The sequence below is a fragment of the Pseudarthrobacter adonitolis genome (assembly GCF_055412845.1).
In genome coordinates this window covers 279662-337332 of the sequence record NZ_JBVAYW010000001.1, presented here as the reverse complement: position 1 = coordinate 337332, position 57671 = coordinate 279662, and the positions used below count along the sequence as shown (strand labels likewise).

Below are 57671 nucleotides of genomic sequence, written 5' to 3'. Positions count from 1 at the left end.
CAGCGCGATGCGGCCGGTGCCGCCCTGGCCGTCCACGGCGCCGCATGGGCCGAACAGCTGACCGGTGGGAGTCCGTCGACCTTCTGCGCCTACCTGGGAGTAGAACCCGAGCCGCCCACGCTGGCCCTGATCAGCGAACTCCACCGGCATGGGCACACCGTACTGCTCCCTGTCTGTGAGCCCGACCGCCGGCTGAGCTGGACGCACTGGACCCCCGGTATCGAGTTTGTCCGCAGTCGCTATGCACCGGTGCTGGAACCTGCCGGACCGCGTCTTGACCTTGGCATTGTGGCGTCCGTTGCCGCACTCTTCATCCCCGCCACGGCCGTGGACAGGGACGGCAACCGAATAGGCCAGGGCGGCGGCTACTACGACGTCCTGCTGGGCTCCCTGGCCGGGGACGGTCTGGAGATCCCGTTTGCGGCCATCGTCTTCGATTCCGAACTGCTCCCGGCCGGAAGCATTCCCGCCGAAGACTTTGACCGGAGGGTTCCGGCTGCCCTGACTCCCTCAGGGCTAATCCCGCTGCCGGACCCGGCCTGACGGAGGGCTACTTTCCGGGGGTGATAGAATTGGCACTCAGGCCCTGCGACTGCTAATGGACGTTTCGGTTCAGCGCAGCACAGGACCTCTCGTTTGCCCAAGAGGAGGATCACCAGTGCCCACTTATGCCTACGCCTGCAAGGATTGCGGCCACGCCTTCGACGTTTTCCAGTCGTTTACCGACAGCAGCCTGACTTCATGCCCGGAGTGCCAGGGCGCCTTGCGCAAGAAGTTCAACAGCGTGGGTGTGGTCTTCAAGGGCTCCGGTTTCTACCGGACCGACTCCCGGGATGCCAAGGGAAGCACAGTTTCTGCTGCCCCCTCCGCCCCCGCAGCCGCAGCCGCACCGGCGCCGGCACCTGCCACGGCCGCTGCCGCCAGCTGACCTAGGGGCTAAAAAGGCGTACGACGCCGGCAGCACGGTTGTCCACATAGGCACCTTTGCTGCTGTCGGGTTCTGTTGCCGCTACGTAGCGTGGTTCCCATGCCCGCTACCCTCTTTCGTTCCAGCCGCGGATCCGCCCCGCCGGGACGCCAGGTCCGCCGCCCGCTCCCGTCAGCACGCACCCGGGGCGCGCGCGGCCACAGGCTGTTGTCCTGGCTTGGCCGGAACCGGCGTCTTGCGATAGCCCTCCTGCTCAGCCTTGCAGCCGGAATCACGGTCCATCAGCTCACTCCCCCGCCCGCCGATACGGTCTCGGTGTTGGCGGCGGCGCGGGATCTCCCCGCAGGCACGGCCTTGTCAGCCACGGACCTGACTGCAGTGCAGATCCCGCCGGGGATGCTGACCGCCGGGTCCATGTCCGACACCAGTGAAGCCGCGGGAAAACAACTGGCAGCCCCGTTGCGGAAGGGCCAACTGGTGACGGACTCCCTGCTGCTGGGACCCGGCCTGCTGACCGGAACGCCTCCGGGCTCCGCGGCCGTGCCCTTGAGGATGGCCGATCCTTCCTCCATCCAGCTGGTATCGCCCGGGCAACTGGTCAACGTAGTGCTGACCGGGGCGAACGGCTACGACCAGCAATCCCCCTCAGAAGTGCTGGCTTCATCCGTTCCCGTCCTTTGGACGTCAGGACAGGGCGGCAAGACGGGCCAATGGTTGGGCACCGGCGAGACCGATGGGCTGATCGTCGTGGCAGCAGCCCCGGAGCCGGCTGCCCGGCTGGCGGGGGCCTCCACGCAGGGCAAGCTGTTTTTTGTCCTGGTGGGACCCGAGGGCGGGGCCGGGTGACGCCGTGACTGCCTGGAGCTCAGCCCCAGTGCGGCGGCTTGTTTTCCTTCAGCCATGCGTCGTGGTCGTTGTCAGGGCCATCGCCCCAGCGCTTCGGGTCATCCTCCGCAGCCTTGTTCGGCAGGATGCCTGCGGTCCCGGGCAGCAGCTGGCGGTCCGGCAAAGCTGCGTTCCCGTTCACTGCGTCGTCCGTCTGGTCGTTACCGTGCGTGTCTGCCTGATCGGCATTCCGTGGGGCCACAACAACCGCCTCCTCACTGCCCAGGCGTCCGGCCTGGTCTTCGTTCCTGTCGTTTTGTACGTTCCCCAGCGCGAGCGTGTCCATGTCCTCGTCAAAGAATCCGCCCGAGGCCGTGCCTCGTCCGGGCGGCAGAACATTCTCAAGGCCCAGGTATCCCGCGATCCGGTCCGCGCAGGCGGACGGGTCCGTGAAGACTTCGATGGTCCACAGCGGCATGTACCGCCAGCCCATCCGTTCGAGCAGCTGTGGGCGGAGCCGGCTCCGCTCACGGACACTCATGGTGCGGTATTGCTCCGTGCCATCCGATTCGATGGCCACCGGCCGCGGAATCTCGGCGTCGTCCTGACCCATGGTGCTGAGCGGGTCTGCCGCCGCCACCACGTCAATCACGCCATCGTACTGGTGCCAGACGCGGGCACCACGGGCACGCAGCCGGTCGCCAAGATCGGCCACGAGGGGATCGGCTCCAAGTGCCTGCTCACTGGCAGCGGCCCGAGACGCCGGGGTGCCGAGGTCGGTCTTTCCCGCAATCTCCCGGTTGAGGAGCTCGTAGAAGTCCACCGCCCCGTAGGACAGCCGCGTGTGATCGAGGTCTTCGGGCTGGAAACACGTCAGGACGTGGAGCGAACGCCGGGCACGTGTCATGGCCAAAGCGAATTTTTCTCGCCCGCCCTCAGCGGACAGGGGTCCAAAGTTGTGCAGCGCCCGGCCATGCGGAGTGCGGCCGAAACCGGGCGAGAAGATCACGTGGTCACGGACCAGGCCCTGCGCCCGCTCAAGGTCAACCACTCGGAACGACTCGGATCCTGCGCTGAAGAAGCTGGCTAGCCCCGGGTGGTTCGGCAGCTGAAGACGAATGGACTCACCGATCCGGGCAGCATGGCGCAGGCTGACGGTGACCACTGCCAGCGACGTGCGGGGCCGCGTCCGTGCGTGCTCAAAGACCAGCTGCACCACCCGATTAACCTCGGCCACCACGGATTCGACGCCTTCGTGGTCGGCGCTGGGCAGCCCCGTGCCGTCGGGCAGGTACTCAACCAGGAGCGCCCTGTCCAGCCCTGTGGCCGACTGCCCCTCCGGGAGCCTGCGGAGGGCGCCGTCGTAGGAGTTTTTGCTCAGCTGCAGGACCAGGTCCTCGTCAACCGCGCGGTAGACAAAATTCAACCGCCAGACAGGCAGGACGGCGGACAGTGCCGAGTACGCGCTTTCGACGCGCTGGTGGGCCGCTTCACCGGCGGCCAGCCGCTCGACACCTACGGTGAAAGTCCGGGGGCTGGCAATCTTGGCATCACCAAAAGCTATGACCTGCCTGGCGCGGGCGATGGCCGGAAGGACGGCCTGCAGCGACGTCGCTTCGGCGTCCAGGATGACCACGGCGTCGAAGCGCTGTTCGGCAGGCAGGAGACCGGTCATGAGGTACGGGCTGACCGACCAGACCGGCACCAGCATAGGGACCAGTTCGGCGGCCTGGGCCGTCAGCGCGGCGAGGGTAACCCGGCCGTCCTTGAGCAGGCTCCTGAGCAGCTGGGCCTGGCGGGGGTGTTCCGCAAGCGCGGCCCGCCACCGTTCGGACAGGTCCCAGCGCAGCCGCGCCGCGCCGCTGGCAATATGGGCGTTGTCCGCGAGCCGGTATTCGGCCTCAAGCTGCCGGAGGGCGTCCCCGTCAGACATTGCCAGGTAGTCGTCGCCGCTGATCATCGCTTCCAGCGCGGACTGCCACCATGCCAGCTCAAGCTCGGCTGCGACGGAGCCTGCGGGAACCTCCCGGTCCGCAAGATCGGCGAGGAGCTCGCCCAGTCCGTGCTCGCGCATATTTTCCACGAGCAGCGTGCGCTCGGGCAGCGTTTTCAGCGTGTGGGTGTCGGCCACGAGCCGCTCCAGCCGCTCCATGAGTTCCTCATAGCGGGCCGTTGCCAGCGAGCCGCCGGCCTGTGTGTGCCGCAGGGCCTCCCCCAGCTGGGTCAGCTCCCGGTCCAGCGACCGGTACATCACGTTCATTTCGGCAAGGCCCGAGGGGACGGCCGGGTGGCGCTGCGAGGTCGCGTACCCGGACCAGAGGGCACGTTGGTCCTGCACCAGCACCAGCGAGCTATGGAGATCGGTGATGTGGACTCCCGGACGGACGTACTCTTTCGCGATGCGGCGCAGGCGGGAACGCTGCATGGAGGCCATGTCGACGTTCCGCTCCCGGCGCCAGGCGGAGGACGCCGTAGCGGAGATGAGATCGTTGACCGGCCTGTCGAAGATGTCCGGGGTGAACTTATCGAGGCTTTCGCGGACAGCCATGAGGAGTTCAAGCTGCTTCCCCCACTCCGAGAAGGAGGCGCCAAGCCGGATTTCGGCATGTTCGGCCACGCTGTTCATCCGGTCGCGCAGGACCGGCAGGTTCTTCGCGACTGACCGGGCAAGCTCCTGGGCTTCCTCGGTCTCCTTCCGGGTGAGCAGCCGGGCGCCGTGCCACGGGCTGGTGGTGGACGCGCGGCTGAAGCTGCCAAGCTCGGCGGCGCGGCGAAGCCTGCCGGCGAGCTCGTTGCGGTCGCGGATGCTGTCCAGCACACTGCGCTTGAGCCGCACAGTAGTGGCGGGGGCGGGGTGGATGGACGTCAGCTCGGCCAGTGACTGCATGGCCTGATACGGCGAGCAGCCCCAGCGCTGGCGCACGTTATGCAGGGACGCCACATGGTCCAACAGCGCGTGCCGGTGCTCGGTGAGGGTCCGGTGGAGGTTCCCCAGCTGCGGTTCGAGTGATTTTTCGTTCCGCACGATGGCCCGCACCAGCTGGGCCTTGAGCTGCTGCGGTGTGGCTGTGCCCGAGAGCTGGAACAGGATGGACTCAAGTCCAAGCGATTCCAGTTGTGCCGATACTTCGTTCAGGCTGGCCCGGCGGTCACCCACCACCAGGACGGACCGCCCCGCGTCCACCAGGGCACCGATGGTGTTGATGGCCGTCTGGGTCTGTCCGGTGCCCGGCGGGCTGCTGACCACCAGGGAATCTCCTGCGCGGGCGGCATCAATGACGTACTGCTGGGCCGGATCGGCGTCGAGGAGGAGGAGTTCGTCGTTCGGGTGGCGTGTGTCCACACTCGGGAAGCGGGAGGGGTCCGGCGCGGGTAAGTCAATATCCCCACCGCCGGCCGCTTTGGCCAGGGCGGCGACCAGCGGGTTGCCCTCATTGATCCAGGGATCGTCCAAGTTGCCGGAGAGGTCCGCAAAAGTGGACACCAGCAGATTGTGCTGGGCTTCGGCGCCGTGGATGGGCCGGATGAGAGTTGCGAGCTTATCCAGGACAGGCTGAGGATCGAAGCGTGCGGTGCTGTACGCGAGGCGTGTCACGGCGTTAACGTCAAAAACGATGCCGTGGATGGTCTTCAGGTGCCGGACCAGGGCGGGGTTGATATTGGCCTGCTCGGTGAGCTGCAGTTCGTAGTCGTCCTCACCCGGTCGGACCGTGAGTGAAATTGCGGTGAGCATCACCGGCGCGGAAACCCGCTGGGGTTTGCCGCCAACGGCGGAGGTCCACACGACAGTGCCTGCGGAAAGGTATCCCGCATCAATGCCACGGTCATTTCCGAGTTCGAAGATTTTTGAGCGGATGTTCCGCGATGCGCGGGCCGCGACGACGTACTGCTGGTGGTCACGGATGAGTGTGGACAACCGGGTGCGGCGGCCGGCCATGAGCTGGGCCAGACCGGACGGGTGCGCATGGGTCAGGTCAATGGAACCTTCGGGGGTCTTGGTGAAACGCAGCATGGTGTCTGCCCCAGTGACGGGTTTAAGCCCGGACAGCCATTTTCCGAGCTCCTCAGAACCCTCCGGGTGGCCTTGACCAACTGACACTACTGCCTTCTTTTCTGCGTTTGCACGTGACGCCCTGGACCATACCGGCATACTTTCGAGCGTAGCCGCAAAGAAGCCGGGATGAGAGACCGCAACACTGGATCAGGCCAAATTGGGGTGGATTTCAACGGATGATAGCAATGGCCGGCCTCCGCTGACGGAGACCGGCCACTCACACTGCTATTCCCACTCGATGGTTCCCGGCGGCTTGCTGGTCACGTCCAGCACCACCCGGTTAACACCTTCCACCTCGTTGGTGATGCGGTTCGAAATCCGGGCCAGGAGATCGTACGGCAGGCGGGACCAATCCGCCGTCATGGCGTCCTCGGACGAAACGGGACGGAGCACGATCGGGTGGCCGTAGGTGCGGCCGTCACCCATGACGCCCACACTCCGTACGTCGGCCAGCAGGACCACAGGCATCTGCCACACCTCGTTGTCCAGCCCGGCTGCGGTCAGCTCTGCACGCGCAATGGCGTCCGCCTTGCGGAGCAGGTCCAGCCGCTCCTGGGTGATGTCGCCGACGATGCGGATTCCCAGTCCGGGGCCGGGGAACGGCTGGCGTCCGACGATTTCCTGCGGCAGGCCCAGCTGGGCGCCCACGGCTCGGACCTCGTCCTTGAACAGTGCCCGGAGCGGTTCCACCAGTTCGAACTGCAGGTCCTCGGGAAGGCCACCGACATTGTGGTGGCTCTTGATGTTCGCGGCACCTTCGCCGCCGCCGGATTCGACGACGTCCGGGTACAGCGTCCCCTGGACCAGGAACTTGATCTTCTCGCCATGAGCCGCTGCCTCGGCGATGATGGCCAACTCAGCCTCTTCGAACGCGCGGATGAACTCGCGGCCGATGATCTTGCGCTTGGTTTCCGGATCGCTGACGCCGGCCAGGGCCGACAGGAAGCGCTCCTGCTCGTTGGCTACATACAGCTTGACGCCGGTGGCAGCAACGAAGTCGCGTTCCACCTGCTCGGCTTCGCCTTCACGCAGCAGGCCGTGGTCAACGAACACACAGGTCAGCTGGTCGCCGACAGCCCGCTGGACCAGCGCCGCTGCAACGGCAGAGTCAACGCCGCCGGAGAGCCCGCAGATAACCCGGGCGTCGCCGATCTGCTTACGGATCCGATCGACCTGCTCCTCGAGGATGTTCCCCGTGGTCCAGTTGGGCTCCAGCTTTGCGCCCTTGAACAGGAAGTTTTCCAGCACCTGCTGGCCATAGGCCGAGTGCTTGACCTCGGGGTGCCACTGCACGCCGTAGAGGGCCTTCTCTTCGTTGGCGAAGGCAGCCACTTCAGCGCCGGCCGTCGTCGCCAGCACTTCGAAGCCTTCGGGGGCCTCGTGCACGGAGTCGCCGTGGCTCATCCAGGTGTTCTGGTGCTGCGGCATCCCTTCGAGGACGGAGCGGCCTTCGCCGAGGATGGTGGTCTGGGTGGAGCCGTACTCGCGCAGGCCGGTCTTGTCGACCTTCCCGCCCAGGGCGTTGGCCATGGCCTGGAAGCCGTAGCAGATGCCGAAGACCGGGATTCCGGCCTCAAAGAGGTCGGCGCCGACGGAAGGTGCCCCGTCGGCGTAAACGCTGGATGGGCCACCGGAAAGGATGATGGCGGCGGGGTCCTTGGCCAGGAGCTGCTCGGTGGTGAAGGTATGCGGAACTACTTCCGAATACACATTCGCTTCCCGGACGCGGCGGGCAATCAGCTGCGCGTACTGGGCACCGTAGTCAACAACCAGCACCGGCTTCTGGGAAGTCTGGGATGCAGTGGGAGTAGTCACCGTACTAGCCTACTTTGCGGCGTCGCCCTGCCGCACCTTGGCGTGCCCCGCTGTGACGGAGCAGACTCTCCCCGTCCCGGTGCCGCTCCCGCTTACGCTTCCTCAGTACCGCTGTGCGGCCTGCGGGTTCGCGGCCAGTTCGGCTTCCACCTCGGCGTGGAACTTCTTCTCCACTACGAAGGACAGGAAAGGCACTACGCCGCCCAGCGCCAGGAGGATGAGCTTCATGAACGGCCACCGCATAAGCGTCCACAGGCGGAAGTTGGAGATCAGGTACACGACGTACATCCAGCCGTGGACGATTAGCACGGCGACGGAGATGTTCGCGCCGCCCACCACGCCCTTGGGCTCGGCGTCGGCGAAACCCAGGCCGAACGGCTGGCCCGTGACGGCGTTGACGCCACCGGCAAACAGGTACTGGCCAAAGGCGTAACGTGCGATGAGTTCGGCGCAGAGCAGCAGCAGCATGGCGCCTGTGAGGTATGCCAGCACCTCGTAGAACTTCACGGCGGAACGGATCTGCCGCTCGGTACCACCGAAGCGGCGCTTCTTGCCCTTGCCCTGCGCAGGACCCTGCTGGACGGCCGGTTTCGGTTCGATCATGGCTTTACCTTTTGTTGGAGCTGTTCAGAAGTTACTTGGGTGGGCGGAGTGGGCTGAGCATCATGGTGAAGATCGTCGTCGAGTTCCTCTTCGAGGTCCCGCCGGTAGTCGTCCTTCACCAGGCGCCACCAGATAAACAGGGCGAAGCCGGCGAACACCACCCATTCGAGCGAGTAGAAGAGATTGAGCCAGTTGACCTGCTGCGCGGGCGGCTGGGGACCGATTTCCAGGGGTTTCAGGGCTCCGTCAACGGCCGCCGCGGACAGGTCGGACCCGGCCGCCAGTTCGGAGGTTGCGGCCACGAATCCCGGGTACATGCTGACGTCCCAGTAGTTGATGAGTTCGGCCACCGACACGGCGGAGGCCCGTCCGGCGTCCGGCGCGGTGGACGGCAGCGGCGATTCTGACGGCAGCAGCCGTCCGGTGAGGTTCACAATGCCCGACGGCGGTGCGCCGGCGTCGTCGGGATCTGCCACCCAGCCGCGGGCTACTGGAATCCACGTCTGGGGGGAAGCAGCGACGCCGGTGACTGCGGGCGCTCCGGTCACGGCGAAGGCGGAAACCACCCAATAGCCGTTCTCGCCATTCTTCAGGCGTCCTGGCACCAGGACCTGTTTGGCGGGGTCGTAGGTTCCGTCGGCGGAGACCATCTGATCTGACACTGAACCGGGGAAGAAGGCTCCGGGCTCAAGCGTCTCCGCCAGCATCCTGACGTCCTCGGTAGCGGGATTCACCGCAACTTCGGGCTGCGTGGAGCGCCCGAACTGCCACTGGCTGAGCAGGACAAACACCCCGGAGACGGCGATCGCGAAGACCAGGCCTGCGATCCATCGGGGCTTAAGGGCTGTTTTCCACACGTGTTAACCGTACTTCGTTCCTCTGTAGAACAACTAAACGACCGCGGGCCCAATTTCTAGTGGTCGAAGAACACCAGGCTTGAGTTGATGAGCTCGGCGATGACTTCGGCATCGTAGGCGCGCCGCAGCGACTCCCGGAAGGAATCCTTGGAGAGAGAGCGGGCAAGCGTGGCCAGGACTTCGAGGTGATCGGAAAACGAGCTTGCAGGGGTGGCGATCAGCAGAATGACGGTGGCCGGACCGTCGGCGGCACCGAAGTCCAGGGAGTGACCGTACTTGGTGATTCCCACGGCGATGGACGTCCGCGAGACGAATTCGCTGCGGGCGTGCGGGAGGCCGATCCCGCCCGGCAGGCCGGTGGCGAGCTGGTGTTCGCGGGCGTTGACGTGTTCCAGGAACCGCGGCAGGTCCGTGACCCGCCCGGCGGCGAAGAGGCGCTCTGCGAGTTGCGCCGCGGCGTCCGACTTGTCCGTTGCCTCCAACTCCAGAATCACCAATTCGGAGGTGGTGAGATCGGCATCGTACCGGTCAAGTGGTTCCGCCAAGGCGTGTCCCTTCAGTCAGGAGAATTGCTGGTGCGCGTTGCCGCCTCAGCGCAAAGGGACGATGTCCTCCACGCCCAGCCGTGCGGCGTCGGCGGATTCGTCGTCCGGCTGCTGCTGGCTCAGCCGTTCAGCTTCAACGCGTGCTATGTAGTGCTTTATTTCGCTTTCGCGCTGTACATCGCTCCAGCCAAGGGCTTCGCCCATAAGTTTAGCGACAACCGGCACCGCCGACACGCCGCGGTCCCAGGCCTCGATGGAGATGCGCGTCCGCCGGGTCAGGACATCATGGACATGCCGGGCGCCCTCGTGAGTTGCGGCGTACACGGCTTCGGCCTGCAGGTAGTCGTCAGCACCTGGCAACGGCTCCGCCAATTCGGGATTCCGGGCGATGATGTCCAGAATCTCCGGAGTCATGGACCCGTAGCGGTTGAGCAGGTGCTCCACCCGGGCCACGTGCACGCCGGATTCTTCAGCGGTCCGGCTCCGGCGGTTCCAGGCCGCCTTGAAGCCGCTGGCACCGAGCAGCGGAATGGTTTCGGTGCAGCTCGCCGGGACCCGCTCATCCATGGTCCGGGTGGCCTCGTCCACGGCGTCCTTGGCCATGACCCGGTAGGTGGTCCATTTGCCGCCGGCCACCACCACCAGGCCCGGTACGGGGTGGGCCACGATGTGTTCACGGGACAGTTTCGCCGTGGAATCGTTCTCCCCTGCCAGGAGCGGGCGCAGTCCGGCGTAGACGCCTTCAACATCCTCCCTGGTCAGCGGGCGTTTCAGGACCCGGTTGACGTGTTCGAGGATGTAGTCGATGTCCTTGCTGGACGCCGCCGGGTGGGCTTTGTCGAGGTTCCAGTCGGTGTCTGTGGTGCCGATGATCCAGTGCCGGCCCCATGGAATGACGAACAGCACGGATTTTTCGGTGCGCAGGATCAGCCCCACCGTGGACTGGAACCGGTCGCGGGGCACTACGAGGTGGATACCCTTGGACGCCCGGACCTTCAGCTGCCCGCGGTCAGTGACCATGGCCTGGGTTTCATCGGTCCACACCCCGGTGGCGTTGATGACCTGTTTGGCTTTGATGTTGAATTTCGAACCGTCTTCGTGGTTGACCACTTTGGCCCCCACCACGCGTTCACCTTCCCGCAGAAAATCCACCACCGCCATCTGGTTCACCGCATTGGCGCCATAGTGCACTGCCGTCCGGACGAGGTTAGCCACATACTTGGCGTCATCCACCTGGCCGTCGTAGTAGCGGATGGAGCCCACAAAGGCGTCTCTTTTCAGGCTGGGGGCGGCCCTGAGGGTGCCCCGCCTGGTCAGGTGTTTGTGGAACGGCACGCCGCGGCTGTGCCCGCCGGTAATGGACATGGCGTCATAGAGAGCGATCCCGGCGCCCACATAAGGCCGCTCCAGGAACGGTTTGGTCAGCGGATACAGGAACGGCACCGGGCGGGCAAGGTGCGGGGCAAGGACCGAAAGAATCAGGCCACGCTCGTGCAGCGCTTCCTTAACCAGCCCGAAATCCAGCATCTCCAGGTAGCGCAAACCGCCGTGGATCAGCTTGGATGACCGGGACGACGTGCCGGCCGCCCAGTCGTTGGCCTCCACGATCCCCACACTGAGGCCTCGGGTCACGGCGTCCAGCGCCGCACCGGTGCCCACGATGCCGCCGCCGACAATCAGGATGTCCAGTTCGTTGCCGGGTTCCGAGGTGGCCCTGAGCCTGGCGATCGATGCTTCCCTGGCCCCAGGACCAAGGACCCCGCCTTCGTTTGGAACAGTGTTCACAGAACGCCTCCCTTGCCGCTGCTGCCGGTAGTAGATCCACACTACTTCTTTGCCGCACGGTTGGGCAGGGCGGGTTCAGCGAGGGAGTCGCTCCAGCGGACGCCACAGCGGCGTCGGCCGCTTGTCAGCGAGAGCCTGTCAGTTACCCGTGTACGGAGAAACTACGACGTCGACGCGCTGGAATTCCTTCAGGTCCGAATAGCCGGTGGTCGCCATCGAACGGCGGAGTGCGCCAATCAGGTTGGACGTGCCGTTGGTGTGGTGGCCGGGCCCGAAGAGTACCTCTTCGAGCGGTCCGACCGTGCCGACGTTGGCGCGGTCACCGCGGGGAAGCTCCAGGTGGTGGGCCTCCTGACCCCAGTGCCAGCCCTTGCCGGGTGCCTCTTCGGCCCGCGCGAGGGCGCTGCCCAGCATCACGGCGTCGGCGCCCATGGCAATTGCCTTGACGATGTCACCGGAGGTGCCCATGCCGCCGTCGGCAATTACATGGACGTACCGTCCGCCGGATTCATCCATGTAGTCACGGCGGGCGGCCGCGACGTCGGAGATGGCGGAGGCCATGGGCGAGTGAATGCCCAGGGCACGCCGCGTGGTGGCGGTGGCTCCGCCGCCGAAGCCGACCAGGACGCCGGCGGCTCCGGTGCGCATCAGGTGCAGGGCGGGCGTGTAGCCGGCCGCCCCGCCCACAATCACGGGGACGTCCAGTTCGTAGATGAACTGCTTGAGGTTCAGGGGTTCGTGGTCTTTCGAGACGTGCTCGGCTGACACGGTGGTCCCGCGGATCACAAAGATGTCGACGCCGGCAGCCACCACGGTTTTGTAGTGTTCCTGGGTGCGCTGCGGGGTCAGCGAACCGGCAACGGTGACACCGGCAGCACGGATCTCGGCAAGGCGGGACGTGATCAGTTCAGGCTGGATGGGGGCCCGGTACAGCTCCTGCATGCGGCCCGTCACCGCGGGGCTGTTGACCTCATCCTGGAGGGCGCCGATCTCGTCAAGGATGGGCTTCGGGTCCTCGTAGCGGGTCCAAAGCCCCTCAAGGTCCAGCACGCCGAGCCCGCCCAGCCGGCCCAAGGCGATGGCCGTCTCCGGGGACATGGCCGAATCCATCGGGGCGGCAATCACGGGCATGTCGAACTTGTAGGCATCGATCTGCCAGGAAACGGAAACGTCCTTGGGGTCGCGGGTACGACGGTTGGGGATAATCGCAATGTCATCCAGGGAGTAGGCACGACGCCCACGCTTGCCACGGCCGATCTCGATCTCGTAAGTCACGTGACCACTTTACTTGAACGTTCCGGTATGGCGCAGGGCGCGACCGGCAGGAACGCACAAACGATAGTTAAAGTTCTTTTGACTTATTTTGTCAAGTATTTACAAGATCTGAAAATAGCTTTACGTTTACTCTCGGCCAGGAGGTGATAAGTCGTCCTGGCCGCACATCACTCCACCCCAATCAAGGGCACAGCGTTGTGCCCCCGTGAGAGAAAGCAGATCCAATGGGAACTCCGAAATCCAGGACGTCACGTGTCCTGGCCTTATCGCTGGCGGCCGTCGTTGGCACTATGGCATTCGCCAGTACTCCCGTTTTCGCAGCCCCCGGGGACCCCGGCGACGCCGGTGACGCCGGTAGCGGGACCGCGTTTGTGCAGAACGTTGAAGCCGGCGAGTCCTATTCCAAGTTCATCGTCGGCTACAAGCAAGGCCCCGCCAACGCCAACGCGAGTGGCCGCGCGAACGCCTGGGGCAAGGCCGCGAAGCAGCAGGGCGTATCGGTCCAGGAAGTGCGGACCCTGGCCACCGGTGAAACCCTGATCCAGGCCGACAAGGCATTATCCGGCCAGGCTGCCAAGGCTTTCATGACCGAACTCGCCGCGTCCGGCGCGGTCGACTTCGTCGAACCTGATGCCATCATGAAAATCTCCCTGAGCCCGAACGACCCCCGCTACGGCGAACAGTGGGACTTCACGGCCGCCAACGGAATGCGGATCCCTGGCGCCTGGGATGTCTCGACAGGAGCCGCGGCCACAGTGGCAGTTCTTGATACCGGCATCACATCCCACCCGGATCTTGACGCAAACGTCCGGCCGGGCTACGACTTTGTCTCGGACTCGGCTTCCGCCAGGGACGGCAACGGCCGGGACTCCGACCCGCAGGATCAGGGCGATTGGTATGCGGCAGGTGAGTGCGGGGAAACCACGCCGGGCAACTCCTCCTGGCACGGCACGCATGTCGCGGGCACTGTCGCCGCTGTAACCGGTAACTCCACAGGGGTTGCCGGCGTGGCCCCAGACGCCAAAATCGTCCCGGTGCGCGTACTCGCAAAATGCGGCGGATCACTGTCGGACATCGCTGACGCAATCGTCTGGGCCTCCGGGGGGACGGTCACAGGCATCCCTGCCAATTCCAACCCGGCTCAGGTCATCAACATGAGCCTTGGCGGGGGCGGTACCTGTGGGGCCACTTACCAGAACGCCATCAATGCGGCCGTCAACAGGGGCACCACGGTGGTAGTAGCGGCCGGCAACGAGGCCCAGAACGCCGCCAACTCCCGGCCGGCGAACTGCAGCAGTGTTGTTTCCGTCGCCGCTAGCAACCCCAGCGGCACCCTCTCCTACTACTCCAACTACGGCACGTCCGTGGATCTGACGGCTCCGGGCGGCGACGTCCGTGTGGCCGGCGGCGGTATTCTCTCCACCATCAACACCGGCACCACAACTCCCGGATCGGCCGGCTACGCGAACTACCAGGGCACGTCGATGGCAACGCCCCACGTTGCAGGCCTGGTGGCACTCATGGAGGCCAAACAGCCTTCGTTGACGCCAGCCCAGGTGGAATCAACCCTCAAGCTGGGAACCCGCCCGATGCCGGGTGGCTGCACCCTGGGCTGCGGGGCCGGGCTCTCGGACGCCACCAAGACAATGGGCCTGCTGGGCGGCACAACCCCTCCGCCGTCAGGGAACCTGTTGCTCAACGCCGGATTTGAAGACGGTGCCGTTTCCTGGACGTCCAACCACGCGGACACCGTCGAAACAGGAACGAATGCCCGCACGGGCACCCGGTTCGCCGGCTTGAACGGCTGGGGGCAGGCCACAAACTACAGCCTGGACCAGTCCTTCACCGTTCCGTCCACGGTTTCCAGTGCCTCGCTCTCGTTCTATCTGAAGACACTGTCCGATGAGACCACCGGAAGCACGGCCTACGACACCCTCAAGGTCCAGGTCATCAGCGGCGGCGTCACCAGCACGCTGGCAACGTATTCCAACCTGAACGAGACCGCCGCCTACGTGCAGAAGCAGCTGGATCTCTCCGCATTCAAGGGCAAGAGCGTGACACTGCGCTTCCTCGGAGTTGAGGATTCCTCACTGCAGACCACCTTCTACATCGATGACACTTCGGTGACCACCTCATAGCTTCCGGCCGGGAAATATCGGGGACCGCCGGTCGCGCACTCCTGCGCGGCCGGCGGTTCGTGCATCGGGGGCTGTGCTTGCCTCGCGGTCAGCCAACGCCGCCAGCGACCCCGCGGGGACAAGTCCCCATCGCGTGGCTTCGGCTCATGGAATAGTTTGGACTGACAACCGCAGGCAGGCATCGCCGGCACGAATAATTTGGGGGAGACTATGGCGCCAGGCTTTTACGGTGCTGACATCGAACAGCTTCGCGCGCTATCAAAATCCCTGGGGCAATCGGGAACGCGGCTGAAGAACGAGGAATCCAGCGTCAATTCCCTGGTTAAATCCGCTGTCTGGAAGGGCACGGACGGGGACAAGTTCCGCAGTGATTGGGCTTCTTCCCTGCGGTCCATGCTGAACCAGGCCTCGGAGTCGCTTAACAGCCAGTCCAAGGTCCTTCTCGGCCAGGCCAAAGACCAGGAAGAGCCAGCAGTGCCGGAGGCGGCCTTACTTCCTCCCCTGCTGTCGGTGCCGGCATGACGGGCACGGCCACGGATCCCCGCGCGACGGCGTTTGGTTTCGCCCAGCGCCGGTCCTGGGTCTTCTCGGCCTGGTGGTACCCAATCGTGCTGACGATCTCCGGGGCACTGCATGCCGGACTCGCTGTGGTCCTTGGGCAAAGCACGGAACTGGGAATCTTCATGGCAATCCTTGGCGCAATCTTCGCGTCCCTGGGCTGGGTCTTCACAGCGTGGCCGCGGTTTACCCGCAAGCCTCCCAAGCCCGCTTCGGACATCCCCCGGGTGGAGCAGGGAATCCGGATCACTCCTGGCATGATCAGGACCGTGCTCATCGCCAGCGGACTGGGTATCGGCGCCCTGGTGCTGTTCACGCCCAACGGCGGCTCTCCGGAGACGCTTCCAATGCTGGGAATGCTCGTAACGCTGCCGGTGGGGGTGGCCGCAGGCCTGGCCTACACGGGCTGGCTCATGAAGAACAGCGCCGAACTGTACGCCCGGTGGCTCGAACGCCGCTGAGAGCGGCTCGGCGGACCCGTCAGACGCCCTCGGCCTAGTCCACGGCCAGCTGCGATTCGAACATCCTGAAGTAGCGGCCGCGCAGTGCCACCAGTTCCTTGTGGGTCCCCTGTTCCACAATCTGCCCGTCCTCGAGCATGTAGACAATGTCGGCCTTCTCAATGGTGGCAAGCCGGTGGCTGATGGCAATGATGGTGCTGCTGCGGTCCGCGAAAAGCCGGGTGAAGATCCGGTGCTCGGCCAGCGCGTCGATGGCAGACGTTGGCTCGTCCATCACCATAAAGGTGGCGTTGCGGTAGAAATTCCGGGCCATCGCGAGCCGCTGCCACTGGCCGCCGGAGAGCCCGCTCCCTTTTCGGCCGCGCGGATCCTCCATCCAGTTGCTGACGTAGTTGTCCAGGCCGTTGGGCAGCTTGTTGATGAACTCCAACGCTTCGGCGTCGCTGGCCGCCCGGCGGATCCGGTCATCGTCACGGGGCGAATCGACGTCTCCAAAGCGGATGTTGTCGGCGGCGGTGGCGAATTCGTACTTCAGGAATTCCTGGCTCAGCACCGCCAGGTGGCGGTGCCAGGACTTAACGTCGACGGCGGCGAGGTCAACGCCGTCGAGCATTACCTGCCCTGAGTCCGGCCGGTAGAGACCGGCGAGGATCCGGATCAGGGTGGACTTTCCCGCCCCGTTCTCACCTACGACGGCGATGTGCTGGCCCTCGCGGATGGTCATGCTGATGCCGCGGATCACCTCGGTGTCACTGCCCGTGTAGGTGAAACGAATGTCCCGCAGTTCCACTGTTTTGGGTGCCTGTAGCAGAGGCGGCGAATGGTCCGAATGCACCGGCATTGCCATGAACAGCTCGTAGTCCTTGAGGTTGGCGAGATCCTCATCAATGGAACTGAGGGAGGAGACCAGGCTGTTGGCTGTGGACAGTGCGCGGCTGACGATCTGCTGGACGTAGAGGAACTGGCCAACGGGCTGGGCACGGGCGATGATCTGGCCCACCACCCAGATCAGGGAGATCACCTCGGCGCCGTACTGCAAGGCGTCGGCGGCGAGCTGCTTGGGAATGTAGCGCCTCTGGAAGTCCAGGCGGCGCCGCTCATCAGCATCGCGCAGCCGGGAGCGGAGATCCATCAGGTAGCCCACGATCCCGTACAGGCGCATTTCGGCGATGTGCTGCGGGCGGAGCAGGTTAGTCTCGATCATCCGCCGCTGCCGGCGGGAGTCCACCTGCGTGTTCCAGTGCGCGATCTGCTCGCGCGAGAGCTTGAACTGCAGGTAGACGCTGGGCACGATGGCCATCAGCACAATCACCGCAATCCACCAGCTGACCAGCAGCAGGGCTCCCACGGCCAGGATCACGGAGACCAACTGGGTGAAGATGGCCGCGATCCGGTCCAGCACGCGGGCATACGAATCCGAGAATCGCTTGGCCAGGTCGTAGAGGTCCACGGTTTGTTTGTCGTCGTAGCGCCAGAACTCAAGCGCCAGAAAACGCTCGTACATCTGGTCGCCCACGATGGCGCCCACCTTGAAGCTCATGAGCTGCTGGATGTAACGGTCCACGCTGCTGAAGCCGCCCCAGAAGAGCCCCAGGGCAGCCGTGATAATGACATACACAATGGCCTGCTGGCCCGCAGCGGAATCGCCGGTGTAGGCTGCCGCCAGCGCCGTGGTGGTCAACGCTGCGAAGTAGGTGGTCACCAATGGCAGCGTCGCCGAAATGAGCGAACCGACTACTTTCATCACGACGGCGGCTGGCGAGGCCCTGAAACTGACCCGCAGCACTTGCGCCACGGCCCGGGCGTAGGGCCTCAGGGCCAAACGCCGCTGAGGGTCCTTTTTTGGGTTCAGTTCGCCGGGATGGCGTGGTTGGGACATGGATTCAGCCTAGTCCCGCCCGGTGATCGAGAGCCTGGGCCCACGGCGCCCGGTTCCCTGGCCGCAGCGAAGCGAGGTCAGGGAGGCGCCGAGGCTTAGCGCGAACCGTAGTTCGGGGCCTCCACCGTCATCTGGATATCGTGCGGGTGTGATTCCTTGAGGCCTGCCGGGGTGATGCGGACGAACTTGCCGCGGGCCTTGAGCTCCGGGATGGTGGGCGCGCCGGTGTAGAACATGGTCTGGCGGAGGCCGCCGACCAGCTGGTACGCCACTGAGGCGAGCGGGCCGCGGTAAGCGACGCGGCCTTCGATCCCCTCGGGGATGAGCTTGTCATCACCGGAGACGTCCGCCTGGAAGTAGCGGTCCTTGGAGTAGGACGTGTTCTTGCCGCGGGACTGCATGGCGCCCAGCGAGCCCATGCCGCGGTAGCTCTTGAACTGCTTGCCGTTGACGAAGATCAGCTCGCCCGGGGACTCATCGCAACCGGCCAGGAGGGAACCCAGCATCACGGTGTCGGCGCCGGCCACCAGCGCCTTGCCGATGTCGCCCGAGTACTGCAGGCCGCCGTCGGCGATCAGCGGTACGCCGGCAGGGATGGCTGCCTTGGCGGACTCGTAAATGGCGGTGATCTGCGGGACGCCCACGCCGGCCACCACGCGGGTGGTGCAGATGGAGCCCGGACCTACGCCCACCTTGATGCCGTCGGCACCGGCGTCGATCAGGGCCTGGGCACCTTCGCGGGTGGCGGCCTGGCCGCCGATGATGTCCACGTGCGCTGCGACGGGATCGGACTTCAGGCGGCGGATCATGTCCAGCACACCCTGGGAGTGGCCGTTGGCCGTGTCAACGAAGAGTGCGTCGACGCCGGCCTCGACCAGTGCCATGGCGCGTTCCCAGCCGTCACCGAAGAAGCCGATGGCGGCACCTACGCGGAGCCGTCCCTCGTCATCCTTGGTGGCCAGCGGGTACTGCTCGGCCTTCGTGAAGTCCTTGGTGGTGATGAGGCCCTTGAGCCGGCCCTGCTCGTCAACGAGCGGGAGCTTTTCGATCTTGTTTGTGGCCAGCTTGTGGGAGGCTTCCTCACGGCTGATGCCAACATGCCCGGTGATCAGCGGCATCTTGGTCATCACGTCGCTGACCAGCCGCAGCGGGAAGTCGGCTTCGGGCACAAAGCGGGTGTCGCGGTTGGTGACAATACCGAGGAGCCGCATGCCCTCGTCCACAACGGGGAGGCCGGAAACCCGGTACTGCGAACAGATCTCATCCAGTTCCGCCAGCGTTGCCTCAGGGCCAATGGTCAGCGGGTTGGTGATCATCCCGGACTCGCTGCGCTTCACGCGGTCCACCTGGTCGGCCTGGTCCTGGATGGACAGGTTGCGGTGGATAACACCCAGGCCGCCCTGGCGTGCCATGGCGATCGCCATCCGGGATTCGGTGACCGTGTCCATGGCGGCGGACAGCAGCGGCGTGTGAACGGTGATCCGCTTGGAAATCCGCGATGAAGTGTCAGCCTCGGACGGGATGACGTCCGTGTGGCCCGGAAGGAGCAGGACGTCGTCGTAGGTCAGGCCGATGAAGCCGAAAGGATTGTGCTCGGGCTGGGTCATGAGTGCGCCTCTTACCTTGGTTATGGGTTCACGGGTAGGGGTTGCAGCTAATGACCAGCCCGTCATTACGGGACTGGTCCGTGCAGGGCCTTAGTACATTCGGGTGCCTCATGCGCGGTCACCGTGCAGAAAGCTTTGAGTAAATATTAGAACCTCGACGCCGATCCCCCTATTCCGGGAGTCCATTGTGAGCAACGGCACGGATCCCCACCCGAGCCCTAACCTCGCAAGCTCGGCCAGGGAACCCCGCGGGCGTGGCCCTACTGCCGAGGTCTCAGTTCCAGCCCGTCGCCGCCAGCATCCGCTCCTCAAACATGGGAATCATGCTTTCCACATACGTCCGGCTGAGGTGGTTGTCGTCCTTGTACACGTAGACGTTGCCCACCACGGCTGGGCAGATACCGCCGGCGCAGATGAAGTCGCTCAGGTCCATCAGGTGCAGCCCGTCGACCTTCCCGCGGTAACTCTCCAGCGGCGACGGCTCCACCAGCGATTCGTTCAGCGGCGGGTTGCAGGCCGGGGCGTTCGCGCTGTGGCGCTGGACGCACTCGGGCATGTTGATGGTGAAGCGCGGGTTGTCCCGGATGCCGACGATCTCTATGCCGGCGTCCGCGATGGGCTGGATGCCTTCGAGGTACGCCGGCACCTCGGTCTCGAACGGGGCTTCCTCATGGGTCAGGGTGGCCACGGTGAAGACGGCATCCGGCCGGTGTTCCAGCACGTACGCTGCGCTGGCCCGGTTGTAGGCGTCGCACTCGGCACTCCGAGTCTCGGATTCGGCCCCGAAACGGCATGCCGGCATCAGCAGGGTGACCAGCTCCCAGCCGCGGGCTTCCGCGATGGGAGCCAAGGCGGCCAGATACTGCTGGGCATGGGAGTCACCCAGCACAACGATTCGTTTGGTGGCTTCGCCGGACGGTACAGCCTGCCGGCACCCTTCCAGCGCAGGGTCGGGCGTGGCGTTCGGACCGACACAGGGCGCATGGATTCCGGCCCAGTCGTTGTCCAGGGCGGTCGGCCCAGGAATGATCCTCCCCTGCGGTGCCGGCGCTCCGGCGTTGCCCGGGGTCAGCAGGGCCGCTCCCGGCGTCAGCTCGCGGGGCTGAGCGGCAGTGGCAGCTTCCTCCGCGGTGAGGCTCGTCTGCCAGACCGCCACGGGTCCGGCCAGCAGGGCACAGCAGGCAACCACGACGACGGCGGTGCGCCAGGTGCGCACCTGCGGCCAGCGCCACTCGCGGAGCGGTTTTTCGACAAAGCGGGTGGTGAGGACGGCTAGGACCACCGAGGCGGCGATGATCGCGGCGCCCTGGATGAGGTTGGGTGATTCGACGCCGGTAGCGGCCAGCGCAAGCACCAGGATGGGCCAGTGCCACAGGTAGAGGGCGTAGGAGTTATCACCCAAGGAGACCAGCGGCTTCCAGCTCAGGAGGCGGTCCACACCAAACCGGCTCCCGCTCTGCCCGGCCACGATGATCGCCGCGGCCGCCAGTGTGGGCCAGAGTGCCACGAATCCGGGGAACGCCCGGTCCACGGTCAGCAACAGACCGCAGGAGACCATGGCCACCAGCCCGGCCCAGCCGAGCGCCACACGCAGGAACTTTCCGGGCTTCAGGTGCGGCAGGCTAAGTGCCAGCAGCGAGCCCAGTGCGAATTCCCAGAGCCGCGTCCGGGTGTCGAAGTAGGCGTAGGCCTGGTTAGTGGCCGTCTGGTCAATGGAGAACGCGAGCGAGGCAACAAGGATGCCAGCGAACGCGGCTGCCACGACGGCCCGATAGCTGGCGTTGTACCGGTGCCTGAGGAGCCGCCACACAACAGCGGAAGCGGCGAAGACGAGAGGCCACAGGATAAAGACCTGTCCCTGGATGGACAGGGACCAGAAGTGCTGCAGGGGGCTCGCCGCGGCGTGGTCCTGGGCGTAGTAGTCCACGGCGGTGTCCGCCAGCAGCCAGTTCTGCCGGTACAGCAGCGCCGCCCAGGCCTGGTCCAGGATGACGGGCCAGCGGCCTTGCGAAAGGATCAGCCACGTGCCTGCCAGGACCCCCAGGATCACCACGACGGCGGCCGGCAGCAGTCGCTTGAAGAGGTGCAGCCAGTGCCGCAACAGATTGAGGGAGGTGCCGGCTTCCGCTTTCCGCACGAAGGACAGCGTCAGCAGGAAGGCCGAGATCAGGAGGAAGATATCCACCCCACCGGACACCCGACCAAGCCACACATGGTAGGTCACCACCATCAGTACGGCGAGCGCGCGTAGGCCCTGGACTTCGGGACGGAATGTCGGTTTCCGGGCGGGTGTCCTCGTGCCGGTCTTTGCGTCCAGCGCAGTGCGCGGGGCAGCCTCGGCTGGTGCACTGGACACAGAAGACCTCTCCAAGCGGGTAAGCAAAGCATCAAGCCTACGGAGCCGCAGGGCCGATGGCCAATCAGAATCCGGTCCCGCGGGGCTCTTCAGGTGGCCGCGCGTGCGGATTCGCGGTGGGCCGGGACAGGGATGCGCCCCGCCAGATAACGCGCATCACGGCATGCCCCGGGCAGTGTCGCCGACGCCGCCGCGTACATGAATTCCTGGCCCAGGAAGAACAGTCCAGGGGTATCCAGTGCCACGCCGCGCCGCTGCCTGGGCAGCGCGCCGCCATCGAGCATTGCCGGAGCCATCCAGCCGAAGTCATCCCGGAACCCGGTGCACCAGATCACGTTTGAAACCTCCAGCCGGGTCCCGTCCGCCAGGACGGGCAGCCCGCCCTCCACTCCGGCAACCCGCGGCACGACCCTGACGCCTGCGGCGGCCAGGTCCTTGGACTTCGTCCTAATCAGGGGCGCCGCGTGTGCTTTGAACGACGGCGCGGCTTTGCGGCCGATCGGGTTGTTGAGGGTGAGGATGTGGAGCCCGACGAACCGCACCACCGGCAGGAAGTACCGGGCCGCCGTCGGGCCGTGCTTCACCGGAATCTCGCCGCCGGGCTTGCCGGCCAGGACAGCAGGATGGCTGCGGGACACTTCCAGGCCGATCTCCGCTCCCGAGTTCCCCAGCCCCACGACCAGGACGGGGCCTTCCTGCAGCTGCCCGAGGTTCCGATACTCACTGGAATGAAGCTGGACGATTGAGGGTGCCAGTTCCGCGGCGAAACCCGGTACCTTGGGCGTTTGGCTGCAGCCGGTGGCGACGACGACGTTGTGCGCCTCCCAGCGGCGGCCATTGGAAGCGGCGACGAAACGGTCATCTTCCCGCCACAGGTGTTCGATCCGGACCCCGTTAAGGATGGGCAGGTCGAACCTTGCGGCGTACCCCTCAAGGTATCCGGCAACCTCGTCCTTAGTCGGGAAGGACAACGGGTCCGCCGGGAACGGAACGCCCGGGAGTCCGTCGTACTTTGCGGGCGTAAAGACCCGGAGGGAATCCCAGCGCTGGCGCCATGCGTCACCGGTTCTTGGATGTGCGTCCAGGATGAGGAACGTCCGGTTTTGCTCTTTCAGGTAGTGGCCCAGGGCCAGGCCTGCTTGCCCGCCACCGATGATCATGGTGTCCAGCGTGCCGGTCACACCGTTGTTGTTCATGGCTGCTCTCCTTTGTTGTCCACGGGGATGGTGATGGCTGAACCTTCCGTAGGCTGGCCATCCGGCCGGCCCTGTCCGCCTTCCCGGTACCGGAGCCACCAGGCCAGCATCAGCGCGGATGCCAGGAGGTAGGCCAGGTGCAGGGCCCAGATAGGTCCGGCGGGGAGGTTGAAGACGTAGACGGAATGGACGGCGTTGGCAACGTTGGTCAGCAACAGGTTCCCGAGGCTGTAGGAAGCCAGGTCCTTCGTCCGGGCCGCCTTGACCAACATCGGCAGCATTCCGGCGGCGAACAACACCGTCGAAAGTGTGCCGGCAAGGACTGGAAGGTTCATGCTTTGAGGCTATGGCCGCGCCCCTGGTGCCCGCGTCGGCCAAATCATGCAACTTCAGGCTCGGCGCTGCTGGGTATTTCTATGTAGGCCAGGGTGGTTCTGTGTGGACGTCAGCCTGCGAGTCCGTGTTCGTAGGCGTAGCTGGTGGCGGCTGCCCGTGAAGACAGGCCCAGTTTCAGGAAGATGTTGCTGACATGCCGGGCTACGGTCTTTTCGCTCAAGAACAGCTCGCTTGCGATGGCCCGGTTGCCTTTTCCGGTTGCCACCAACTGAAGGATTTCAAGCTCGCGGCGGGTGAGCGGACCCGCGGTGTGCGGAGTGGCTCCGCTGTCCAACATGCCTTCGTGCAGCAGCGACGCCGCCCAGGTTGCCGCCGGCGCCGCGCCCAGGTCCAAGAGCGCAGCGTGGGCTGCCTCCAGGTACATCAGCGCCGAGGCCTCATCGCCGAGCACGCGGCAGGCGCGACCGGCCAACGTCTGGCAACGCGCCGCTTCGTACGGCACACCGAGCTCCTGCCACAGTCTCCACGCCTCCCGGAGCGGTTTCAGGGCAGCGGAGGGGTCGCCGTCGGCCAGCCGGACCGCGCCGTCCGCCTGGCCGGCAACGGCGCGGACCATGGCCATAGGGCATTCACGGGCCAGGGCTTCCAGCTCCTGAACACCTCGCCGCGCGGCTTCCAGGTCGGAGGCGGCCAGCTCGATCTCCACCAGTGCCGGCAACATGTTCCGGCGGGTAGCGACGTCTGCCCCGCCAGCTGCCCTCCGGATCATCGCCTGTGCCTGGTGCGCATTTCCACGGGCCAGCCAGAGCAGCGCGAGGCCAGGCTGTGGCTCATAGCCAGAGCGGGCAGCCTGCCGGTAGGAAGCTTCGGCGTCGTCCAGTTTTCCACTCAGCCGTTCCACCTCTCCCTGCTGGTAGTAGCCTCCGTAAAGCGCCTGGGGATCACCCTTTACGGAAAGTCCCTGGGCAGCCGCAGCCGCCACCAGCGCCTCGGCCCAAGCCCCGTGGAGCATGAAGAGTTCGGCGCGGTGTGACTGGCACTGACCGCTGAACGACACCATGTCAGTGCGTGCACTGCACCAGCGGTCCAGGGCAGCCGTCCATTCCAGGGCCCTCTCCAGGTCAAAGGCCAGGTGGCAGTTGCCGATAACTGCGCAGTAGATAATCCCTGAGGGGATCGGGGCGAGTTCACCTGCCGTGACGGCCACCATGACCTCGTCGAACATCTTGAGTCCCTTGTCAGGGTGACCAAGCATCAGGGTGGCCTGGCCTGTGCCGAGGAGGCCCAGCGCGGACACGTCTTTGTCGTGGAACCGCTGGCCGAATTCGGCAACGCGGGAGAAAGCCTGCAGTGCGCCCGCCGGATCACCGCCATAAAGTTTGCCCAGACCCGCCGGGAGGAGCAGGAGGCCCTGCACGGCGCTCGGCTCGGCCAGTTCATCCACGAGCCGCTGGCCGCGGGCCAACCACCCTCCGGCCCGAGCCGGCTCCCCCAGGAACATCAGTTGCATGCCCATCCAGCCCGCGCACCGTGCGGCACTCTCGACGTCGCCCATCACCAGGTACTCCTCGTGGGCACGAGTGAGGGTCTCCAGCCCTGCGGTGCTTTCCCCGGTCAGGATCTCGGCCGTAGCCAGCCGTTCGAGGTCGGCAGCCGGCAACCCGCCGCGCTTATAGGCTTCACGGAAGGTCTGGTAGGCCTCGGTCCAGCGATGTTCGTGGAAGGCTGACCTGCCCTGGTCAATGCCTGTTTCAACTGACATCTGGCCCCTTTCGGATACCAACCGCCCAACCTGTTGGCCTGCCGCACGCTGGGTGTGACGGTGGTTAAGCGCCACGGTACGCCCGCGGCATTCCCGGCACAAGCGGGCCGCCAGTGCCACGTGGCCCTGATCCTCGTGTCATCTCCGCCACGTCGAATGCGGCCGGCCCGACGGATTCCTCTTCATCCGGCTACGAACGCAGCAGTGCGCGCAGCGTCTGAACGGTGTCGGCCTCCGACGCCGTCTTGTCGTCCCGGTAGCGCTTCACGCGTGCGAACCGCAGCGCGATTCCGCCCGGATAGCGCGAGGAACGCTGCACGCCGTCGATCGCGACCTCGAGCACGGTGACGGGCTCGACCCAGACGGTGCCCGCCGTGCGCCGCACCTCGAGCCCTTGGAACCTCTCGGTCTGCCAGCGCAGCAGGGCGTCGGTGAGGCCCTTGAATGTCTTGCCCACCATCACCCAGCCGCCGGCGTCGCCGAACTCGCCGGTCGGGTCGAGAGCTCCGAGGTGCAGGTTCGACAGCAGCCCAGTGCGCCGTCCTGACCCCCACTCGCAGGCAAGCACCACCAGGTCGTAGGTGAGCACCGGCTTCACCTTGATCCAGTTGGAACCGCGCCGACCGGCCGCATATGCCGATCCGACGGCCTTGACAACCACGCCCTCATGGCCCGCGGCGAGCGCATCGCGCGACACTCTCTCAGCAACGGCCGCATCCGCCGTGATCTCCCCCGGGATCCGGTGTTCGGGGGCGATGCGCTCAAGCACACCGATGCGCGTCGCCAGCGGCTCGTCGAGCAGGTCGCGCCCGTCGACGTGCAGTACGTCGAAGAACCACGGGTGCAGCACCGTGGCGCGCGCCGCGTCCGCACCGAACCGCGCCATGGTCTCCTGGAACGGTCGCGGCCCGCCGTCCTCGTCGAGGGCGAGGGTCTCGCCGTCGAGAATCACATCGCGCACCGGCAGTCCGCGCACCACCTCCACCACCTCAGGCAGCCGGTGGGTCACCTCGGCCAGGGTGCGTGTGTAGATGCGAACATCGTCGCCGACGCGATGCACCTGGATGCGCGCCCCGTCGAGCTTGTATTCCACGGATGCCTCCCCCGTGGCCACCAGCGCCGCGCCAGCACTGGCCGCGGTTGCAGCGAGCATGGGCCGCACGGGACGGCCGACGACGAGGCCCACGTCGTCAAGCTCGGCCGCCGTGCCCGTAATCGCCAGCAGGGCCGTCTCGCCGAGATCGCCGGAGAGCATCGCCGCGCGGCGTACGGCGTCGACGGGCCGATCGGCGGCGCGGGCAACGGCATCCGTCAGCACGGCCTCGAGCGCGCCGGTACGCAATTCACCGAGCAGCACGCCGGCGATGAACGCCTGCTCGCGCTCGGTGGCTGCCGCCGTGAGCAAACGGAGGGTCGCGGCGCGCTCCGCGGCTGATCCAGCGCCTGCGGTGACGAGCAGCCGATCCAGCGCAGCGTCGAGGTCGGCTACAGTCAGACTCGGCTCGGCGGCCGGCTCCCCCATGGCCGCTGTCATGCCGCGCCAGCCGATCCCTACCCGGCCCTGTCGCGGCTTTGCGATGAGCAAGCCGACGGTCGTCGCGATGTCCCCGGGCTCGAGGCGGCGCAGTAGATCGGCAAGTGCGTCGACCTTCGCGAGTCGGGAGCGGGTCGACGCGACGGCATCCGTGGTTTTCACGAGCTCGTCGAGCAGCATGGCACCAGTCTGCCATGGCCGCGGACGCTGGACAGTGCCGGAACGCTGTTCCAGAATGGACGCGTGGGGACCATTGTCGCGAACCTGTTCGTCACCCTCGACGGCGTCTACCAGGCGCCCGGCGGCCGCGAGGAGGACACCGAGGGCGACTTCGCCTTCGGTGGCTGGCAGGCGCCGGTGTCCGATGCCGAGGCCGGCGCGGCCATCGGCGCCGAGATCGGCCTCATCGACGCCCTGCTTCTCGGCCGGAAGACCTATGACATCTTCGAGGCCTACTGGCCACACCAGTCTGACGACATCGGCCGCACGCTCAACCGGGTGCCCAAGTTCGTCGTCTCCAGCACCCTGACCGCGCCGAGCTGGGCGGGCACCACGGTGCTGCCGGATGCCGCGGCCGCGGGTCGGCTCCGCGAGGAGTACGACCAGGTGCACATGTTCGGCAGCGGCGTCCTCATCCGTGCACTGCTCGCGGCAGGCGTGATCGACCGCCTCCACCTCTGGCTCTATCCGATCACCCTCGGGCAGGGCAAGCGCCTCTTCGACGCCGGGACTATCCCCGCCTGCTTCAGCCTCGCCGAGCCGGCGCGCACCTTCCCGAAGGGGGCTGTGTCGCTCGTCTACGAGCGTGCGGGCGACGTTGCAACGCAGGACATGCCGGGCGCGTAGGGCGGGAAAACCGGGCCGCAGGCCATTTTTGGCACAAAGAACCGGCCCAGCCGAAGCTGGACCGGTTCTTTGTGCCGAGACTTGATGCAGAGGCTCTGGGCCCACGCCGTCAGGGTTCCCTGACCGAGCGAAGCGAGGTAAGGGAGACGGTGGGGACTAGTGGCTGTGGCCTGCGTGCTCTTCTTCGTTTGCGGGCTTCTCCACGACGAGGGTCTCGGTGGTGAGAACCAGCGCAGCGATGGATGCCGCGTTGCGCAGGGCTGCACGGGTGACCTTGACCGGGTCGATGACACCGGCTGCGATCAGGTCCTCGTACTGGCCCGTCTTGGCGTTGAAGCCGTTGTTGGTTTCGAGCTCGGCAACCTTGGCGGTGACAACGTAGCCGTCGAAACCGGCGTTCTGGGCGATCCAGCGAAGCGGCTGGACCAGCGCGCGGCGGACGATGCCCACAGCAGCGGCGGCGTCGCCTTCGAGGGCCTTGACTGCAGGATCCTCGTCGAGGGCCTTCAGTGCGTGGATCAGGGCGGAACCGCCACCGGCCACGATGCCCTCTTCGAGGGCGGCGCGGGTGGAGGACACTGCATCTTCGATGCGGTGCTTCTTTTCCTTCAGCTCAACTTCGGTGGCTGCGCCGACCTTGATGACACCGATGCCGCCGGCCAGCTTGGCCAGGCGCTCCTGGAGCTTTTCGCGGTCCCAGTCGGAGTCGGTGCGGGTCAGCTCGGCGCGCAGCTGGGAAACCCGGGCTGCGACGTCTTCTGCGGAACCGGCGCCGTCAACGATGGTGGTGTTGTCCTTGGTGACCGTGATGCGCCGGGCGGTACCCAGCACCTCAAGGCCAACCGAATCCAGGCTGAGGCCCAGTTCCGCGGAGACGACCTGTGCACCCGTGAGGGTGGCGATGTCCTGCAGCATGGCCTTGCGGCGGTCGCCGAAGCCCGGAGCCTTGACGGCAACCACGTTCAGGGTGCCGCGGATGCGGTTGACGATCAGCGTGGACAGGGCCTCGCCCTCAACGTCTTCGGCAATGATGAAGAGCGGCTTGGAGCTCTGCAGCGCCTTCTCCAGCAGCGGCAGGAAATCCTGCACGGAGGAGATCTTGCCCTGGTTGATCAGGATGAGTGCGTCCTCGAGGACGGCTTCCTGACGCTCGGTGTCGGTCACGAAGTACGGGGACAGATAGCCCTTGTCGAACTGCATGCCCTCGGTGAGGACCAGCTCGGTCTGCGTGGTGGAGGACTCCTCGATGGTGATCACACCATCCTTGCCGACCTTGCCGAACGCCTCGGCGAGGAGCTCGCCAATTTCGTCGCTCTGGGCCGAGATGGCAGCCACGCTGGCAACCTGGGTGCCTTCGACCGGGCGTGCGTTCTCGAGCAGGCGGGCAGCAATGGCTTCGACGGAAACCTCGATGCCGCGCTTGATCTGGCCCGGAGCGGCGCCAGCCGCAACGTTGCGCAGGCCTTCCTTGACCAAGGCCTGGGCCAGCACGGTGGCCGTGGTGGTGCCGTCACCGGCAACGTCATTGGTCTTGGTGGCTACTTCCTTGGCCAGCTGCGCGCCAAGGTTCTCGTAGGGGTCATCAAGCTCAATTTCGCGGGCGATAGTGACGCCATCGTTAGTGATCGTGGGTGCCCCCCACTTTTTGTCGAGGACAACGTTGCGGCCGCGGGGGCCGAGCGTCACCTTGACAGTGTTGGCGAGCTTATCGATGCCGGCTTCAAGCGACCGGCGGGCAGCGTCGTTAAACGCAAGCTGCTTTGCCATGGTTTTGTCCTTTCAAGACAGAACCCCGCACAGCTGACCAGCGGAATGCATGATCAGCGGCACGGGGATCCAAAGAGTTACTTTACGACGATCGCCAGAACGTCGCGGGCGGACAGCACGAGGTACTCGTTGCCACCGGTCTTGACTTCGGTTCCACCGTACTTGGAGTAGATAACGACGTCGCCAACGGCTACGTCAACCGGAACGCGGTTACCGTCTTCGAAGCGGCCGGGGCCTACTGCAACAACTTCACCCTCCTGCGGCTTCTCCTGTGCGGAGTCCGGGATAACCAGGCCGGAAGCCGTGGTCTGCTCGGCTTCGAGCGGGCGGACAACAATACGATCCTCAAGAGGCTTAATAGAGACCGACACTCGGACCTCTCCTTCTACGTCAGCAAATTCATGGACAGTTGAGCTGCTTCGCCGAGGCTGGCAAACCGTCGTCGCGGTGCCGGCAGCAGCCTGGCTGGCAGCTCTTCATGTGTTAGCACCCTCCTAGGGAGAGTGCTAATGATGACTCTATGTATTGGTTAGCACTCGGTCAAGGCGAGTGCCAGAATTATGTCTCCGGCGAACAGCCCGTTACCGGCCGGTGAGGTCCTCAAAATCGACGTCCTCGTCGCCTTCGTCCCCATTGGCGGTGCCCCGCCGCAGGTACAGCACCACGGCGCCGCCTACGGCAGCCAGCAGCGAGACCACCAGTAGGATGATGCCGCCTACGCGTGCCCCGGCGTAGAGGCCGCGGATCTCCCGTGCCTCGTCCGTGGCGTCCTGGATGTCGTTGCCGCCCACGGAGTAGACAGTGGCGTTGAACGTGTCAAGGAAGAAGATAATCACCAGCAGCGCGACGCAGACCACGGCCACTGCGGATCCTGCAATCAGCGCGGGGCGGGCGAACTTCACCAGGTCCGGATTGCTGGCTTGGGGTGGTCCGGACGGCTGGGTGCCTGCACTGTCTTCCATGCCTTCAACCCTAGCGGGAACTGGCCGCGCGGCCACCTCCACTAGGCTTGAACCCATGGCTCAAGCACCGCAGGACCAGATCGCCCCATTGCTCACGAGCGAAGGCTGGGAGCTGCTGGCGTCCCTGGGCCCGTACCGCGAGGACGAGGCCTTTGAGCTCAACGCGGCCCTCCGAAAGGCCGGGCACTCCCCCGCACTGGTCTCCGCCGTCCTCACCCAGTCCCGGCTGCGCACCAAGGCCGAGCTGAAGTTCGGGGAGTTCGCCCGGAGCATGCTCTTCACGCAGGCCGGGCTGGAACAGGCCACGCGTCTCACTGTTGCCGCTCGGCATGCCGAGCGCTTTGCGCAGGCCGGCGTCCGCCACGTAGCCGACCTCGGGTGCGGCCTCGCCGCGGACTCCCTGGCCCTGGCATCGATGGACATCACGGTCACGGCCGTGGAAATGGACGAAACCACGGCCGCCTGCGCCACGGTCAACCTGATTCCCTTCCCCAACGCCACCGTGGTGCATTCGGACGCCACCACCGTCCCTTTGGAAGGGGTCGACGGCGTCTGGCTGGATCCCGCACGACGGGTCACCTCCACCTCCGGTACCAAGAGGATCTGGGATCCTGAGGCGTTTTCGCCGCCGCTGTCCTTCGTGGAAATGCTCGCTGCCACCGGGCGCGCCGTCGGAGTCAAAATGGGACCCGGCATGCCCCACGAGTCAGTTCCCGCCGGCTGCGAGGCACAGTGGGTATCGGTGGGCGGCGACGTCACCGAGGTGGCCCTATGGTTCAACTCCGTGCGCCGGCCCGGAATCCGCCGGGCGGCGCTGCTGCTTGGCCCGCAGGGTGCCGCCGAGCTGACCAGCGCTGAAGACTTCGACGGCGGTCCCGCCGCGCCGGTGGGACCGGCGGCGGGCTACCTGTATGAGCCCGATGGTGCGGTGATCCGCGCCGGCCTGGTGGCCGACGTCGCGCTTCAACTGGGCGGGCACCTGCTGGACGAGCACATCGCCTACATCTGCGCCCCGGAACTGGTGGACACGCCGTTCGCCCGGGCCTACAAGGTCCTGGAAGTGATGCCGTACAACGTCAAGGCGCTCAAGGCCTGGGTGAAGGAGAACGGCATCACGGTGCTGGACATCAAAAAACGCGGCACCTCGGTAACCCCGGAGGAACTGCGCAAGCAGCTGTTCGCCGGTAGCAAGACCTCCGGGAAGAAGGCCGGCCAAAAAACAGCCACCCTGGTCCTGACCCGCATCGGGGAGGACCGGGTGGCCATCTCGGTGGAACCGGTCTGAGGCAGCGAACGCTTCTCAGACCAGGCCCTACTGGGCGCGCATAAACTCCTCGGCGGCCCGGACCTGCTCGTGGGTAGGCCGGACGCCGGTGTAGAGCACAAACTGCTCGAGCGCCTGGATGGTGGCCACCTCGGCGCCCGTGATGACCTGTTTCCCGGCGGCGCGGGCCGCCTTAATCAGCGGTGTCTCAGCCGGCAGCGCCACAACGTCGAACACCACTTTGGCTGCGGCGATCGCATCTTCCGGGAAGGACAGGGAGTCCACTTCCGGACCACCTTGCATACCTCCCGCCATACCCCCCGCCATACCGATAGGTGTGACGTTGATGATCAGGTCCGCGGTGCCGCCGTCGAGTGTTGCCTTCCACTGGAACCCGTACTGCTCGGCCAGCGCCCGTCCGGTGTCTTCGTTCCGGGCGATGACGGTGACGTCCGTGAAGCCGGCGTCGCGCAGGGCCGCGACGGTGGCCTTGGCCATGCCGCCGGCGCCCTGGACCAGCACCGAGTAGTCCGTGGGCACGGCGTTGCTGGCGAGGAGTTGCTCGATGGCGGTGTAGTCGGTGTTGTAGGCCTTGAGGTGCCCGTCGGTGTTCACGATCGTGTTGATCGAATCGATGGCTTTGGCGGAGGGATCCAGCTCATCCACGAGGGCCATCACGTCCTCCTTGTACGGCATGGACACCGCACAGCCCCGGATGCCCAGGCCCCTGACGCCGGCGATTGCCTGGGCCAGGTCAGTGGGGGCAAAGGCCTTGTAGATCCAGTTCAGGTCCAGCTGGTCGTAGAGGTGGTTGTGGAACCTGGTCCCGTTGTTGCTGGGCCGGGCCGACAGCGAAATACACAAGGTCATGTCTTTATTCAGAATGGGCACCTGTCCATTAAACCGCCGTCGTCCGTTCGGCGATGTGTTGCGGGGCACGTTACGGGCAGCCCGTCCCGGCTGGATGACTTCCGACGGCGGCGGGCAGCTTCCCCGGGGCAGTCGCCTTGCCTGCCAGGACGCCAACCAGGGCGTCAAAGGCACCCGGGGTTCGGCCGTACAGCGCAATTTTCACCGACGCGCTGGAATCCTGCAGCGGCCACGGCGCATCCAGTGCCACGGCGATGTCGCCCCCGACCGGCCGCCCGGCGTAGCCGATGAGGCTGACCAGGGGGCCCGTCCCTGTGCCGAGCCCGGCCTTCGCTGCGGCCGCCTCAAAGCGTGCCCTGTCCTGCGCTGAACCCCCGGCGATCCGGATGCTTCCCTGGACGATTGGCGCGCCGCAGTGTCCGGACAGCACTGTGACTGCGGCCGCGGAGACCCGCGCCGAGATGTCCCCGCCGCTGCCGGGGGTGCTGGCCTGCGCATCCGCGGAAGGGATGGCTGCGGGTGAGTTGGTGCGGCCGCGCCAGGTCATCATGGTGGCGACGCGCTGGGCCGCTTCGTCCAGGCGTGCCGCGGGCAGGGTTCCGGCGGCCACAGCACTCACGATGGCCGCATGGGCCTGCCCCACGTCCGTGGGCATCAGGAGCAGGTCCGCGCCCGCGGCGAGCGCCGCCGTTGCTGCGGAGCCGCCCGGGTATTGCTTCTGGACTGCGCCCATGTTGAGGGCATCAGTCACCGCCACACCGTTGAAGCCCATGCCGCGCAGCGCAGCATAGGTAGGGCCGGACAACGACGCCGGGACGTCAGGTTCCAGGGCCGGTACGGCGATGTGCCCGGTCATGACCATGGGCACACCGGCTGCGATTGCGGCCCGGAACGGCTTCCAGTCGCGGGCTTCGAGCTCCGCGATGCCCGCAGGCTGCACTGGAAGGTCCTGGTGCGAGTCCACGGTGACGGAACCATGGCCAGGGAAATGCTTGACGGCGGGCAGCACGCCTGCCTCCTGCATCCCCTGCGAAAACGCCACTGCCAGCACCCCCGCCTGGTCCGGGTTTCCGGACATCGACCGAGCTCCGATGGTTGGGTCCGCAGGGCCGATGGTTACGTCCGCATCGGGCGCGAAGTCAACGGTGAAGCCCAGCGAAGCGATCTCGGCGGCCAAAGCCCGGCCGGCATCCTTGGTGAGCGGCACATTGCCGGCTGCCCCGTAGCTCAGGGGTGTTGGCCATTCGGTCAGCGGCGCTCCCAGCCGGGCCACGATCCCGCCCTCCTGGTCCACGCCGATGAGCCCGGGCCAGGGCCTGCCGTCAGCCTGGGCGGCCCGGGTCAGCCGGGCATTGACCGCCGTCATGGCTGCCAGGTCCGCCTGTCCGCGCGCGTCCAGCGGGATGTTGTCGCCCATGATGATGGACCCGGCCAGGTGGAGGCGTTCAATGGTGGCGGCCTGGGCTTCGGCGTCGGTACCGGCGTACACGGGCATCAGCACCTGCCCGGCTTTCTCCTCCACCGACATCGCCGCCACTGCGGCCGCGGCAGCATCCTGGTCCCGCTGTTCGGGGCCCCAGCCCAGCGGCCGCAGCCCGGGGTCAGGTGAGGGAGAAGCGGACGGAGGCGCCGTCGTCGGACGCTCTGATTCCGGAGTTGAGGCCGGCGCGGGGCTGGAGGTCGCCGGGGCGGTGGTGGGAACTGCCGTGCAGGCAGTCATCGTTGCCACAGCGGCAGCCGCGAATATGAGGGTGGTTTTGTGAATACTGTCACGGGTCCACGGGAACAAGGCCATCAAGACGATGCTACCCCCTGCACTAGACTTGAACGCGGCGTGTGCCCAGGGATATCCGAACAGTTAGGGGAACGCATGAAGATTGATTTCGCTTCATCGAAGCAATCAACTCTTGGTGTGGAATGGGAGCTGGCCCTCGTGGACGGCCGGACCGGCGAACTGGCATCGGTGGCCAACGAGGTGCTCCACGGTGTGGTTGCCAAACACCCCGAACTCAACGAAGACGACGAACACCCCCACATCAAGCAGGAACTCCTGCTGAACACGGTGGAACTGGTCACCGGGATCTGCCGGACCGTCGGCGAAGCCAAGGCAGACCTCAGCCGGTCCCTGGCCGCCGTCCGCGAAATCACCGACCCCATGGGCGTTGAGGTCTTCTGCGCCGGCAGCCACCCGTTCAGCCCGCCGCAACTGCAGCCTGTGACGGACAATGCCCGGTATGCCAAGCTGATCGACCGGACCCAATGGTGGGGCCGGCAGATGGTCATCTACGGTGTGCATGTCCACGTGGGCCTGGACCGGCGCGAAAAGGCACTCCCCGTGCTGGACGGCCTGGTCAACTACTTCCCGCACTTCCAGGCGCTCTCGGCGTCGAGCCCGTTCTGGGGCGGCGAGGACACCGGCTACGCGTCGCACCGTGCCCTCATGTTCCAGCAGCTGCCGACGGCAGGCCTGCCCTTCCAGTTCACGTCCTGGGACGAATACGAGTCCTACGTCCAGGACATGTTCACCACCGGCGTGATCGACACGCTCTCCGAGATCCGCTGGGACATCCGTCCGGTTCCCAACCTCGGTACCATCGAGATGCGCATCTGCGACGGTCTGGCTACTTTGGAGGAAGTGGGCGCGATTGCAGCCCTCACCCAGTGCCTGGTGGACGAGTTCTCCACCACGCTGGACAACGGCGGCACCATCCCCACCATGCCGCCGTGGCACATCCAGGAGAACAAGTGGCGTGCCGCCCGCTACGGCATGGAGGCCATCATTATCCTCGACGCCGCCGGCAACGAACAGCTGGTCACCGACCACCTGCTGGAGACGTTGAACCGGCTTGAGCCGGTGGCCGCGAAGCTCGGCTGCCCCGACGAACTGGCGGACGTCGAAAAGATCATCCGCCGCGGCGCCGGGTACCAGCGGCAGCGCCGCGTCGCTGCCGAGCACGGCGGCGACCTGCAGGCCGTGGTGCTGGACCTGGTCAAGCAGATGCGAAACGGCCCGACGGGCTAGTCCTCCGGCCGGTCAGGCGGGGAGTGACACCGCGGTGACCGGCATCGAGGAGTCCGGGGCGAAGCGGATGCCGCTGGGCCCGACCCCCGCCATCACCAGCTGGGAGCCGAGGGCCGCCACCATGGCGCCGTTGTCCGTGCACAGGTCCAGCGGCGGCACGTGGAGTTTGATTCCGGCGGACGCACAGCGCTGGGCGGTGAGTTCCCGCAGCCTGGAGTTGGCTGCCACTCCCCCGCCCAAGAGCACGTCTTTGATGCCGTGCTCGCGGCAGGCCAGGACGGCCTTGGACGTGATCACATCCACCACCGCTTCCTGGAAGGCGGCGGCGATGTCGGCCACCGGCACGTCCTCGCCACGGGCCTCAAACTGCTCGACGCACCGCGCCACTGCTGTCTTCAGCCCGCTGAAGGACCAGTCGTAGCGGTGCTTTCCCGGCTCCTCGGCGGTGCCCATGTACTTGGGCTGGCTCAGGCCGCGGGGGAACCGGATGGCCTTGGGGTTGCCGGTGCGGGCCAGCTTGTCAATGGCGGGGCCGCCCGGGTAGCCAAGGCCCAGGATGCGGGCCACCTTGTCGTAGGCTTCGCCGGCGGCGTCGTCGATGGTGGAGCCGAGGAGCTGGACGTCGCTGGTGATGCTGTTGATCTTCAGGATTTCGGTGTGCCCGCCGGAGACCAGCAACGCGCCGAGGTTCTCCGGGAGACGCCCGCCGTGGCCGAGCCCTACGGCTAGACCGGCCGCGAGACTGGCGGAACGGCCGGCCCCTCGGCCGGCGGCAGCACCGCCGTCGTGCTTCCCGTCCAGCAGTCCGACGCCGACATGCGCCACGAGGTGGTTGATGGCATACAGCGGCTTTCCGGTGGCCACGGCCAGTGCCTTTGCGGCGCAGACCCCCACCATCAGGGCACCCGCGAGCCCCGGGCCGGAGGTGACGGCGATGGCATCCACGTCCTCCAGCGTTACGTCGGCGTCGGCGAGGGCCTGGCGCAGGGTGGGCACAAAGGCGTCAAGGTGTGCGCGGGAGGCGATTTCGGGGATCACGCCGCCGAAGCGGACGTGCTCATCCATCGAAGAGGACACCGTGTTGGTAAGCAGCGTGGTGCCGCGGACGATGCCGACGCCGGTTTCGTCGCAAGAGGATTCGATGCCCAGCACCAAAGGCTGTGAGCGGTTCATGCCTGGCCTGCTTCTGTTGTGGGATCAAGTGCTGGTGCGGAGTCGGCTGGTGCGGGGTCCGGCACTGAGCCATCGGGGACCAACTGCCCCCGCATGATCAGGGCGTCAACCCCGTCGCGGTAATACCCCCGGCGGATGTGGATCTGTTCGAAGCCGAACCGCACATACAGCTGCTGGGCCCGGGGATTGTCCGCACGGACCTCCAGGAGGACGTCCGCAGCTCCGCAGTGCCGGGCCTCCTCGATCAGCCGGGTCAGGAGCGTTGAGCCGATGCCCCGGCCTTCGAATTCAGGCACGACGGCGATGGTCTGGACATCCGCGATGGGCTCGATGCACATCAGGCCGGCGTAGCCCACAATGTCCCCGCCGCTTTCCGCCACCACGTAGCGGCGCGTTTCGCGCTGGGACAGTTCGGACAGGAACATGTGCAGCGGCCACGCGTCAGCCGGGAACAGCCGCTGCTCGAGGGCGTTCACGGCGGGCACGTCCTCCAAGGTCATGTCCCGGAAGACCACTCCGTCAGCGCTGGTCGGCAAGCTCACAGGGCCCGCTTCCGTGGCCCGGGCACTTGGGCGTCGGATTCCCGGAGGTACAGGGGCGTGGAGTCGAGCAGGTGCCCGCCGGCTGCCAGCCGGGCCAGGGCGAACTGTCCGAGGTAGAGGGCGTCCGGCTGTTCGTTGCTGAAGTCAGGGTCTGCGCGCAGCACATTACTGTAGAGTCCGGCGCCGGCCCCGTAGGCCGGGAGGTCCGGGAGCTCGGCGGCGAAGCTGACATGCGGGCCGTCCTCGAGCTGCGGCAACTGGCCTTCGGCGAGGCTGTACCGCGCCCAGTAGACCTCTTTACGCCGGGCGTCCGTGACCACCAGGAACTCGGCCGCGGCGTCGGTGGACTCTGCCACTTCCAGCGCCACGGCATCCAGGCTCATCAGCCCGTACAGCGGTTTGTCCCAGACGAAGGCGAGTGTCCGGGCGGTTGCGATCCCTGAGCGCAGGCCGGTGAACGGGCCGGGGCCCACGCCTGTCACGATGGCGTCGATGTCCCGTCCGGTGACGCCCGCGGAGGCAAGCAGGTCCTCGATGCCGGGGGCCAGCACTTCGGCGTGGCTGCGGGTGTCCTCGGTGGAGAAGCTGGCCACCACGCCTTCGAGGGCGTCGTCCGAGACCAGGGCCGCACTGGCCACGGCGGAGGTGTCGATGGCGAGAATGAGCATCAGGGTGTCCCTTCGACGGCGCCGCCCAGGGCAGGCTTGGTGCTCCAGCGGGGACCAAAGCCGCGCAGCACGATGGTGCGGGGTTCGTCGAGGTCCTCGGTGTCAAAGTCCAGGATTTCGGCGTGGGCGGGGTTGGCTTCCCGTTCCGCCGCATCCGGCGTCGCTTCCAGACCAATAGCCTCCAGCCCGATCGCGCGGTGCAGGTCCACTTCCAGCCGGCTCTCGCTCAGGTGCTCCACCCGGCCGCGTCCCCACTCCACCACGGTCACGGACGAGTCCAGCGTGTTTTCCAGGTCAATGTCGTCGATTTCCGACGCCGATCCCAGCCGGTATGCGTCAACGTGCACCAGATCCGGGCCACCGGGTCGCGGGCCGTCGGGCAGGTTGGGATGGATGCGGACCAGGACGAAGGTGGGCGAAATAATGCCCGCGCGCACGCCCAGGCCCTCGCCGAGCCCCTGCGTGAAGGTGGTTTTCCCGGCACCCAGCTCGCCGGTCAGCACCAACAGGTCCCCGGCCCGCAGCTCCGCCCCCAAAGCGGCGGCGAGCGTGTGAGTCTCATCCGCCGTCGTGACTCTCAGCGTCTCTTCCCAGTTGGGCATCTCTGCCGGGGGCACGCTCACGGCGTCGCCTGCCCGGCATCGGGATTGCCCACGTCGGGAGCGTCGCCGGCAGGGCTGCCACCGGAAGGGCCGACGGCGGGACTGTCGTTGATGAACCGGCGCGGCACCCGCGGGCTGATCCGGGTCACGATCTCGTAGTTGTTGGTGCCGGCGGCGGCCGCCCAGTCATCCGCGGTGGGCCCGCCGTCGTCCCCGTTGCCGAACAGCACCGCTTCGGCGCCGAAGAGATCCGCAGTGGAGGGGCCGATGTTGCCAAGGTCGATGACCATCTGGTCCATGGCGATCCGGCCCACCACGGGGTAGGTCCGGCCAGCCACCCGGACGGGACCGCCGGTGGCAATGCGGGGCACGCCGTCGGCGTAGCCCAGCGGGATCAGCGCCAGGGTGCTGGGGCCGCTGGTGCGGTAGCGCAGGCCGTAGGAGACGCCTTGGCCGTCGGGGACCTGCTTGCATTGGGACACCAAGGTGCGCAGCGTCATAGCGGGCCGGAGGCCCAGTTCGGCGGAAGTCTGGCCTTCAAAGGGCGAGAGGCCATAGATGCCCAGGCCCACGCGGACCAGGTCAAAGTGCGTATCGGGGCGGGACAGCGTGGCGGGGGTGTTGGCCAGGTGGCGGACTTCGGGGTCCACGCCCGCGTCCTCGGCCACGGCCAGCACCTCGCGGAAAGCCGCCAACTGTTCATCGGTTTCCGGCCGTTCGGGTTCATCCGCCACGGACAGATGGGAGAAGATGCCCACCACGCGCAGGAGGCCCTGGTCCTGGTATTCCATGGCTTCGCCCAGCAGCTGGTCCCAGGCATCGAGCGTTACGCCGTTCCGTCCCAGCCCCGTGTCCACTTTCAGGTGGATCCGGGCGGGACGCTCCTGGTCACGTGCGGCGGCCGCAATGCGGTCCAGTTCCCAGCCGGAGCAACCGATGTCGACGCCGGCAGCCACGGCCGCCGCGAAGTTGCTTTCCGCCGTGTGCAGCCAGGCCAGCAGCGGGGCATCGATGCCCGCGGCCCGCAGTGCCAGGGCCTCGGAGATGTGCGCGACCCCCAGCCAGGATGCGCCGGCTTCGAGGGCGGCCCGGGCCACCGGAACCGCGCCGTGTCCGTACGCGTCGGCCTTCACCACGGCCATGACCTTGGCGGGTGAGGCCGCGTCCGCCAGCCGTCGCACGTTGTGGCGGATGGCGTCCAGGTCGATGACGGCGGACCGCTCGTACAGAGGATCAGGTCCTGAGGCCGCGCTGAAGTCTCCGGTTGTTACGGGATAAGTCACGTTAGTGATTCTAGTGCGGGCGCTCAGGGCGGGATAATCGCGGCGCCAGGGCGCCCGCGTTGAGGCGCCTGGCGCCCCGGCGTAGGGCGCTCAGGCGTCGGACAGGTGGGCGATGGTGGCGGTGGCCCGGCGCTGTGCCGCCAGCGGGACGTCGCTGATAATGTCGGCGAGGAAACCGAAGCGGCGGAGCCACTGGCTGCTCTGGCGTTCCGGCCGGGAGTTGGCCCGCTTCCACCAGTCGGCGATGTCTCCCCAGCCGGGCGCCGCCAGCGAACCGCCCACCTCCTGCACGGCCAGGGACGCGCAAAGGTTGGCGAAGCGGAGCCGGTTTCCCAGCGGCCAGCCGGCCAGGCTGCCCACGATGAAGGCCGCGTCAAAGCAGTCGCCGGCTCCGGTGGGATCAAAGGCAGTCACCGGCAACGACGGCACCCACTCCTCCTCGCCCGTCTCCGAGTCCACAGCCATGGCACCCTGCGCGCCGAGCGTCACTACTGCCACTGGCACGCGGTCCGCCAACGCGTACAGCGCGGACCACGGATTGTCCTTCCCCGTGAAGGCCATCGCCTCGCGCTGGTTGGGCAGGAAGGCATGGAAATACTGCAGGTTCTCGAGCCGGACCGGTGACCACTTCCCGCTGGGGTCCCAGCCCACATCCCCGAACAGCTTCACGCCGGCCTGGTGCGCGGCCACGGCCCACGGTTCGATCTCATCGTCCAGTTCGGCAATGCCGGCGAGCGCAGGGGGCGGCAACCCGATCAGTTCCGACGACGTCACGGGGGCCGGGTGGCCGTGCGTCACCAGGGAACGGTCGTTGTGGACGCTGAGCGAGACGGTGACTGGGGAATGCCACCCCGGGATGCGGCGCGACAGGCTCAGGTCCACGTGTTCCTGCCCGGCCAGGATTTTCCAGTTGTAGTCCCCGTAGCCGTCGTCGCCGAAGGCGGCTGCCAGTCCCGTGCGCAGCCCCAGCCTCGCCGCGGCAATGGCCTGGTTCGCGACGCCGCCGGGGCAGCTGCCCATGCCCTCGCTCCAGATTTCCGTGCCCGGCTCGGGCGCGTGCGGCAGTCCCGTGAAGATGATGTCCTGGAAAACCGTACCGGCCAGCAGCAGGTCGAACCCGCCGTCGGACGGTGTGCGGACGGTTGAGAGCGGATCGAAGCGGCGGTCCGGGATGGCGTCCATGTCCGGCACACTACGCCCTGCCGCGGCCCCACGGTAGGGGCGCGACCGGCGGCCCCCTAGACTGCTGACTATGCGGCTTATGATTGCCGGCGGCGGCGGGTTCCGCGTGCCGCTTGTATACCGGGCGCTGGCGTCCGGCGCGTTTGCGGGGCTGGTCAGCGAACTGGTGCTGTTCGACGTCGATCCCGCCCGCCTCAGTGCCATCACCGCGGTTCTGCACGCCATGCCGGAGTCCGACGGCGGCGCTAACGCAGGCCCGAGCGCAGGTGCCAAGCCGCCCGCCGTGCACACAACCACGTCCCTGCCGGAGGCCCTGGCGGGTACAGACCTGGTGTTCGCGGCCATCCGTCCCGGCGGCACGGCCGGCCGGATCAACGACGAACGCGTGGCCCAGGACCTTGGCCTGCTCGGCCAGGAAACCACCGGCGCAGGCGGCATCTCCTACGCTCTGCGCACCATCCCCGAAATGCTGCACCTGGCGCGGCAGATGCTGGAGCTCTGCCCGGACGCCTGGCTGATCAACTTCACCAACCCGGCCGGCATGGTCACCGAAGCCCTGCTGCCTGTCCTTGGCCGCCGGGTCATCGGGATCTGCGATTCCGCGGGTGGGCTGGTGCACCGGGCGGCCCGCGCGGCCGGCCTGCCGCTGCCGGACGGAAGGCTCGACGGCGTGGGTTACTTCGGTCTCAACCACCTGGGCTGGCTCTACCGGCTGGGGTCCGGCGGCCAGGATCTGCTGCCTGCGCTGCTGTCGGACCCGGCCGGCCTCGACACGTTTGAGGAAGGCCGGCTCTTCCCGCAGCCGTTCCTCCAGGACCTCGGCGCCCTGCCCAACGAATACCTCTATTACTACTACCAGCGGGACAGCGCCACCGCGGCCATGCGCGCCATGGCCCAGACCCGCGGCGAGTCCATCCACCACCAGCAGGCCGCGCTGTACCCGCGGCTCGCCTCTGCCGGGGCGGACGCCTACAGACTGTGGGACGCCGCCCGCCGCTCGCGGGAGGAAGGCTACCTCGCCGAGGCACGGACCCACGGCGAGCAGCGCGACGAGGACGACCTCGCCGGCGGCGGCTACGAACGCGTCGCCCTGGCCGTGATGCGCGCCTTGGCGGGGGCCGGGGATGCCCAGCTCATCCTCAACACCCCCAACACGCTTCCGCCCGATCCTGGCGGGGCGACCGCCCCCGGGGGCATCCCTCCGGAACCGGCCATTCCGGGGCTGCCGGCGGACGCCGTCGTCGAGGTCCCCTGCGCCGTAACGCCCGACGGCGCGGTGCCGCTTCCGCAGTCAGCCCCGGGACCGGAGCAACTCACCTTGCTCCTGCGCGTCAAGGAGGTCGAGCGGCTCACTGTCCGGGCAGCGACGCACGGAGACCGGGCAGCCGCCGTCGACGCTTTCAGCCGGCATCCTCTGGTGGACTCCCCCGCACTCGGAGCCCAGTTGCTGGCCGGCTACGAACGCTCGTTCCCTGCGCTGAGGGAGCTCTGGGGGGCTAGAGCTTCCGGTACATCACGTGTAGGCCCACGTATCCCAGTTTCGGGTGATTGAACGCGTCGGGGATGGTGGCGAGGATTTCGAAGCCCATGCCCTGCCAGGCAGCCACCGCGCGGACATTGCTTTCCGCCACGGCGTTGAACTGCATGGCCCGGAAGCCCGCGTCGCGGGCCGCGTCCAGAGAGTAGGCGCACAGTGCCCGCGCCACGCCTTTGCCGTTGTGGCCGCCGTGGACCATGTAGCCGGCGTTGGCCACGTGGCTGCCGGCGCCGCCCTGGTTGGGGTGCAGCTCGCCCGTGCCGATAACGCTGCCGTCGGCCGTCACGGCCACAAAGGCCTGGCCGGGGGCGTCCTTGAACCAGCGGGTGCGGGCGTCCGACTCTGTGGTGTACCGGTCCCAGGTGAACGTCTCGCCGGACCTGATGACGGGCTCCAGCACTGTCCACATGCCGGGCCAGTCGGCGTCCGTGGCGGGGCGGATCGAGTACTCTGCGGAACTGGGCAGAGTTGTGGCTGCATTCACACGCGCCACGTTAGCAGCCCGTCACGTGCGGGAGACCGCCCGGGAGCGGCTGGAGTAGTGTTTTACCGAGTGGGCAACAGCGGGGCCCACGCCGCGCCAGCGACGGGAAGGAGAAGCCATGACATTGATCCGCAGGGTCGCGTTACTCTCCCTCCACACCTCCCCAATGGAGCAGCCAGGCTCCGGCGACGCCGGCGGGATGAACGTCTACATCCGGGAGCTGGCCTCTGCGCTCGCCGAGACCGGCGTGGAGGTAGAGATCTTCACGCGTTCCACCTCAGCCAAGCAGGCCGCCGTCGAGCATCCGGACCCCGGGGTATGCGTCCACAACGTGCTGGCCGGGCCGCCGCGGAAGATCCCCAAGGAAGAACTGCCGGCGCTGCTGCACAGCATGGTGGCCGAGATCGAGCAGATCCGCCAGCGCCAGCCGCACGGCCGCTACGACGTCGTCCATTCGCACTATTGGGTGTCCGGGATCGCCGGCCTGGAGCTCTCGGAGCTTTGGGGTGTGCCGCTCGTCCATACCATGCACACCATGGCCAAGGTCAAAAACCTTCTGCTGGAGTCCGGCGAACAGCCCGAGCCGCGGCGGCGCGAAGAGGGCGAGCACCGGATCGTCGACGGCGCCGCCCGCCTGATCGCCAACACCACCGCCGAAGCCGAAGAGCTGGTGTCCCACTACGGTGCCGATTACGACCGCATCGATGTGGCGCCGCCGGGCGTGGACCTCAGCACCTTTGCACCCGCGTTCCGCGCGCGGTCCCGGGCCGAACGGGGTGTATCGCCGGAGACGTTCCACCTGGTGTTCGCGGGCAGGATCCAGCGGCTGAAAGGCCCGCAGGTCCTGCTCAAGGCCGCGGCCCTGCTTCGCGCCCGGCGGCCCGAGATCGATCTCAGGCTCACCATCTTGGGTGCCCTCAGCGGCAACAAGGACTTCAACCTCCGGCACCTGATCGCGGAGTCTGGAATGGACGACGTCGTCACGCACCTTCCCCCGGTCAGCGCGGCTGACCTGGCGTCCTGGTTCCGGGCGGCCGACGTTGTGGTGATGCCTTCCTACAGCGAATCGTTCGGCCTGGTGGCCATTGAGGCACAGGCCTGCGGGACACCCGTGGTGGGCACCCGGGTGGGCGGACTGTCCCGCGCCATCTGCCATGGCCGGACCGGGCTGCTGGTGGACGGGCACCACGCCTCGGACTGGGCGGACGCGCTCGAAGCCATGTACGACGATCCCGACACCCGTGCCGATATGGGGCGGGCCGCGGCCATCCGGGCGGAGAACCTGGGCTGGCAGCGCACTGCCGCCATCACGCTCGAAACGTACCACGCCGCCGTCGAACAGCATCTGGGCCACCGGCTGATCCCGGCGGTCCCGGCACCGTAGGCGGCGGGCAGCCGCCGTCGGCCTTCAGTACCCGGCCCCAACCAAAGGACAAGGATGTCTGAACGGAATACCCTCAGCGACCTCGAGATCGCACGGCAAGCCACTATGAGGCCCATCGAGGAGATTGCAGCTGCCGCGGGCATCAATGCCGCCGCGCTGGAACTGTACGGGCGGTACAAAGCGAAGGTTGATCCGGCACGGCTGACCGCTGCGGCACCGGCAGGGAAAGTGGTGCTGGTCTCGGCGATGTCGCCCACGCCGGCTGGTGAGGGAAAGTCCACCACCACGGTGGGGCTCGCCGATTCGCTGGCCCGGGCCGGGCACAAGGTGATGATCGCGCTGCGGGAACCCTCGTTGGGCCCCATACTGGGCATGAAGGGTGGGGCTACGGGGGGCGGCTACTCCCAGGTGCTGCCCATGGACGAGATCAACCTGCACTTCACCGGTGATTTCCATGCCGTGACGTCTGCGAACAATGCCCTGATGGCGCTCGTGGACAACCACATCTATCAAGGCAACGAGCTGAACATCGACCCCCGGCGGATGACGTTCAAACGCGTCCTGGACATGAATGACAGGGCGCTCCGAGAGGTCATCATCGGCCTGGGCGGGCCCACCCAGGGTGTCCCCCGGCAGGACGGCTTCGACATCACCGTGGCTTCGGAGATCATGGCGGTTTTCTGTCTGGCCACCAGCCTGGCTGACCTCCGCGAGCGCCTGGGCCGGATCACGTTCGGCTACACGTACTCCCGGGTTCCGGTCACCGTGGCGGACCTCGGCGTCCAGGGCGCCTTGACCCTGCTCCTGAAGGAAGCCATCAAGCCCAACCTGGTACAGACCATAGCCGGCACTCCCGCGCTGGTACACGGCGGGCCGTTCGCCAACATCGCGCACGGCTGCAACTCGCTGATCGCCACCCAGACGGCCCGGCGGCTCGCGGACATCGTGGTCACCGAGGCCGGCTTCGGCGCTGACCTGGGCGCGGAGAAGTACATGGACATCAAGGCGCGGATCGCTGACGTGGCACCGTCCGCCGTCGTGGTTGTGGCCACCGTCCGCGCGCTCAAGATGCACGGCGGTGTACCCAAGGACCGGCTGACGGAACCCGACGTCCAGGCGCTGCAGGCCGGCGTCGCGAATCTCCGGCGGCACGTGCACAACGTGGAGAAGTTCGGGGTGGCGCCGGTGGTGGCCATCAACAGGTTTTCGTCCGACACCGAAGAGGAGCTGGACTGGCTGCTGGAATGGTGTGCGGCGGAGGGGGTCCAGGCCGCGGTGGCGGACGTCTGGGGCCGGGGCGGCGGCGGCGACGGCGGCGACGAACTGGCCGCGAAGGTCGCGGCCGCGGTGGCTGCGCCGAACAGCTTCCACCATCTGTATACCCTGGAGCTGCCTGTGGAGGAGAAGATCCGGACCATTGCGCAGGAGATCTACGGCGCCGACGGCGTGGACTTCTCCGTCCCTGCCCTGAAGCGCCTGGCTGACATCGAAAAGAACGGCTGGTCCGGGCTGACCGTCTGCATGGCCAAGACCCAGTATTCTTTCACCGACGACGCCTCGCGGCTGGGGGCGCCCAAGGGCTTCACCGTGCACGTCCGCGACCTCATCCCCAAGACCGGCGCGGGTTTCATCGTGGCCCTGACCGGCGCCGTGATGACGATGCCCGGCCTCCCCGCGGCCCCCGCGGCAATGCGTATGGATGTGGACGACGCCGGCAACCCAGTAGGCCTCTCCTGACCCACCCCCTCCCCCGGACGCTCTCTCACCTGTGGATAACTTCTGCGGGCAACGGCCACTCTGAGGAACAATGCCGGTATGCACACGCAGACCGCGCTTCCCGCCACACTGGCATCAGGTCCGTTCACGCTCACGGAGGCCACAGCAGAAGGCGTCCCTCGGAATCGTCTCCTCCGGCCCGACGTCGCCCATGTCAGTCGCGGACTGTACCGGCCCGCTGACTGGGATTTCGAACTTGAGGCGACCGCCCGTGCGCTCTCGGAAGCCACTCCGGGTGCATGGATCTCGCACGTGACGGCGGCACGTCTTCGCAGCTCATGCCTTCCACCGTGGCTCTCCGACTCCACGGAACTACATCTCAGCAAGCCGCGTTCCTTGCCGAGCGTTCGCCGCAAAGGCGTGATTGGGCACACGGTGACGGTGGCTGATGACGAGGTCGAATCGGTTGACGGAATCCTCATCAGCACGCGGCCGCGCACGTGGCTGGACATGGCCCGGGTAGTGCCGCTGAAGGACCTTGTCTGCCTGGGCGACGAATTGATCCGGCTGCCCCGGCAGGAATTTGAAAGCCGTAACGTACCGTTTGCCACCGTTGAGGAGCTGCGAGCCCTGACGGATCGGCACAAAAACCTGCAAGGAATCGTCCGCGCCCGCGAAGCCCTGGAACTCATGCGCGTGGGAGCGGATTCCGTCCCGGAGACCCTTCTCCGGCTGGCAATGCTCGACGCCGGGGTCCCCGAGCCCCAGCTTCAGCTCAGGCTGCGCGAGGCAGACCCGCTGTCGCCGTCGGCGGACCTGGGATACCGCCATCGGCGCGTGGCCATCCAGTACGACGGCGGCCATCACCTCGTGCCCAAACAGCAGCTCAGCGATCGGCGACGGGACAAGGCCTTCGAAGCCGCTGGCTGGACGGTCCTCATTTTCGATAACGATGATCTGGCCGACGGATTCGAACGCGCCGTCAGGATGATCAAAAGGCAACTGCGGTCCGCCCGGGTGGATCCCGCCGTCGTGTCCGGCTTTTCGCGCTCGATGTAGTGCGAGAGCGTCCGTCAGAAACGCCCCAAAGGTGAGAGAGCGTCGCAAGGGCCGCCAAACGCCGGACGCTCCCCCACCAGTCGGGTGAGGGAGCGTCCGCAATGCAGGGTGGAGCGGGGTCAGCGCTCGAGGTCGCCGCGGATGAAGGCCTCTACCTTTTCACGGGCGAGGTCGTCGTTGAACTGCTCCGGCGGGGACTTCATGAAGTAGCTCGAGGCCGAGAGCAGCGGGCCACCGATGCCGCGGTCCAAGCCGATCTTGGCGGCACGGATGGCGTCGATGATCACGCCAGCGGAGTTGGGTGAGTCCCAGACCTCGAGCTTGTACTCCAGCGACACGGGTGCGTCACCGAAGTTGCGGCCCTCGAGGCGGACGAAGGCCCACTTGCGGTCGTCGAGCCACTGGACGTAGTCGGACGGGCCGATGTGGACGTTGCGCGGTGCAATGTCGGCTTCAACGTTGGACGTCACGGCCTGCGTCTTGGAGATCTTTTTGGACTCGAGGCGGTCGCGCTCCAGCATGTTCTTGAAGTCCATATTGCCGCCGACGTTCAGCTGGTACGTGCGGTCCAGCGTGACGCCGCGGTCTTCGAAGAGCTTTGCCATAACGCGGTGCGTGATGGTGGCACCGATCTGGCTCTTGATGTCGTCGCCCACGATCGGGACGCCGGCGGCCGTGAACTTGTCGGCCCATTCCTTGGTGCCGGCGATGAACACTGGGAGGGCGTTGACGAAGGCCACGCCCGCGTCGATGGCAGCCTGCGCGTAGAAGTGGGCCGCATCCTCGGAACCAACCGGGAGATAGCAGACCATAACGTCGGCCTTGGATTCGCGGAGTGCGGCGACGATATCAACGGGCTCTTCGGCGGACTGTTCGATGGTCTCGAGGTAGTACTTGCCGAGGCCGTCGAGGGTGTGGCCGCGCTGGACGGTCACGCCGGTTGGGGGCACGTCGGCGATCTTGATGGTGTTGTTCTCGCTAGCCAGGATGGCGTCGGCGAGGTCCACGCCCACCTTCTTGCCGTCCACATCAAAAGCGGCAACAAACTGTACATCGTTGACGTGGTACTTGCCGAACTCCACGTGCATCAGACCCGGGATCGTGGCTTGGGGATCGGCGTCGCGGTAGTAATGCACACCTTGGACGAGCGAGGCGGCGCAGTTACCCACACCAACGATGGCAACACGAATCGGATTTGCAGACACGGAACTCCTTTGAAGACAACTTCAGCCGCCAGGACGGTCAGTGCCGGAAAGTACGACGGCGGCATGCTGGCAGTGCGCCATTCGGCGCCTTTTCATCTTACCCAACCGAGCCCGGGCCGGGATTGTTCCCGGCCCGGCTAATTGAAGCGTTACGTGGTTACTTCTGCTTCCACAGGTTGATGTCCGATTCAACGGCGAACTCGTCGATGGCATTGGCCTCATCGGCCGTGAAGTCTAGGTTGTTGATGGCGGACAGGGTGTCTTCCAGCTGCCGGACGCTGGAAGCGCCGACGAGTGCGGATGTCACGGAGGAGCCCTTGCCCTGCTCGCGGAGGATCCAGGCGATCGCCATTTGCGCGAGGGTCTGCCCGCGGCCCTCGGCGATCCGGTTGAGCCCGCGCACACGGTCCAGATTTTCGTCCGTAATCATGGCTTCGTCCAGGGACTTCTGCTGCGCTGCCCGGGAATCCGCGGGCACGCCGTTGAGGTAGCGGCCCGTGAGCATCCCCTGCGCCAGCGGCGAGAAGGCGATGCAGCCGGCGCCCACCTGCTCCAGCGCCTCGTAGAGGTTGGGGCTGCCGTTCTCGGTCCAGCGGTTCAGCATGGAGTAGCTCGGCTGGTGGATCAGCAGCGGCGTGCCCAGTTCCTTCAGGATCCGGGCCGCTTCGAGGGTCTGCTCCGGGGTGTAGGACGAGATGCCGGCGTACAGGGCCTTGCCCGAGCGGACTGCGTGGTCCAGGGCGCCCATGGTCTCTTCCATCGGAGTTTCCGGGTCCGGCCGGTGGCTGTAGAAGATGTCCACGTAATCCAGGCCCATGCGCTCCAGGGACTGGTCCAGGCTGGCCAGCAGGTACTTGCGGGAGCCCCAGTTGCCGTACGGCCCGGGCCACATGTCATAGCCGGCCTTGCTGGAGATGATGAGTTCGTCGCGGTACGGCTTGAAGTCATCCTTGAAGTGGCGGCCGAAGTTGGTCTCGGCGGCGCCGTAGGGCGGACCGTAGTTGTTTGCGAGGTCGAAGTGGGTGACACCCAGATCGAAGGCGCGGCGCAGGATGGCGCGCTGCACTTCGAAGGGCTTGTCGTCGCCGAAGTTATGCCAGAGGCCCAGGGAAATGGCCGGCAGCTTCAGTCCGCTGCGTCCGACACGGCGGTAGGGCATGGATTCATAGCGATTTTCCGCGGCTGAATAAGTCATACATACCATCCTGCCACCTGTGACGCGCGCTACAGACCGCAAGGGTCGTGGTTACGGCCTCGGAGCCGGCAGGGAATTGACGACGGCGGCAATCGCCTTGTCGTATTGGGGCGCCTGCAGGTAGTCGCTGTGGCTCACTACGAGGAACTGGTAGGTGAAGGGATCTATCTCCTGCGCATACGGGTCAGTGTCCACGCAGTCGTTACCTCTGGGACCTTTGTAGAGCACCGGGAAACCGAGGTAATCGGTCTTGCGGTACAGGTTCACCCACCGGTTGGAGCCCGGGCCTAGGATGTCACTAAGGTTCAGATATTTTGGTTCCAAAGCGCCCTGAAGTCGTTCCCTTTCCGTGTGCGGACCGCCGGGTGCCCGGAGCGGGGTGCGCGCAACGGCGGCCGTGGAGAGCACCGCTGGCCCCAGAAGTTCAGGGAAGAACCGGCCAAAGTACGGTCTCAGCTGGGTTCCGTAGGTCAACAGGCCGAGCCGCTCAAAGGGCAAGGTGGGACGGGTTGCCTTCAAATGGAACAGCGCGCTGACGGCGATCACCGCGCCCAGGCTGTGCGCCGAGATTGCCACCTTTCCGGTTCCTGCCGGCGGTGAACCCTCGGAGCCGTCCAACCAGGCTGCAATCCTGGCGGCATATTCAGGGACCGCCCGCTCGCCATAGCTGGGGGGACCAAAGGGATGCGCTGTCTTGGGCATAAAGCACATGAGATCCCACAGGAGCGCCATGGGCCGGGAATTCGGCCGGGCTGACAGGACCGCCAGGGCAACGATGGTGGCACCGGCCGCGGCAAGGCCCAGGACCCCAAGGTCTTCGATAAGCCCATACAAACCTGCCACCCAGCCGACGTTCCACCAGTCCTTGAAGGTGCCCAGGACCAGGGCCGAGAGCAGTCCCAGGAAGATGAGGATGGCCAGTAGCGACACCACAGCTTCTGCCCGGTGGGCGAGGGAAGCAGTCCGCCTGGCAGCTACCAGCTTGCGGCCGGCCGCGGCCTCCTGTGGCAGGGGCGGAGCTGCATTGTAAAAGCCCAGCAGTTCCAAGATCGCGTTATCTGGCTTATTCCAGGCCATGGAACGCACCGCCTGCCAGGAGCAGAAACCCCACACAAGGGCGGCCAGGACGATCACTGCCAGGAGCAGCCCGCTGAAGAGCCGAAAGACCGACGGCGGTTCCAGCACGTCGAGCGCGACGACGCCGTACCGCCACATGCCGTCGTCGGTAGTGCTTCGCCGCTCCATGTTGCGCTGCAGCAGGGTTGCCGCTGCACCAACGATCGCGCAGCTCAGGATGGTTGCGGCTCCCAGGGCGAGGGTGGCGAAGACGGCCGAGCCCTTCCCCCGCCAGCCCAGCGTCCGCGGGTCGTAGCCCTTCCTGTTTAGCAGGCACATGCTGATGATCAGCGCCAGCATCGCGAACATAAGACCCGCCGGCGCGGTGCCCAGTCCCAGCATGCGTGTTACCCCCGCGGCGCCTTCGGCTGCGACGGGAACTCCGCCGGCGTCATCACCGGAAAGAACCGAAGCCAGCACCGCCACGACCGCGCTAATCACGGCCGCGCCGGCGATCGGCCCCTGCCAGGAGGATCCGTCATGGACCGGCACGTCCGGGTTGTCTGCCGACTTCCGGACGGTTTCAATCCCGGCGCCGGCCACCGCAACAACCCCTATCAGCCAGGCGGCCATCATCGCGTACCCGGTCACCGACATAGACCCGGTCGCCAGCTCCCCGACACAGCCGGTGAAAAATGAGCTCAGGTGCCCGCAGTCCGTACTGTCGATCCGTGTCCAGAATCCGTCCCACGCGATCATGGCACCAACTGCGGCGAGCGCAGCCCACACGTGCAGCCCTCCGTTGTAGCGGATTTCCCGACGGGCTTCCCACAGAGTCGGGATCATGAGGCTGGGGATCGCCTGTTCCTCTGGGGCAACCGGGGCGAACCCTGCCGGAGTGCCTGGTCGAAGGTTGGGCCTGGGGTGGAACCGGGTCCGCGCCAGGTAGGCGATCCCAGCCAGAATCCCCACTCCAACGAGGGGTGCCAGGGCAAACAGGGCGATGCGTTGGCCCCGGGTCCATAGGGCCAGGCCGTCAAGGAAAGCCGGCAGCGGGGAGCAGATCCGGCCCTCCTGCTGCGGCACGTCCGCCGCTTCATTGGCATCGATGTCGACCGGAAAACACTGGACGGCGATCAGGTCCATGAAGACCACGGCCGCCGTCACCACAAAATACAGGGTGAGGGCCAGCGCGAAAAGCCGGATCCGTCCCGCACCATCCCACCCGCGTGGCACATTGTCTGCGTAGACCACAGGTGCAACCTCGGCGGCCGCAGCGTCCGGTTGCTGCTTTACCACCGGCAACGGCCGACTCCAATAGGCGGCGTTGGTCAGCCCAAATGGCATCAGCAGGAACCAGGCCGTGCGGACCAGGGCATCGGCGATTTTGCTGACGATGCCTACACCCGTGAACCGGGCCAGCCGGCCCCACGAGTACGCCTCCACCACCACCTTCTCATCGGCCGCGGCGGCCCGGCCAACCCCGCCACTAGTCCCGGCCTTGGCCCGATAAAAGCCCGCGAGTTCGTCACCCCAGGAGAGCTCAACGTCGTCGGGCTTGAGCAACCTGTTGCCTGATCGGAGGAGTTCATGGGGCGGCGTATTGCGGATGCCGTGGATGCGGAGTTCCAGCGTGGCAGCAACCTTCGACGCCTTTTTCGCTGGGTCACCCATGACGGCCTCCATCGCCCGTACACCACCGAGCCGCCCATCACGGCTGGTCAGTACGCGAATAGTACGCCCGGGTAACTACAGTGTCTACGTCAACTCGAGGCTACTTCTGCCCCAGTAGTCATGACCGCCCCACTGTGCGCCGAAAGCACGAACACATCCGCGTCCAGCGAAGAGGCGTGGTCCGTCGAGAGCAGCACCGTGCCCCGCACATCGTCCAGGCGCACAGGCGACGCGGAGAAGTTCAACAGCACCTCCACGGACCCGCGCCGGAAACGCAACCAGCCGGCGTCGTCGTCGAATGTCACGTCCGTTTCCGCGAACCCCAGGCCGGCCAGTTCGGGGTAAGCGCGCCGCAACGCGGTCAACGAGCGGTACAGCGACAGGAGCCGCGCGTGGTCACCGTGGCTAGCCTCCGCCCAGTTGAGTTTGGAGCACCGGAACGTTTCGGGATCCTGCGGATCGGGGACGACGGCGGGATCCCACCCCATACGTTCGAACTCGCGGATCCTGCCCTCCGCCGTCGCCTTGCCCAGCTCCGGCTCGGGATGCGAGGTGAAAAACTGCCACGGCGTGGAGGCACCAAATTCCTCACCCATAAACAGCATGGGCGTAAATGGCGAGGTCAGCGTCAGTACCGCGGTCACGGCCAGCGGACCGTAGGGCAGGGACTGGGACAGTCTGTCCCCGATGGCCCGGTTGCCGATCTGGTCGTGGTTCTGGCTGCACACCACCAAGGCCGCGGGGTGGACCAGCGAAGTGTTGATGGGCCGGCCGTGATGGCGTCCGCGGAAGCTGGAGTAGCTGCCGTCGTGCAGGAAGCCGTCCTTGAGGACCTTGGCCAGCACGCCGAGGGACGCAAAGTCGCCGTAATACCCCGCGGTCTCGCCGCTGACGTTGACGTGCACCGCGTGGTGGAAGTCGTCGCTCCACTGCCCGGCGAGGCCGTAGCCGTTGGCATCGCGGGGGTAGATCAGCCGCGGATTGTTGAGGTCCGATTCGGCGATGAGGGTCTTGGGAAGCCCGGTCTCCGCGGAGATCGCATCGCCAAGCGTGCCGAGCTCCTCCAGGACGTGCACGGCCCGCTCGTCACGGAGAGCGTGGACCGCATCCAGACGCAGGCCGTCCACGTGATAATCGCGCAGCCACAGGGCTGCATTGTCCAGGATGTATTCACGCACGACGTCGGACCCCGGGCCATCGAGGTTGACCGAATCGCCCCACGTGTTGGCGTCGCCCTGCTTGAGGTACGGACCGAATCTGGGCAGATAGTTCCCGCTGGGTCCCAGGTGGTTATAGACCACATCCTGGATGACGCCCAGCCCGGCTGCATGGGCCGCGTCCACAAAACGCTGGTAAGCCGCGGGCCCGCCGTAGCCTTCGTGGACCGCGAACCACTGCACGCCGTCGTAGCCCCAGTTGTGGGTGCCGTTGAATCCGTTAACCGGCAGCAGCTCGACAAAGTCGATGCCGAGGGCCGCGAGGTAGCCGAGTTTGTCTGCGGCTGCATCGAGCGTTCCCTCGGGCGTAAAGGTTCCGACGTGGAGTTCGTAGATGACCGAGCCGCGCAGTTCCTTCCCGGACCAGCCGGCGTCCTGCCAGGCGTAGGAGCCGGGATCGTAGGTGCGGGACAGAGCATGGACGCCATCCGGGAGGCGACGCGACCGGGGGTCGGGCAGCGGGTGCGTATCACCGTCGAGCAGGTAGCCGTAGTCCACGTCTGCGTCCGCCGGGGCGTCCGGCGCGGACCACCAGCCATCTGCGCCGGGGCCTCCGGACACCTGCTTCATGGGGTAGTGCTGACCGTTGGCGAGCAGCGAGACGGCCGAGGCGTCCGGGGCCCAGACATCGAACCGGCCGGAACCGTGGTGCGTCAGGCTCATGCGTTGTCTCCGTTCACGGGCGCGAGCAGCGCCACAGGGTAAGGCTGGAGGATGTCGGCCACGTGCACCGGGCCGGGGCCGTGCGTCCGTCCCGTGAGTTCGTCCCGAAAGGCAATGGAAAGTTCGACGGCGGTGTCCCGCCACCCGCCGGCGCGTTCCAGTCCGAAGGGGAGCCGAGTGGCAAGGGTCAAGGCGCCTGGTGTGCCGCCAGTGCCGTTGCTGTCCGCCCCGCGGTTGAACGCCACCAGATGGTCCACGGCAGCGCCGGAAGCAAAAACGGGCCGGTAGCCCTGGAAGAGTTCAGGCCGGTCCCGGCGGAGTCGGAGCGCCCGGGAGGTTACCAGCAGTTTCGTGGTCTCGTCCCGGAAGTCTGCCGGAATCGTGCCGGCATCCAGCGCGGCCAAAGCCACGCCGCGGCGTTCAAAGTCGACAGCCCGCCGGTTGTCCGGGTCGGCCAGCGACCGGTCCCGGAATTCCGTCCCTTGATAAACGTCCGGCACCCCCGGCATGGTCAGCTGGAGCAGCTTCAGGGACAACGAGTTGGCGGCGGCAAAGGCATCCGTCCTGGCGACGAAGTCCGCGATCACCTTGGTGACCCGGGCGTCGTCGAACGCAGCATTAACAGCTGCCTTGACGCGTGATTCGAACTTCTGGTCCGGATCGGTCCACGTGGTGGAGTTGGCTGCCTCCCGGGCAGCCTTTTCCGCATAGGCCTGCAGCCGTTCCCGCGACGCCGGCCACGCACCGATGACCGCCTGCCACAGTAAGGCCTCGAACGGGCCGTCGGGCACCGGGGCCAGGTCTCGGAGGGTGTCCAAGGTTGCTGCCCACTCGTCCGGCAGCTCGGCGATCACGGTGATCCGTGCCCGGGCGTCCTCGCTGCGCTTGGTGTCGTGCGTGGTCAACGTGGTCATGGACAGTGGCAGGAACTCCTGGCGCTCGGCCATCCGCCGGTGGAACTCTTCCGGGGCGAGCGAAAAATGGGACGGGTCCGCTCCCACCTCCGTCAGTGTCCCCAGCCGGGTGTAGCGGTAGAAGGCTGTGTCCTCAACACCCTTGGCCATCACCATGCCGGACGTTTGCTGGAACCGCCCGCCAAGTTCAGTCTCGGGCTTCAGCAGCAGGGGCAGCAGCACGTCCAACACGTCGGCCAGGTCAGGGCGCTGGCGAGCCGCAGCCGCGCAGGCCTCGCGCAGCACGTCCTCACCTGCGGGCAGGTATGTGCGGTACACGGGGAAGGCCGCGATGACCTGGGCCAGGGCATCCGCAGCGACGTCCACAGACAGGTCAGCAGACAGCCGCGCGTCAGAGGGGACCAGGCGGGCCAACCGCAGGATCTCGGACCGCAGCATGCCGTCCGCCACGGCGCGCTTGGTCCCTAGGATCATGGCCGCATAGTCCGCAGAATCCCCGGAGCGGAGCTTTGCATCCAACGCGTCCAACGCAGCCGCGCCGGCCGGGTCCACCAGCAGGCGGTCCAGGTCGGCCAGGGCGTCGTAGCCGGTGGTGCCCTCGCAGGCGAATTCCGTCGGAAGCTGCTCCCCCGGCTCCAGGATCTTCTCCACCAAGACGTAGGCGCCCCCGCTGAGGTCCTTGAGCCAGCGAAGATACCCGGCAGGATCAGCCAAGCCGTCCGGGTGGTCCACGCGCAGGCCGTCAACCAGGCCGTCGTCGAACCAGCGCTTCACCTCGGAATGTGCCTGGTCGAAGACCCAAGGGTCCTCCACGCGGATGCCCGCCAGGGTGTTGACGGCGAAGAACCGCCGGTAGTTCAGCTCGCTGTCCGCCCGGCGCCAGGAGACGAGTTCGTAGTGCTGCCGGTCGTGCACAGCCTGCGGAGAGTCGCCGTCGGAGTATGAACCTGCGGCCAGCGGAAAGCGGTGGCCGTAATAGTGGAGCTCGCCATCTGCAACCTCCAGAAGCTCACGGTCGTCATCGCTGCCCAGAACGGGGATCCGGATCCTGCCGGCACCAAAGTCCCAGTCGACGTCGAATGCTTCCGCGTACGGCGAGCCCCGCCCTTCCTGCAGCAGCGACCACCACCACGGGTTCTGCGCCGGCGAGGCCACGCCCACGTGGTTGGGGACGATGTCTACGAGCACGCCCAGGCTATGGGCGCGGGCAGCCTCGGAAAGTGCCAGTAGCCCTTCCGGGCCACCCCGCTCCGGATCCACCGACGACGGATCCGTCACGTCATAGCCGTGATCGGAACCGCGTTCCGCCGTGAGGATCGGAGACAGGTAGACCCAATCAGCGCCCAGTGATTTCAGGTACGGAACGGTCGCAGCCGCATCAAAGAGCGTGAAGCTGCTGCGAATCTGAAGCCGGTACGTGGACGCCGGAGCCTTCACTTGGCGCCGTCCTTCCAGCCCCCCACTTTCGTGGTCTTCCCGGGCTCGGCCACCATGGGTGTGCTGAGGGACTCGGTCTCACTGGTGGCGGTCTGCGACAGTGCGGCGAGCGACGCGGCTACGGAATGGTCCGGTTCAACATCGGGAACAGTGTGGGCACGGAGCACCAGCAGCGACTTTGCGTCTACCGGCAAAGCCTCACCGGCCTTGACCGGCTCGGTGTCCGCATTGTGGCCGGCGGTATCGATGATAATGTCCCAGGCCGGCGCATACTCATCGGCCGGAAGGGTGAAATTCACCATGTCATCGTGGGCGTTGAAGTACAGCAGGAAATTCACGTCTGTGATCCGGCGGCCGCGGACATCCTTGCCCTGGATGCCGTCGCCGTTGAGGAACACTCCTACCGAGCGGCCGAAGCCGCTGTCCCAGTCCTCCGGTTGCATGGTGCTGGCGTCCACGTCAAGCCATACGATGTCCGGCAGGCGTTCGCCTTCGCCTCTACGGACGGGGCGGCCGTCGAAGAACCTGCTCCGGCGGAAGGTGGGGTGCTTGGCGCGGAGCGCGTTGACGGCGGCCGTGAACTCGATGAGCGGCTGGTCGATGGTCTCCCAGTTGATCCAGGTCAGTTCCGAATCCTGGCAGTAGCCGTTGTTGTTGCCCTGCTGGGTGCGGCCCAGTTCGTCTCCGTGCAGCAGCATGGGAACACCCTGGGACAGGAGCAGCGACGCGATGAAGTTCCGCTGCTGGCGGGCGCGCAGACCCAGGACGGCGGGATCGTCGGTGGGGCCTTCCGCCCCGCAGTTCCAGGACCGGTTGTGGGATTCGCCGTCGTTGTTGTCCTCGCCGTTGGCGTCGTTATGCTTCTCGTTGTAGGACACGAGGTCGGCGAGCGTGAAGCCGTCATGGGCGGTGACAAAGTTGATGGACGCCACGGGCCGGCGGCCCGAGTGCTCGTACAGGTCAGCGGAGCCGGTGAGGCGGGAGGCGAATTCGCCCAGTGTGGCCGGTTCGCCGCGCCAGAAGTCCCGGACCGTGTCGCGGTACTGGCCGTTCCATTCCGTCCACTGCGGCGGGAAGTTGCCCACCTGGTAGCCGCCAGGACCCACATCCCAAGGCTCGGCGATGAGCTTGACCTGGGACACTACAGGGTCCTGCTGGATAAGTTCGAAGAAGGTGGAGAGCTTGTCCACGTCGTAGAACTCGCGGGCCAGGGTGGAAGCAAGGTCGAAGCGGAAGCCATCCACGTGCATTTCGGTGACCCAGTACCGCAAGGAATCCATGAGCAGCTGCAGGGAGTGCGGCTGGCGGACATTGAGCGAATTGCCCGTTCCCGTGTAGTCCATGTAGTGCTTCTCGTCGCCCTCCATGAGGCGGTAGTAGGAGGCGTTGTCGATGCCCTTGAAGGACAGGGTGGGGCCCAGGTGGTTACCCTCGG

Annotated in this window: 45 protein-coding genes (2 of these 45 running past the window's edge); 13 read left to right on the top strand and 32 right to left on the bottom strand. The window is 66.4% G+C overall.

The features are described 5' to 3' along the window. The 3 genes from ACZYZ4_RS01700 to cpaB all read left to right on the top strand — a co-directional run. Positions 1-543, top strand: partial view of a 5-formyltetrahydrofolate cyclo-ligase gene (locus ACZYZ4_RS01700; protein ID WP_463857590.1) — the 3' portion only. The gene continues 78 nt to the left of window position 1, outside the view; only the last 543 of its 621 coding nucleotides appear in the window; its start codon lies beyond the left edge, outside the window; it ends in the stop codon at positions 541-543. A gap of 115 nt (positions 544-658) precedes the next feature. Further along, a complete protein-coding gene (locus tag ACZYZ4_RS01695; protein WP_463857588.1) occupies positions 659-928 on the top strand; it encodes an FmdB family zinc ribbon protein in 270 nt (89 codons plus the stop codon). Positions 929-1027: 99 nt separating this feature from the next. Next, positions 1028-1774 carry a Flp pilus assembly protein CpaB gene (cpaB, locus tag ACZYZ4_RS01690; RefSeq protein WP_463857586.1) on the top strand — a complete coding sequence of 249 codons (747 nt, stop codon included), beginning with the start codon at positions 1028-1030 and terminating at the stop codon, positions 1772-1774. A gap of 19 nt (positions 1775-1793) precedes the next feature. Here the strand turns inward: cpaB and ACZYZ4_RS01685 are convergent, their stop codons facing one another. From ACZYZ4_RS01685 to ACZYZ4_RS01655, 7 genes are all read right to left on the bottom strand, one after another. Then, positions 1794-5903 carry an AAA family ATPase gene (locus ACZYZ4_RS01685; RefSeq protein WP_463857584.1) on the bottom strand — a complete coding sequence of 1370 codons (4110 nt, stop codon included), beginning with the start codon at positions 5901-5903 and terminating at the stop codon, positions 1794-1796. A gap of 129 nt (positions 5904-6032) precedes the next feature. Beyond that, positions 6033-7622, bottom strand: a complete 1590-nt coding sequence (gene guaA / locus ACZYZ4_RS01680; protein ID WP_252598337.1) for a glutamine-hydrolyzing GMP synthase — start codon at positions 7620-7622, stop codon at positions 6033-6035. 102 nt (positions 7623-7724) lie between these two features. Next, positions 7725-8225, bottom strand: a complete 501-nt coding sequence (locus ACZYZ4_RS01675; RefSeq protein WP_463857582.1) for a DUF3817 domain-containing protein — start codon at positions 8223-8225, stop codon at positions 7725-7727. Beyond that, complete coding sequence (locus ACZYZ4_RS01670; RefSeq protein WP_463857580.1) at positions 8222-9082, bottom strand: SURF1 family protein; 861 nt, start codon at positions 9080-9082, stop codon at positions 8222-8224. Before ACZYZ4_RS01670 ends, ACZYZ4_RS01675 begins: the two co-directional genes overlap by 4 nt. 56 nt (positions 9083-9138) lie before the next feature. After that, positions 9139-9627, bottom strand: a complete 489-nt coding sequence (locus tag ACZYZ4_RS01665) for a PTS sugar transporter subunit IIA (RefSeq protein WP_463857578.1) — start codon at positions 9625-9627, stop codon at positions 9139-9141. 45 nt (positions 9628-9672) lie between these two features. Beyond that, positions 9673-11412, bottom strand: coding sequence for a glycerol-3-phosphate dehydrogenase/oxidase (locus ACZYZ4_RS01660; RefSeq protein WP_463857576.1), 1740 nt, complete (start codon positions 11410-11412; stop codon positions 9673-9675). 138 nt (positions 11413-11550) lie between these two features. Beyond that, complete coding sequence (locus tag ACZYZ4_RS01655) at positions 11551-12687, bottom strand: GuaB3 family IMP dehydrogenase-related protein (RefSeq protein ID WP_463857575.1); 1137 nt, start codon at positions 12685-12687, stop codon at positions 11551-11553. Positions 12688-12911: 224 nt separating this feature from the next. Between ACZYZ4_RS01655 and ACZYZ4_RS01650 the strand changes: the two genes are divergently transcribed. From ACZYZ4_RS01650 to ACZYZ4_RS01640, 3 genes are all read left to right on the top strand, one after another. Next, the gene (locus ACZYZ4_RS01650) at positions 12912-14825 is read left to right on the top strand and encodes a S8 family peptidase (protein ID WP_463857573.1); all 1914 of its coding nucleotides are present in this window, start codon (positions 12912-12914) and stop codon (positions 14823-14825) included. A 210-nt stretch (positions 14826-15035) separates the two neighbouring features. Next, positions 15036-15347 (top strand): WXG100 family type VII secretion target, encoded by a 312-nt coding sequence (locus ACZYZ4_RS01645; RefSeq protein WP_463857572.1) that lies wholly within the window; start codon positions 15036-15038, stop codon positions 15345-15347. Next, entirely contained in the window at positions 15344-15844 is a 501-nt protein-coding gene (locus ACZYZ4_RS01640) for a hypothetical protein (RefSeq protein WP_463857570.1), read from the top strand. Before ACZYZ4_RS01645 ends, ACZYZ4_RS01640 begins: the two co-directional genes overlap by 4 nt. A gap of 34 nt (positions 15845-15878) precedes the next feature. On the opposite strand, the gene ACZYZ4_RS01635 is transcribed toward ACZYZ4_RS01640, so the two are convergent. The 7 genes from ACZYZ4_RS01635 to ACZYZ4_RS01605 form a co-directional block, all read right to left on the bottom strand. Further along, a complete protein-coding gene (locus ACZYZ4_RS01635; RefSeq protein WP_463857568.1) occupies positions 15879-17723 on the bottom strand; it encodes an ABC transporter ATP-binding protein in 1845 nt (614 codons plus the stop codon). Positions 17724-17818: 95 nt separating this feature from the next. After that, positions 17819-19330: an IMP dehydrogenase gene (gene guaB / locus ACZYZ4_RS01630; protein WP_463857566.1), complete on the bottom strand. Its 1512-nt coding sequence runs from the start codon at positions 19328-19330 to the stop codon at positions 17819-17821. 274 nt (positions 19331-19604) lie between these two features. Further along, positions 19605-21647 carry an acyltransferase family protein gene (locus tag ACZYZ4_RS01625; RefSeq protein ID WP_463857897.1) on the bottom strand — a complete coding sequence of 681 codons (2043 nt, stop codon included), beginning with the start codon at positions 21645-21647 and terminating at the stop codon, positions 19605-19607. A 128-nt stretch (positions 21648-21775) separates the two neighbouring features. After that, positions 21776-22882: a flavin-containing monooxygenase gene (locus ACZYZ4_RS01620; RefSeq protein WP_463857564.1), complete on the bottom strand. Its 1107-nt coding sequence runs from the start codon at positions 22880-22882 to the stop codon at positions 21776-21778. Beyond that, entirely contained in the window at positions 22879-23217 is a 339-nt protein-coding gene (locus tag ACZYZ4_RS01615; protein WP_463857562.1) for a hypothetical protein, read from the bottom strand. Before ACZYZ4_RS01615 ends, ACZYZ4_RS01620 begins: the two co-directional genes overlap by 4 nt. Positions 23218-23327: 110 nt before the next feature. After that, the gene (locus ACZYZ4_RS01610; protein WP_463857560.1) at positions 23328-24980 is read right to left on the bottom strand and encodes a LuxR C-terminal-related transcriptional regulator; all 1653 of its coding nucleotides are present in this window, start codon (positions 24978-24980) and stop codon (positions 23328-23330) included. A gap of 190 nt (positions 24981-25170) precedes the next feature. Then, positions 25171-26694, bottom strand: a complete 1524-nt coding sequence (locus ACZYZ4_RS01605) for an ATP-dependent DNA ligase (protein WP_463857558.1) — start codon at positions 26692-26694, stop codon at positions 25171-25173. Positions 26695-26757: 63 nt separating this feature from the next. Here ACZYZ4_RS01605 and ACZYZ4_RS01600 point away from each other — a divergent pair, with 63 nt between their 5' ends. Beyond that, complete coding sequence (locus ACZYZ4_RS01600; RefSeq protein WP_463857556.1) at positions 26758-27360, top strand: dihydrofolate reductase family protein; 603 nt, start codon at positions 26758-26760, stop codon at positions 27358-27360. A gap of 156 nt (positions 27361-27516) precedes the next feature. On the opposite strand, the gene groL is transcribed toward ACZYZ4_RS01600, so the two are convergent. The 3 genes from groL to ACZYZ4_RS01585 form a co-directional block, all read right to left on the bottom strand. Further along, on the bottom strand, positions 27517-29127 hold the full coding sequence (gene groL / locus ACZYZ4_RS01595; RefSeq protein ID WP_463857555.1) for a chaperonin GroEL: 1611 nt from the start codon (positions 29125-29127) through the stop codon (positions 27517-27519). A 77-nt stretch (positions 29128-29204) separates the two neighbouring features. Next, positions 29205-29498 (bottom strand): co-chaperone GroES, encoded by a 294-nt coding sequence (groES, locus tag ACZYZ4_RS01590; RefSeq protein ID WP_056344177.1) that lies wholly within the window; start codon positions 29496-29498, stop codon positions 29205-29207. 210 nt (positions 29499-29708) lie between these two features. Continuing rightward, entirely contained in the window at positions 29709-30089 is a 381-nt protein-coding gene (locus ACZYZ4_RS01585) for a hypothetical protein (protein WP_463857552.1), read from the bottom strand. A 55-nt stretch (positions 30090-30144) separates the two neighbouring features. Here ACZYZ4_RS01585 and ACZYZ4_RS01580 point away from each other — a divergent pair, with 55 nt between their 5' ends. Continuing rightward, a complete protein-coding gene (locus tag ACZYZ4_RS01580) occupies positions 30145-31374 on the top strand; it encodes a class I SAM-dependent methyltransferase (RefSeq protein WP_463857550.1) in 1230 nt (409 codons plus the stop codon). Positions 31375-31401: 27 nt separating this feature from the next. Here ACZYZ4_RS01580 and ACZYZ4_RS01575 read toward each other — a convergent pair whose 3' ends face one another. Together ACZYZ4_RS01575 and ACZYZ4_RS01570 are read right to left on the bottom strand one after the other, a co-directional pair. Beyond that, positions 31402-32244, bottom strand: a complete 843-nt coding sequence (locus ACZYZ4_RS01575; RefSeq protein WP_463857548.1) for a shikimate 5-dehydrogenase — start codon at positions 32242-32244, stop codon at positions 31402-31404. Between the two features lie 49 nt (positions 32245-32293). Further along, positions 32294-33751, bottom strand: coding sequence for a glycoside hydrolase family 3 protein (locus ACZYZ4_RS01570; protein WP_463857895.1), 1458 nt, complete (start codon positions 33749-33751; stop codon positions 32294-32296). A gap of 342 nt (positions 33752-34093) precedes the next feature. On the opposite strand from ACZYZ4_RS01570, the gene ACZYZ4_RS01565 reads away from it, so the two are divergent. After that, complete coding sequence (locus ACZYZ4_RS01565) at positions 34094-35245, top strand: glutamate--cysteine ligase (protein ID WP_463857546.1); 1152 nt, start codon at positions 34094-34096, stop codon at positions 35243-35245. Positions 35246-35257: 12 nt separating this feature from the next. Here ACZYZ4_RS01565 and ACZYZ4_RS01560 read toward each other — a convergent pair whose 3' ends face one another. The 6 genes from ACZYZ4_RS01560 to ACZYZ4_RS01535 form a co-directional block, all read right to left on the bottom strand. Beyond that, a complete protein-coding gene (locus ACZYZ4_RS01560) occupies positions 35258-36418 on the bottom strand; it encodes a tRNA (adenosine(37)-N6)-threonylcarbamoyltransferase complex transferase subunit TsaD (RefSeq protein ID WP_463857544.1) in 1161 nt (386 codons plus the stop codon). Further along, positions 36415-36918 (bottom strand): ribosomal protein S18-alanine N-acetyltransferase, encoded by a 504-nt coding sequence (gene rimI / locus ACZYZ4_RS01555; protein ID WP_463857893.1) that lies wholly within the window; start codon positions 36916-36918, stop codon positions 36415-36417. The genes ACZYZ4_RS01560 and rimI overlap by 4 nt, the downstream gene beginning before the upstream one ends. A gap of 38 nt (positions 36919-36956) precedes the next feature. Beyond that, entirely contained in the window at positions 36957-37628 is a 672-nt protein-coding gene (gene tsaB / locus ACZYZ4_RS01550; RefSeq protein WP_463857542.1) for a tRNA (adenosine(37)-N6)-threonylcarbamoyltransferase complex dimerization subunit type 1 TsaB, read from the bottom strand. Continuing rightward, positions 37628-38230, bottom strand: coding sequence for a tRNA (adenosine(37)-N6)-threonylcarbamoyltransferase complex ATPase subunit type 1 TsaE (gene tsaE / locus ACZYZ4_RS01545; RefSeq protein WP_463857891.1), 603 nt, complete (start codon positions 38228-38230; stop codon positions 37628-37630). The genes tsaB and tsaE overlap by 1 nt, the downstream gene beginning before the upstream one ends. A 17-nt stretch (positions 38231-38247) precedes the next feature. Further along, complete coding sequence (gene alr / locus ACZYZ4_RS01540; protein WP_463857540.1) at positions 38248-39513, bottom strand: alanine racemase; 1266 nt, start codon at positions 39511-39513, stop codon at positions 38248-38250. Between the two features lie 90 nt (positions 39514-39603). Continuing rightward, complete coding sequence (locus ACZYZ4_RS01535) at positions 39604-40695, bottom strand: carbohydrate kinase family protein (protein WP_463857538.1); 1092 nt, start codon at positions 40693-40695, stop codon at positions 39604-39606. A 70-nt stretch (positions 40696-40765) separates the two neighbouring features. On the opposite strand from ACZYZ4_RS01535, the gene ACZYZ4_RS01530 reads away from it, so the two are divergent. Continuing rightward, on the top strand, positions 40766-42247 hold the full coding sequence (locus tag ACZYZ4_RS01530; protein WP_463857536.1) for a family 4 glycosyl hydrolase: 1482 nt from the start codon (positions 40766-40768) through the stop codon (positions 42245-42247). On the opposite strand, the gene ACZYZ4_RS01525 is transcribed toward ACZYZ4_RS01530, so the two are convergent. Beyond that, complete coding sequence (locus tag ACZYZ4_RS01525; protein WP_463857889.1) at positions 42192-42641, bottom strand: GNAT family N-acetyltransferase; 450 nt, start codon at positions 42639-42641, stop codon at positions 42192-42194. The two genes, ACZYZ4_RS01530 and ACZYZ4_RS01525, sit on opposite strands and share 56 nt — an antisense overlap. 193 nt (positions 42642-42834) lie before the next feature. Between ACZYZ4_RS01525 and mshA the strand changes: the two genes are divergently transcribed. The 3 genes from mshA to ACZYZ4_RS01510 all read left to right on the top strand — a co-directional run bounded on the left by mshA (position 42835) and on the right by ACZYZ4_RS01510 (position 46875). Then, positions 42835-44100 carry a D-inositol-3-phosphate glycosyltransferase gene (mshA, locus tag ACZYZ4_RS01520; protein ID WP_463857534.1) on the top strand — a complete coding sequence of 422 codons (1266 nt, stop codon included), beginning with the start codon at positions 42835-42837 and terminating at the stop codon, positions 44098-44100. A gap of 54 nt (positions 44101-44154) precedes the next feature. Then, positions 44155-45837: a formate--tetrahydrofolate ligase gene (locus tag ACZYZ4_RS01515; protein ID WP_463857532.1), complete on the top strand. Its 1683-nt coding sequence runs from the start codon at positions 44155-44157 to the stop codon at positions 45835-45837. A 78-nt stretch (positions 45838-45915) separates the two neighbouring features. Beyond that, the gene (locus ACZYZ4_RS01510) at positions 45916-46875 is read left to right on the top strand and encodes a DUF559 domain-containing protein (RefSeq protein WP_463857530.1); all 960 of its coding nucleotides are present in this window, start codon (positions 45916-45918) and stop codon (positions 46873-46875) included. 119 nt (positions 46876-46994) lie between these two features. On the opposite strand, the gene ACZYZ4_RS01505 is transcribed toward ACZYZ4_RS01510, so the two are convergent. The 6 genes from ACZYZ4_RS01505 to glgX form a co-directional block, all read right to left on the bottom strand. After that, on the bottom strand, positions 46995-48080 hold the full coding sequence (locus ACZYZ4_RS01505; protein WP_111906578.1) for an inositol-3-phosphate synthase: 1086 nt from the start codon (positions 48078-48080) through the stop codon (positions 46995-46997). A 157-nt stretch (positions 48081-48237) separates the two neighbouring features. After that, on the bottom strand, positions 48238-49275 hold the full coding sequence (mgrA, locus tag ACZYZ4_RS01500; RefSeq protein ID WP_463857529.1) for an L-glyceraldehyde 3-phosphate reductase: 1038 nt from the start codon (positions 49273-49275) through the stop codon (positions 48238-48240). A 51-nt stretch (positions 49276-49326) separates the two neighbouring features. Continuing rightward, entirely contained in the window at positions 49327-52005 is a 2679-nt protein-coding gene (locus tag ACZYZ4_RS01495) for a hypothetical protein (protein ID WP_463857527.1), read from the bottom strand. 89 nt (positions 52006-52094) lie between these two features. After that, positions 52095-53885, bottom strand: a complete 1791-nt coding sequence (gene treZ, locus ACZYZ4_RS01490) for a malto-oligosyltrehalose trehalohydrolase (protein ID WP_463857525.1) — start codon at positions 53883-53885, stop codon at positions 52095-52097. Continuing rightward, positions 53882-56236 carry a malto-oligosyltrehalose synthase gene (treY, locus tag ACZYZ4_RS01485; RefSeq protein WP_463857523.1) on the bottom strand — a complete coding sequence of 785 codons (2355 nt, stop codon included), beginning with the start codon at positions 56234-56236 and terminating at the stop codon, positions 53882-53884. Before treY ends, treZ begins: the two co-directional genes overlap by 4 nt. After that, positions 56233-57671, bottom strand: partial view of a glycogen debranching protein GlgX gene (gene glgX, locus ACZYZ4_RS01480; RefSeq protein WP_463857521.1) — the 3' portion only. 817 nt of this gene lie beyond the right edge of the window; 1439 of the gene's 2256 nt are visible here — the last part of the coding sequence; its start codon lies off the right edge, out of view — the gene reads right to left on this strand; it ends in the stop codon at positions 56233-56235. Before glgX ends, treY begins: the two co-directional genes overlap by 4 nt.

Excerpts from the sequence above, each read along its gene's own strand:
- cpaB (WP_463857586.1), top strand. The coding sequence starts at position 1,028 with ATGCCCGCTACCCTCTTTCGTTCCAGCCGCGGATCCGCCCCGCCGGGA.
- ACZYZ4_RS01685 (WP_463857584.1), bottom strand. The coding sequence starts at position 5,903 with ATGCCGGTATGGTCCAGGGCGTCACGTGCAAACGCAGAAAAGAAGGCA.
- ACZYZ4_RS01675 (WP_463857582.1), bottom strand. The coding sequence starts at position 8,225 with ATGATCGAACCGAAACCGGCCGTCCAGCAGGGTCCTGCGCAGGGCAAG.
- ACZYZ4_RS01650 (WP_463857573.1), top strand. The coding sequence starts at position 12,912 with ATGGGAACTCCGAAATCCAGGACGTCACGTGTCCTGGCCTTATCGCTG.
- ACZYZ4_RS01645 (WP_463857572.1), top strand. The coding sequence starts at position 15,036 with ATGGCGCCAGGCTTTTACGGTGCTGACATCGAACAGCTTCGCGCGCTA.
- ACZYZ4_RS01640 (WP_463857570.1), top strand. The coding sequence starts at position 15,344 with ATGACGGGCACGGCCACGGATCCCCGCGCGACGGCGTTTGGTTTCGCC.
- ACZYZ4_RS01635 (WP_463857568.1), bottom strand. The coding sequence starts at position 17,723 with ATGTCCCAACCACGCCATCCCGGCGAACTGAACCCAAAAAAGGACCCT.
- guaB (WP_463857566.1), bottom strand. The coding sequence starts at position 19,330 with ATGACCCAGCCCGAGCACAATCCTTTCGGCTTCATCGGCCTGACCTAC.
- ACZYZ4_RS01620 (WP_463857564.1), bottom strand. The coding sequence starts at position 22,882 with ATGAACAACAACGGTGTGACCGGCACGCTGGACACCATGATCATCGGT.
- ACZYZ4_RS01615 (WP_463857562.1), bottom strand. The coding sequence starts at position 23,217 with ATGAACCTTCCAGTCCTTGCCGGCACACTTTCGACGGTGTTGTTCGCC.
- ACZYZ4_RS01610 (WP_463857560.1), bottom strand. The coding sequence starts at position 24,980 with ATGTCAGTTGAAACAGGCATTGACCAGGGCAGGTCAGCCTTCCACGAA.
- ACZYZ4_RS01605 (WP_463857558.1), bottom strand. The coding sequence starts at position 26,694 with ATGCTGCTCGACGAGCTCGTGAAAACCACGGATGCCGTCGCGTCGACC.
- groL (WP_463857555.1), bottom strand. The coding sequence starts at position 29,127 with ATGGCAAAGCAGCTTGCGTTTAACGACGCTGCCCGCCGGTCGCTTGAA.
- ACZYZ4_RS01585 (WP_463857552.1), bottom strand. The coding sequence starts at position 30,089 with ATGGAAGACAGTGCAGGCACCCAGCCGTCCGGACCACCCCAAGCCAGC.
- ACZYZ4_RS01580 (WP_463857550.1), top strand. The coding sequence starts at position 30,145 with ATGGCTCAAGCACCGCAGGACCAGATCGCCCCATTGCTCACGAGCGAA.
- ACZYZ4_RS01570 (WP_463857895.1), bottom strand. The coding sequence starts at position 33,751 with ATGTCGGTGGAGGAGAAAGCCGGGCAGGTGCTGATGCCCGTGTACGCC.
- ACZYZ4_RS01565 (WP_463857546.1), top strand. The coding sequence starts at position 34,094 with ATGAAGATTGATTTCGCTTCATCGAAGCAATCAACTCTTGGTGTGGAA.
- ACZYZ4_RS01560 (WP_463857544.1), bottom strand. The coding sequence starts at position 36,418 with ATGAACCGCTCACAGCCTTTGGTGCTGGGCATCGAATCCTCTTGCGAC.
- rimI (WP_463857893.1), bottom strand. The coding sequence starts at position 36,918 with ATGACCTTGGAGGACGTGCCCGCCGTGAACGCCCTCGAGCAGCGGCTG.
- tsaB (WP_463857542.1), bottom strand. The coding sequence starts at position 37,628 with ATGCTCATTCTCGCCATCGACACCTCCGCCGTGGCCAGTGCGGCCCTG.
- tsaE (WP_463857891.1), bottom strand. The coding sequence starts at position 38,230 with ATGCCCAACTGGGAAGAGACGCTGAGAGTCACGACGGCGGATGAGACT.
- ACZYZ4_RS01535 (WP_463857538.1), bottom strand. The coding sequence starts at position 40,695 with ATGGACGCCATCCCGGACCGCCGCTTCGATCCGCTCTCAACCGTCCGC.
- ACZYZ4_RS01530 (WP_463857536.1), top strand. The coding sequence starts at position 40,766 with ATGCGGCTTATGATTGCCGGCGGCGGCGGGTTCCGCGTGCCGCTTGTA.
- ACZYZ4_RS01525 (WP_463857889.1), bottom strand. The coding sequence starts at position 42,641 with ATGTGGACAGTGCTGGAGCCCGTCATCAGGTCCGGCGAGACGTTCACC.
- mshA (WP_463857534.1), top strand. The coding sequence starts at position 42,835 with ATGACATTGATCCGCAGGGTCGCGTTACTCTCCCTCCACACCTCCCCA.
- ACZYZ4_RS01515 (WP_463857532.1), top strand. The coding sequence starts at position 44,155 with ATGTCTGAACGGAATACCCTCAGCGACCTCGAGATCGCACGGCAAGCC.
- ACZYZ4_RS01510 (WP_463857530.1), top strand. The coding sequence starts at position 45,916 with ATGCACACGCAGACCGCGCTTCCCGCCACACTGGCATCAGGTCCGTTC.
- mgrA (WP_463857529.1), bottom strand. The coding sequence starts at position 49,275 with ATGACTTATTCAGCCGCGGAAAATCGCTATGAATCCATGCCCTACCGC.
- ACZYZ4_RS01495 (WP_463857527.1), bottom strand. The coding sequence starts at position 52,005 with ATGGGTGACCCAGCGAAAAAGGCGTCGAAGGTTGCTGCCACGCTGGAA.
- treZ (WP_463857525.1), bottom strand. The coding sequence starts at position 53,885 with ATGAGCCTGACGCACCACGGTTCCGGCCGGTTCGATGTCTGGGCCCCG.